The 57,234-nt window shown below is 56.9% G+C and carries 53 protein-coding genes and 1 pseudogene (2 of these 54 only partly in view); 33 read left to right on the top strand and 21 right to left on the bottom strand.

Annotated elements, in window-relative coordinates; all coding sequences use genetic code 11:
* The 5 genes in view from M5G20_RS17885 to M5G20_RS17865 are tightly spaced (at most 39 nt apart) and all read right to left on the bottom strand, a layout consistent with a single transcriptional unit that may run on beyond the window.
* Nucleotides 1–531 carry the start of an N-acetylmuramoyl-L-alanine amidase gene (locus M5G20_RS17885; protein WP_273920177.1) on the bottom strand. The gene continues 663 nt to the left of window position 1, outside the view, so only the first 531 of its 1,194 coding nucleotides appear in the window; the start codon lies at nt 529–531; its stop codon lies beyond the left edge, outside the window.
* Between the two features lie 39 nt (nt 532–570).
* Nucleotides 571–1,314: a TraX family protein gene (locus M5G20_RS17880; RefSeq protein ID WP_273920172.1), complete on the bottom strand. Its 744-nt coding sequence runs from the start codon at nt 1,312–1,314 to the stop codon at nt 571–573.
* Nucleotides 1,311–1,748, bottom strand: a complete 438-nt coding sequence (locus M5G20_RS17875) for a YqaA family protein (protein WP_024078237.1) — start codon at nt 1,746–1,748, stop codon at nt 1,311–1,313. Before M5G20_RS17875 ends, M5G20_RS17880 begins: the two co-directional genes overlap by 4 nt.
* Entirely contained in the window at nt 1,749–2,897 is a 1,149-nt protein-coding gene (locus M5G20_RS17870; protein WP_273920171.1) for a nickel/cobalt efflux protein RcnA, read from the bottom strand.
* Between the two features lie 7 nt (nt 2,898–2,904).
* Nucleotides 2,905–3,198 carry a metal-sensing transcriptional repressor gene (locus M5G20_RS17865; protein ID WP_024078235.1) on the bottom strand — a complete coding sequence of 98 codons (294 nt, stop codon included), beginning with the start codon at nt 3,196–3,198 and terminating at the stop codon, nt 2,905–2,907.
* 513 nt (nt 3,199–3,711) lie between these two features.
* Here M5G20_RS17865 and M5G20_RS17860 point away from each other — a divergent pair.
* The 4 genes from M5G20_RS17860 to M5G20_RS17845 all read left to right on the top strand — a co-directional run bounded on the left by M5G20_RS17860 (nt 3,712) and on the right by M5G20_RS17845 (nt 8,161).
* Complete coding sequence (locus M5G20_RS17860; protein ID WP_024078233.1) at nt 3,712–4,449, top strand: HupE/UreJ family protein; 738 nt, start codon at nt 3,712–3,714, stop codon at nt 4,447–4,449.
* Nucleotides 4,450–4,461: 12 nt separating this feature from the next.
* Nucleotides 4,462–5,115: a hypothetical protein gene (locus M5G20_RS17855; RefSeq protein WP_024078232.1), complete on the top strand. Its 654-nt coding sequence runs from the start codon at nt 4,462–4,464 to the stop codon at nt 5,113–5,115.
* Nucleotides 5,116–6,249: 1,134 nt separating this feature from the next.
* Nucleotides 6,250–6,615 (top strand): histone-like nucleoid-structuring protein, MvaT/MvaU family, encoded by a 366-nt coding sequence (locus M5G20_RS17850; protein WP_024078231.1) that lies wholly within the window; start codon nt 6,250–6,252, stop codon nt 6,613–6,615.
* 64 nt (nt 6,616–6,679) lie between these two features.
* The gene (locus tag M5G20_RS17845; RefSeq protein WP_273920170.1) at nt 6,680–8,161 is read left to right on the top strand and encodes a DUF2971 domain-containing protein; all 1,482 of its coding nucleotides are present in this window, start codon (nt 6,680–6,682) and stop codon (nt 8,159–8,161) included.
* 311 nt (nt 8,162–8,472) lie between these two features.
* Here M5G20_RS17845 and M5G20_RS17840 read toward each other — a convergent pair whose 3' ends face one another.
* The 4 genes from M5G20_RS17840 to M5G20_RS17825 all read right to left on the bottom strand — a co-directional run bounded on the left by M5G20_RS17840 (nt 8,473) and on the right by M5G20_RS17825 (nt 12,232).
* Nucleotides 8,473–10,830, bottom strand: a complete 2,358-nt coding sequence (locus M5G20_RS17840) for a heavy metal translocating P-type ATPase (RefSeq protein WP_273920168.1) — start codon at nt 10,828–10,830, stop codon at nt 8,473–8,475.
* 2 nt (nt 10,831–10,832) lie between these two features.
* On the bottom strand, nt 10,833–11,084 hold the full coding sequence (locus M5G20_RS17835; protein ID WP_019821297.1) for a DUF2933 domain-containing protein: 252 nt from the start codon (nt 11,082–11,084) through the stop codon (nt 10,833–10,835).
* Between the two features lie 93 nt (nt 11,085–11,177).
* Nucleotides 11,178–11,714 carry a cupredoxin domain-containing protein gene (locus M5G20_RS17830; RefSeq protein WP_024078228.1) on the bottom strand — a complete coding sequence of 179 codons (537 nt, stop codon included), beginning with the start codon at nt 11,712–11,714 and terminating at the stop codon, nt 11,178–11,180.
* A gap of 164 nt (nt 11,715–11,878) precedes the next feature.
* Nucleotides 11,879–12,232: a co-regulatory protein PtrA N-terminal domain-containing protein gene (locus M5G20_RS17825; protein WP_024078227.1), complete on the bottom strand. Its 354-nt coding sequence runs from the start codon at nt 12,230–12,232 to the stop codon at nt 11,879–11,881.
* Between the two features lie 205 nt (nt 12,233–12,437).
* Between M5G20_RS17825 and M5G20_RS17820 the strand changes: the two genes are divergently transcribed.
* From M5G20_RS17820 to M5G20_RS17765, 12 genes are all read left to right on the top strand, one after another.
* Nucleotides 12,438–13,127, top strand: a complete 690-nt coding sequence (locus tag M5G20_RS17820) for a heavy metal response regulator transcription factor (RefSeq protein ID WP_273920167.1) — start codon at nt 12,438–12,440, stop codon at nt 13,125–13,127.
* On the top strand, nt 13,124–14,512 hold the full coding sequence (locus M5G20_RS17815; protein WP_024078224.1) for a heavy metal sensor histidine kinase: 1,389 nt from the start codon (nt 13,124–13,126) through the stop codon (nt 14,510–14,512). The genes M5G20_RS17820 and M5G20_RS17815 overlap by 4 nt, the downstream gene beginning before the upstream one ends.
* A gap of 368 nt (nt 14,513–14,880) precedes the next feature.
* The gene (gene copC / locus M5G20_RS17810) at nt 14,881–15,264 is read left to right on the top strand and encodes a copper homeostasis periplasmic binding protein CopC (protein ID WP_019821291.1); all 384 of its coding nucleotides are present in this window, start codon (nt 14,881–14,883) and stop codon (nt 15,262–15,264) included.
* Nucleotides 15,265–15,267: 3 nt separating this feature from the next.
* Entirely contained in the window at nt 15,268–16,206 is a 939-nt protein-coding gene (copD, locus tag M5G20_RS17805; protein ID WP_019821289.1) for a copper homeostasis membrane protein CopD, read from the top strand.
* Between the two features lie 74 nt (nt 16,207–16,280).
* The gene (locus M5G20_RS17800) at nt 16,281–16,622 is read left to right on the top strand and encodes a hypothetical protein (RefSeq protein ID WP_019821287.1); all 342 of its coding nucleotides are present in this window, start codon (nt 16,281–16,283) and stop codon (nt 16,620–16,622) included.
* A 99-nt stretch (nt 16,623–16,721) separates the two neighbouring features.
* A complete protein-coding gene (locus tag M5G20_RS17795) occupies nt 16,722–17,978 on the top strand; it encodes a TolC family protein (RefSeq protein ID WP_273920166.1) in 1,257 nt (418 codons plus the stop codon).
* Nucleotides 17,975–19,459 carry an efflux RND transporter periplasmic adaptor subunit gene (locus tag M5G20_RS17790; RefSeq protein WP_019821283.1) on the top strand — a complete coding sequence of 495 codons (1,485 nt, stop codon included), beginning with the start codon at nt 17,975–17,977 and terminating at the stop codon, nt 19,457–19,459. The genes M5G20_RS17795 and M5G20_RS17790 overlap by 4 nt, the downstream gene beginning before the upstream one ends.
* Nucleotides 19,456–22,599 (top strand): efflux RND transporter permease subunit, encoded by a 3,144-nt coding sequence (locus M5G20_RS17785; protein ID WP_019821281.1) that lies wholly within the window; start codon nt 19,456–19,458, stop codon nt 22,597–22,599. Before M5G20_RS17790 ends, M5G20_RS17785 begins: the two co-directional genes overlap by 4 nt.
* A 355-nt stretch (nt 22,600–22,954) precedes the next feature.
* Complete coding sequence (locus M5G20_RS17780; protein ID WP_019821280.1) at nt 22,955–24,121, top strand: SAVED domain-containing protein; 1,167 nt, start codon at nt 22,955–22,957, stop codon at nt 24,119–24,121.
* A complete protein-coding gene (locus M5G20_RS17775; RefSeq protein WP_273920165.1) occupies nt 24,121–25,371 on the top strand; it encodes a nucleotidyltransferase domain-containing protein in 1,251 nt (416 codons plus the stop codon). The genes M5G20_RS17780 and M5G20_RS17775 overlap by 1 nt, the downstream gene beginning before the upstream one ends.
* Entirely contained in the window at nt 25,355–27,139 is a 1,785-nt protein-coding gene (locus tag M5G20_RS17770) for a HesA/MoeB/ThiF family protein (RefSeq protein WP_031319187.1), read from the top strand. The genes M5G20_RS17775 and M5G20_RS17770 overlap by 17 nt, the downstream gene beginning before the upstream one ends.
* Complete coding sequence (locus tag M5G20_RS17765; RefSeq protein WP_017341627.1) at nt 27,136–27,618, top strand: Mov34/MPN/PAD-1 family protein; 483 nt, start codon at nt 27,136–27,138, stop codon at nt 27,616–27,618. Before M5G20_RS17770 ends, M5G20_RS17765 begins: the two co-directional genes overlap by 4 nt.
* A 28-nt stretch (nt 27,619–27,646) precedes the next feature.
* Here the strand turns inward: M5G20_RS17765 and M5G20_RS17760 are convergent, their stop codons facing one another.
* Nucleotides 27,647–28,195, bottom strand: coding sequence for a 3'-5' exonuclease (locus M5G20_RS17760; RefSeq protein WP_017341626.1), 549 nt, complete (start codon nt 28,193–28,195; stop codon nt 27,647–27,649).
* 227 nt (nt 28,196–28,422) lie between these two features.
* Here M5G20_RS17760 and M5G20_RS17755 point away from each other — a divergent pair, with 227 nt between their 5' ends.
* The 7 genes from M5G20_RS17755 (at nt 28,423) to M5G20_RS17720 (ending at nt 37,261) form a co-directional block, all read left to right on the top strand.
* On the top strand, nt 28,423–29,061 hold the full coding sequence (locus M5G20_RS17755) for an antitoxin Xre/MbcA/ParS toxin-binding domain-containing protein (protein WP_228758830.1): 639 nt from the start codon (nt 28,423–28,425) through the stop codon (nt 29,059–29,061).
* Between the two features lie 362 nt (nt 29,062–29,423).
* Nucleotides 29,424–29,816, top strand: coding sequence for a DUF6957 family protein (locus M5G20_RS17745; RefSeq protein WP_074059250.1), 393 nt, complete (start codon nt 29,424–29,426; stop codon nt 29,814–29,816).
* 282 nt (nt 29,817–30,098) lie between these two features.
* Entirely contained in the window at nt 30,099–30,995 is an 897-nt protein-coding gene (locus M5G20_RS17740) for a LysR family transcriptional regulator (protein ID WP_150735899.1), read from the top strand.
* Between the two features lie 135 nt (nt 30,996–31,130).
* Nucleotides 31,131–31,757, top strand: coding sequence for a glutathione S-transferase family protein (locus tag M5G20_RS17735; protein WP_273920163.1), 627 nt, complete (start codon nt 31,131–31,133; stop codon nt 31,755–31,757).
* Nucleotides 31,758–31,819: 62 nt separating this feature from the next.
* A complete protein-coding gene (locus tag M5G20_RS17730) occupies nt 31,820–33,850 on the top strand; it encodes a 2Fe-2S iron-sulfur cluster-binding protein (RefSeq protein ID WP_273920161.1) in 2,031 nt (676 codons plus the stop codon).
* Nucleotides 33,851–33,960: 110 nt separating this feature from the next.
* Nucleotides 33,961–35,157 (top strand): DUF3142 domain-containing protein, encoded by a 1,197-nt coding sequence (locus M5G20_RS17725; protein WP_273920160.1) that lies wholly within the window; start codon nt 33,961–33,963, stop codon nt 35,155–35,157.
* The gene (locus tag M5G20_RS17720; RefSeq protein WP_273920159.1) at nt 35,144–37,261 is read left to right on the top strand and encodes a hypothetical protein; all 2,118 of its coding nucleotides are present in this window, start codon (nt 35,144–35,146) and stop codon (nt 37,259–37,261) included. Before M5G20_RS17725 ends, M5G20_RS17720 begins: the two co-directional genes overlap by 14 nt.
* Nucleotides 37,262–37,264: 3 nt before the next feature.
* Here M5G20_RS17720 and M5G20_RS17715 read toward each other — a convergent pair whose 3' ends face one another.
* Nucleotides 37,265–37,891, bottom strand: coding sequence for a LysE family translocator (locus M5G20_RS17715; protein ID WP_273920158.1), 627 nt, complete (start codon nt 37,889–37,891; stop codon nt 37,265–37,267).
* A gap of 145 nt (nt 37,892–38,036) precedes the next feature.
* On the opposite strand from M5G20_RS17715, the gene M5G20_RS17710 reads away from it, so the two are divergent.
* Nucleotides 38,037–38,510 carry an Lrp/AsnC family transcriptional regulator gene (locus tag M5G20_RS17710; protein ID WP_075947018.1) on the top strand — a complete coding sequence of 158 codons (474 nt, stop codon included), beginning with the start codon at nt 38,037–38,039 and terminating at the stop codon, nt 38,508–38,510.
* 58 nt (nt 38,511–38,568) lie between these two features.
* Here the strand turns inward: M5G20_RS17710 and lpdA are convergent, their stop codons facing one another.
* Nucleotides 38,569–39,969 carry a dihydrolipoyl dehydrogenase gene (gene lpdA, locus M5G20_RS17705; RefSeq protein WP_273920157.1) on the bottom strand — a complete coding sequence of 467 codons (1,401 nt, stop codon included), beginning with the start codon at nt 39,967–39,969 and terminating at the stop codon, nt 38,569–38,571.
* Between the two features lie 215 nt (nt 39,970–40,184).
* Here lpdA and hflK (M5G20_RS17700) point away from each other — a divergent pair, with 215 nt between their 5' ends.
* The 5 genes from hflK (M5G20_RS17700) (at nt 40,185) to cfaB (ending at nt 47,556) form a co-directional block, all read left to right on the top strand.
* Nucleotides 40,185–42,143 (top strand): protease modulator HflK, encoded by a 1,959-nt coding sequence (gene hflK / locus M5G20_RS17700; protein WP_273920156.1) that lies wholly within the window; start codon nt 40,185–40,187, stop codon nt 42,141–42,143.
* Nucleotides 42,140–43,180 carry a protease modulator HflC gene (gene hflC / locus M5G20_RS17695; protein WP_273920155.1) on the top strand — a complete coding sequence of 347 codons (1,041 nt, stop codon included), beginning with the start codon at nt 42,140–42,142 and terminating at the stop codon, nt 43,178–43,180. Before hflK (M5G20_RS17700) ends, hflC begins: the two co-directional genes overlap by 4 nt.
* A complete protein-coding gene (hflK, locus tag M5G20_RS17690; protein WP_273920153.1) occupies nt 43,177–44,235 on the top strand; it encodes a protease modulator HflK in 1,059 nt (352 codons plus the stop codon). The genes hflC and hflK (M5G20_RS17690) overlap by 4 nt, the downstream gene beginning before the upstream one ends.
* Entirely contained in the window at nt 44,232–46,139 is a 1,908-nt protein-coding gene (locus M5G20_RS17685) for a cation-translocating P-type ATPase (RefSeq protein WP_273920152.1), read from the top strand. The genes hflK (M5G20_RS17690) and M5G20_RS17685 overlap by 4 nt, the downstream gene beginning before the upstream one ends.
* Nucleotides 46,140–46,368: 229 nt before the next feature.
* Nucleotides 46,369–47,556, top strand: coding sequence for a C17 cyclopropane fatty acid synthase CfaB (gene cfaB, locus M5G20_RS17680; protein WP_273920151.1), 1,188 nt, complete (start codon nt 46,369–46,371; stop codon nt 47,554–47,556).
* Here the strand turns inward: cfaB and cls are convergent.
* Nucleotides 47,553–48,992, bottom strand: coding sequence for a cardiolipin synthase (cls, locus tag M5G20_RS17675; protein WP_273920150.1), 1,440 nt, complete (start codon nt 48,990–48,992; stop codon nt 47,553–47,555). The genes cfaB and cls overlap by 4 nt on opposite strands.
* 133 nt (nt 48,993–49,125) lie before the next feature.
* Between cls and M5G20_RS17670 the strand changes: the two genes are divergently transcribed.
* Nucleotides 49,126–49,647 carry a DUF3617 domain-containing protein gene (locus tag M5G20_RS17670; RefSeq protein ID WP_150704996.1) on the top strand — a complete coding sequence of 174 codons (522 nt, stop codon included), beginning with the start codon at nt 49,126–49,128 and terminating at the stop codon, nt 49,645–49,647.
* 53 nt (nt 49,648–49,700) lie between these two features.
* Here M5G20_RS17670 and M5G20_RS17665 read toward each other — a convergent pair whose 3' ends face one another.
* From M5G20_RS17665 to M5G20_RS17635, 7 genes and pseudogenes are all read right to left on the bottom strand, one after another.
* The gene (locus tag M5G20_RS17665; RefSeq protein ID WP_273920149.1) at nt 49,701–50,600 is read right to left on the bottom strand and encodes a His/Gly/Thr/Pro-type tRNA ligase C-terminal domain-containing protein; all 900 of its coding nucleotides are present in this window, start codon (nt 50,598–50,600) and stop codon (nt 49,701–49,703) included.
* 94 nt (nt 50,601–50,694) lie between these two features.
* Nucleotides 50,695–50,787 (bottom strand): annotated as a pseudogene (locus M5G20_RS17660) (carbonate dehydratase); the annotation flags it as partial.
* A 7-nt stretch (nt 50,788–50,794) separates the two neighbouring features.
* Nucleotides 50,795–51,670: a metal ABC transporter substrate-binding protein gene (locus tag M5G20_RS17655; protein ID WP_273920148.1), complete on the bottom strand. Its 876-nt coding sequence runs from the start codon at nt 51,668–51,670 to the stop codon at nt 50,795–50,797.
* An 11-nt stretch (nt 51,671–51,681) separates the two neighbouring features.
* Entirely contained in the window at nt 51,682–52,548 is an 867-nt protein-coding gene (locus M5G20_RS17650; RefSeq protein ID WP_273920147.1) for a metal ABC transporter permease, read from the bottom strand.
* A complete protein-coding gene (locus M5G20_RS17645; RefSeq protein ID WP_273920146.1) occupies nt 52,548–53,216 on the bottom strand; it encodes a metal ABC transporter ATP-binding protein in 669 nt (222 codons plus the stop codon). Before M5G20_RS17645 ends, M5G20_RS17650 begins: the two co-directional genes overlap by 1 nt.
* Nucleotides 53,213–54,109, bottom strand: coding sequence for a GTP cyclohydrolase FolE2 (gene folE2, locus M5G20_RS17640; protein ID WP_273920144.1), 897 nt, complete (start codon nt 54,107–54,109; stop codon nt 53,213–53,215). The genes M5G20_RS17645 and folE2 overlap by 4 nt, the downstream gene beginning before the upstream one ends.
* 134 nt (nt 54,110–54,243) lie before the next feature.
* Nucleotides 54,244–54,621, bottom strand: coding sequence for a glutamine synthetase (locus M5G20_RS17635; RefSeq protein WP_273920143.1), 378 nt, complete (start codon nt 54,619–54,621; stop codon nt 54,244–54,246).
* Nucleotides 54,622–54,763: 142 nt separating this feature from the next.
* Between M5G20_RS17635 and zigA the strand changes: the two genes are divergently transcribed.
* Both zigA and M5G20_RS17625 read left to right on the top strand, forming a co-directional pair.
* Entirely contained in the window at nt 54,764–55,969 is a 1,206-nt protein-coding gene (zigA, locus tag M5G20_RS17630; protein ID WP_273920142.1) for a zinc metallochaperone GTPase ZigA, read from the top strand.
* Complete coding sequence (locus M5G20_RS17625; protein ID WP_273920141.1) at nt 55,969–56,625, top strand: DUF1826 domain-containing protein; 657 nt, start codon at nt 55,969–55,971, stop codon at nt 56,623–56,625. The genes zigA and M5G20_RS17625 overlap by 1 nt, the downstream gene beginning before the upstream one ends.
* A gap of 4 nt (nt 56,626–56,629) precedes the next feature.
* Here M5G20_RS17625 and M5G20_RS17620 read toward each other — a convergent pair whose 3' ends face one another.
* Nucleotides 56,630–56,986, bottom strand: coding sequence for an NADH:ubiquinone oxidoreductase (locus M5G20_RS17620; RefSeq protein ID WP_075947036.1), 357 nt, complete (start codon nt 56,984–56,986; stop codon nt 56,630–56,632).
* A 26-nt stretch (nt 56,987–57,012) separates the two neighbouring features.
* Here M5G20_RS17620 and M5G20_RS17615 point away from each other — a divergent pair, with 26 nt between their 5' ends.
* Nucleotides 57,013–57,234, top strand: partial view of a CobW family GTP-binding protein gene (locus M5G20_RS17615; protein WP_273920140.1) — the 5' end (the start) only. Its footprint extends 744 nt past the window's final position; the window shows 222 of its 966 coding nt (coding positions 1–222); the start codon lies at nt 57,013–57,015; its stop codon lies off the right edge, out of view.

The raw sequence follows: 57,234 nt of genomic DNA, 5'->3' as shown, positions 1-57,234 counted from the left end.
CCGCTCGCCATTGGCCCCGACTGCTCCAGGGTCTTTACCGCCATGCCCTGGGTCTACCACGACGATGATGTCGCGCTTTGGATGAGCCGAATCATTAAGCACAACCTGCGGTGCAGCCGGCTGTATTGCCGGGGATGCCGAGTTGGAAATATCCAGCACTAAGCGATGCCCCTGTGCCTGTTCAGGTGCCAGCATGAAGGTATTCAACTGCACGGGACCTATCAGGTCCAGGACAATCCGCGTTCCTGTACCTTGAGGCCCTGAACGTATAGCGCGGATTGGCATGTTACCCAGTTGCAGTTTGCTCAAATCAAAGGCAAGGCTGGTTCCCATCAGATCGAGAATCAACCGATCCGGCGCCGTCAGGGAGAAGGTCTTGTACTGTGCTGGACCACTTAGGTCTAGCACCAGCCGAAGCTTGTCGTCGGTGTTCCATAGCCGAACATTTCGGACTTGTGCGGCTTGTAAGCCCAAAGGTAAAGCAAAGGCAAAACCGGCCAAAAATAGATTGAGTAATGAACGTCTGTGCATCTCGTTTACCGTTTTTGGGGAGAGTCCTTTCTCTGCCATTCAGATTAAGAACCGTAGAGCTTGCAGAGCGGCAAGGTGTCCCGGATAAAACCAGTAGCCCCATTGCCGCACCGGCCAGACGTTGAAGGTGAACTTCTGATGCAGCAGCCAGAGTCCGATCAGCGGAGCGGCAAATGCAGTGCTCAAGGCCAGCAATGAGTAAATTTCAAGATCCATAGCCCTGGTCACGATGCTACTGCGGGTGTTGCTCAACAGGCATAGAACTGCTGGCAGCAACCAAAGAGCACCGGGCCTCTTGATCGCTAACAAGACAGCCGCAGGAACGAGCGCGCCGTATAGCCCGTACATCAACAGGTCATCCAGCACGTAGGCAATCGCGGCAGCCATCAAGGCCATAGCGCTGCTCAACAAGGTGCGATGTTGCCATCCCCAGGCAATCACCAGCCCCAATGCCAGGGTAACCAACACGTTGAATGATCCCGAGGTGCTGATATAGCGATAAGGCACTTCTGAAATGGCGGCGAACACCAGCATCAAGGCGAGGTAGCGTCCATTCGCGGCAGTCAGTAATTCGCCCGGTTTGGAGCGCGCCACGTTGGCAGCAATGGCGACACAGAACAGCGGAAAGGAAAGCCGCCCCAGAATGAACAGATTGCTCATCTCCGGCCACACCAACCGCAAGTGATCGATGACCATGGTCAGCATCGCCAGCCACTTGATCAGATCCAGGCTACTGCTTCGGCTCTTGAGTGAGGAATGCTGGGTTGTATGAGCAGTCGTCATGTCCACCCCAGTGTGACGGCGGTCAGCAAGAGATAACGCACGCCCTTGGCCATGGTGACGATCAGCAGGAAACTCCAGAATGGCTCGCGCATGACTCCGGCGACGACCGTCAGCGGATCGCCAATGATGGGCACCCAGCTCAGCAGCAACGACCAGCGCCCGTAGCGCAGGTAAGACTGCTGGGCCTTTTCGAGCTTGCTCTCGCTCACCGGGAACCATCGCTTGTAGCGAAATCGCTCGATAGAGCGACCCAGAATCCAGTTCAGCGCAGAGCCAAGAACGTTGCCGAAGGTGGCGACCGCCAATAGCGCAGAAGCAACGTATTGGTTGGAGAGCAACATCCCGACCAACACAGCTTCAGACTGCATGGGCAATAACGTGGCGGCACCGAATGCCGCCAGAAATAGACCAAAATAGCTGGCGAGTTCGAACACTTAAACGACGCCTTGGGCGCTCAAGCCGATCCAACCATGGAAGCCTACGTACAGACCAACACCGATTATCAACACGCTGGACAGGTACGGTGCACGACGAGCCACGGTGCCCAGCCACGGCCAGCGGTTGGAAGCCTGTTTAGCACCAATAGCCGCAGCAGCTCCCACCGCCACCAAGGTGATCGCCAAGCCGATGCTGAAGCACAGGACGAGTATGCCTCCCAGCGCGACTTCTTTAACCTGAAGACACAGCAACAGAACGGTGATGGCAGCCGGACAAGGAATCAAACCACCCGTCAAACCGAACATGACGATCTGGCCCGTGGTCACCTCACGATTCGTGAAGCGCTTACGGATATCGTTGGCATGTGCGCGTTCATGCGCATCCTGATAGCCATCAATTGACAACTCCAGACCTTCCAGTTCGGAATGCGCGTGCCCGTGATCATGCTCCTGGAACGCCAGATCGTAATCATGGGAGTGGCCCGCATGCCCAAGACTCAAGCGCGCACTGAACTCATGAGGCTCCGGGATATCGACTGCCGACTCCAGAAAGCCTTCGCGCTCGACGAAAGAGAACGATTGAGTGCTGCCGTCCGGACGAGTCGTCATTAGGCGAACATCCGATGTAGCCCAAGCGTGTCCGGTCAATGTTTTCAGGCGCCAATGCGGTGGCATACCTACTTCAAAAATCGACAGTTCGATGCGCCCGTGGCCGGTATCGATTCGATGGGTTTCATCATGATGGCCATGGTCATGCTCACCGTGGTGGTGGTCATCACCTTGCTCGAACTTGAACATCTGCTCACCGCGCCAGGTACGCCACAGCATCCAAAGAGCAACTACGATGATCAGTGCAGAGGACGCAAGCTGGAAGTACGGCTCAGTGGTTTGAGCGTCCAGACCTTTGCCCAGGTACATGCCGCCGATGGCGACCAACCACACCACGGCGGTGTGCGACAGCGTCGCGGCCAGACCCAACAAAACGGCCTGTTTAACCGAACCACGAATGGCCACGATGAAAGCGGCCATCATGGTTTTTGAATGGCCCGGTTCCAGGCCATGCAAGGCACCGAGCAAGATAGCGCTCGGGAAATACAGCCAGGCGTGTGTACTGCCCTGTTGCAGCAGTTCAGCAAAGTTGGGCATGTCAGACCTAGAGGTACTTGGTGATTTGTTTGAAGGCTTCCAACGGTGCGCGCTCGCCATTGTTCAAGGCTGAGACTGTGTCCTCCAGACAGTGATCAATGTGATCCTGGATGAGCGTGCGCTTCGCTTGACATACGGCTTTTTCGACCGCATGCAGCTGCTGAGCGATGTCCACGCACTGACGCCCCTCTTCAATCATGGTGATGATGCCGCGTAAATGGCCGTCCGCCCGTTTGAGACGCTTGATGATCGCCTCGTGACTTTGGTGAGTGTGGGGATGGCTGTGTTCGTTTTCACTCATGACTTGAGCCTCGGGCCTTAATGAATTACGCTGGCATCCTATCCCCCCTTAGGGGATGCGGTCAAACGCATCAAAGCCCTGAAAAACGAGTTGAAGCCCGATCACGATGTTCAGCAGAACACTGACAACAACGGTGGTATTCGCGCTTGTCCTCGCCATGTTTGTGGCCTGGGCCGGGCATACCTATACGTTGTCAGTGACGTCGAAACAGCCTGCTTGGGAGGTTGCGCAAGACGCCCATCACTCTCATGAAGAGCTGACTGAGATGTCGTGTGCGAGCTGCTCGGATCACTATCACTCCCCGCTGACCCCTGACCATCAGCACGAAACACCGCAGCTCACTTCACTGTTGATTTTGGCCGAACAACCCAAGCTATCGGTGCGGGTTGATGCCCCGCAATATGCAGTTCCCCCTCCGCCGATATTCTTGATCAAGCGTCCACCCCGTCCTTCGTTCGCATCCTGACCATGGCCGCGCAGCGGCCTTTGATCCCTCCAACGTAGGATTTATCCATGCATTCGCACTCGATGAGCGGCGTGGGCGCATTCACTGCGCCATCGCACCGCCCGCTACTGCTGTTGTTTTTACTTGTCGCTGCACTTTTCCTCGGGATGCCCGAGGCGATGGCTCACGCCGTCGCGGAAGGTGACAAGGGCTTTATCCAGGAAAGTTCCGGCGTCATGTTGCTGCCCTTCATCTACATGGGCGCCAAGCACATGATGACGGGCTACGATCACCTGCTGTTTCTGTTCGGGGTGATCTTCTTCCTTTACCGCCTGAAGGATGTGGGGCTCTACGTCACACTGTTCGCGGTAGGCCACTCGGTGACGTTGCTGCTGGGCGTGCTGACCGAGATCAGCATCAGCTCGTACATCATCGACGCCATCATCGGTTTTTCGGTGGTGTACAAGGCACTCGATAACTTGGGCGCGTTCCAGCGCTGGTTCGGTTTCCAACCCAATACCAAAGTGGCCACGCTGATTTTCGGCCTGCTCCATGGTTTCGGCCTGGCCACCAAAATCCAGGAGTACGAGATCTCGCCCGACGGGCTGATCCCCAACTTGCTTGCGTTCAACGTCGGCGTCGAGATCGGCCAGTTGCTGGCCCTTAGTGCGATTCTCATTCTGATGGGGTATTGGCGGCGCACCGCCAGTTTCTGGCGCCACGCCTATACCGCCAACGTCGCCATGATGAGTGCCGGTTTCCTGCTGATGGGTTACCAGATCACCGGCCTGTTTATCTCCGCCTAAGGAATTCTGACCATGTTCAATACTCCGCTTCCAACTGTTAATGAATTGCCCAGCACTCGCAAACTGGTTCGTTCGACTGTCATTGCACTGCTGACTGCTATTGGCCTGCTGATGACCGTTGTCATGCCTTCGGAATACGCCGTTGATCCTACGGGTGTGGGCCGCGCACTGGGTCTGACCCAAATGGGCGAATTGAAGATCATCCTTGCCCAAGAGGCGTTGGCGGATACAGCGCCGCCGCAAGCATTAGCTCCTAGTTCAGCTCCAGCTCCAGCTCCGCAGATTGCGCAAATCCAACCTGCTGCAATACCTGTGGCCCAATCAGCGTCGGCACCGACCCCAGCCATGAAGACGAATCAAATGACCGTCACGCTCAAACCAGGTGAAGGGACAGAGATCAAACTGGAAGTGCTGAAGAACAAGACTGTGAGTTATGAATGGACAGCGGCTGGTGGGCTTGTGAACTACGACACCCATGGCGAGCCCTACAACGGTGAAAAGGGTTACTTCCACAGCTACAACAAGGGCAAGCAGGTCAAAAGTAATAAAGGCGAATTCACCGCCATTTTTGACGGCACCCATGGTTGGTTTTGGCGTAATCGCAGCAATAACGACGTGACCATTTCGTTGAAGACGAGTGGTGATTACCTGAACGTCAAACAGTAATCCGACACAGAGACGGCTGTCCTACTGCCGAAAACGCGGACTTCAGCCTGACCACAGACCATTTATTTCATCCACTTTTGAAGAGTATTCCCATGAAATCCCCAACCACTCTGATTCGTTCTGTGCTGCTGTTCTGCTTCCTGGGCTTGATGACGGCATGCGGCGGTGGTGAGAAAGGCACAACCTCCGAGAGCGCTGAGCACGGACATTCGCACGAGTAACACTCTAAAAAAACAAGGCCGCGATTGCGGCCTCGTTTTTCTGCATGACGAAAAGTTCTAGCCTATATCCCGCAAACAAATGACTGCTTTGGGTCGTCCTCTGCCGGTCATGGCCACGAAGCCTGCAGGTCAAATCCGAAGCAAATTACTGGTCAAATCGAATGCAAAAGGCTGGGCAAGTCTGTGCAATTACCTAACGGATAGGCTCTCGACAGAACTGGTATAGCATCCCTTGATTCTTCTATGCCATCATCGATGCTTGTAAAATCGGAGGCTAAGGACATGGCAAACGATTTACCACCAGATTACATAGAGTTCGCGAAACAGCTGGGGTTCTCGTCACCAGAGCAGTGGGACGTGACCAGGGGAAATCTGAAAGATGGCTGGAAACGAATTCATCGTCGCATTGTGACAGGGCGGTCTCTTCGGGGGACGATTCTGGACTTTGTAGCTAGAATGAATTCGTCTGACGATCACTTTAGGCGCAAGTCCGGTGAGGTCGGGGTAACTAGGGTAACTCCAGTATCCGCGCAGGTTCAGCTTTTTGAGGATCTATACCCACAATTTGCGCCTTATGTTCCCCCTCAGACGTCGGTAGGATCTGAACACCGGATCAAAAAACCGAAAGCTCCCAAAGTCCGAAAGCCGAAAGTTAAGACGCCAATGTTTGTACAAATTGGATTTGGCTTAGTAAAGCACCTTCCGGCCACGGAAAATCGAGAGGGACAGCGTGATTCTCGACGAACACACTACACCAATCGAAAAAGCCTCAAAGAGCATAATTTACGTGCCAGGTTGGTCGCTAAGCGGATCACATGGGGATAGCGATTAATCCTGATATTTCTAAGATCTCAGTTGTTGCGCTAGATTTGTCAATTCGTATACTGCTCAATCATTTTATAAAGGTCATCTCATGTCCCGTCTTGCTGAGTTCCGTCAACTCGAAAAACACTTGGCCGAACAACTCGCTGCCCTTGAAGCCATGAAAGGCGACGAAGGCCTGAAAAAAGAAGTTGAATTCGAAACTAAGCTGCGGGCTTTGCTTGCCGAGTACGGTTATAGCCTCCGCAACGTCATCGCTCTCCTCGATCCCCAGGCAGCAAGCCGTGCTTCTACTACCGCTGCCCCGAAAAGTGTCCGCAAAGCACGTGACGTCAAGATCTACCAAAACCCAAATTCGGGCGAGTTGATCGAGACCAAGGGCGGGAACCATCGCCAGCTCAAGGAATGGAAAACTGAATTCGGCGCGGACATTGTTGAGTCCTGGCGCACTCAGTAAGATCGGTTTGAGTACAAATGAGGGCCCGGTGGGGCCCTTTTTCGTAGCCACATGCGGGGTAATCATGGAACGACATCTCTACAGGTTCAGGACAGCGGATCGTCTGCTCGGAAAAGACGCCACCGAGACCAAGGAGGCTGTGCCCGGTGAGCTTGAGAAGCTTGAGATTTACTTCGCACCGCCTGAGCAATTGAACGATCCTCTAGAGGGGTACAAGGAAATCTACTGGGCGGGTGATGAAATCGTCTGGGCGAATTTCTTTAGGCATTACCTATTGATACTAGCGCTTCGAAGCTGGGAGATTGATGACGCGGTAATGAGCGGCGTGCCACTTCCTAATGAGCTCCCAATTGGCCAGTATCCTGCTAATCTCCGGGGTGTGTACCTCTTTGCTTTCCAGGAAATGGATTACCTGCTCCAAAGTAGTGAGATATTTCAGGGGTACATCAAGGCACTCTCTAAAGCCGAGAGAAAACACTACAAGCCACAGTTGTTGCTCTACCTCAGTTCTCTGCATACGCGCTTCTTAACAATCGTACTTTCAGTAAGTTACAAGTACGAGTTAACCGGTGCACATCATCCTGAGAATCCTGGAGACCCACTAGGGGACAGTGACTTTCATCTGAAGATAATATCAAATATCGAAGCAGATGATGGCCAGCATCGTGATTTTGAGTCATACAGGCAGATTGCTGTCACAACCTCGGCGTTCTCCATCAAGGCTGCGCACGTATGGATCAATGATCATTACGGTGTGTATGACCTAATAACGGCATTTGCTCCTCGATATCTAGATCAAATCGACCAGCTAATGCACCCGAAATGGTATGTAGCCTGCTTTATGAAGGAGTGTAATAACTCCGCCATCTGGGGTAGCTACGGAGACAATCACAAAGGCATCTGCCTGAAATATAGGGTCTCAGGTGAAGACCAAGCACTATCTCTTGAAATGAATAAGCCGATAGGTCTTGGTCATAGCGGCATCATTTATGGCTTCCAGAATATGCAGTTCAAGGAAGTTTTCTACGATCGAGAACACTCGGAAATAGATTTCTTCAGATCATTAGGCAACGTCCCAAACGAGGCATTAGGTGGCTTCTGGTACAACGATGGCCAAGGAAATCTGAGTACCACTAGCGAGTGGTACAAAACTGATTCCAGTGATCTGCGAGAGAGGCACTGGAATAACCTTGATTTCGCTTTGACCTCAAAGCTTCCTCAGTGGGAGTCCGAAAAAGAGTACCGCTTGGTTCTTAATTCCGGCATGGACATCACAGATAAAAAGCATCGAGTTTTGAAGTATCGGTTTTCAAGCTTGGAGGGCGTCATTTTTGGGATCAAGACGCCGTTGGAGTACAAACTCAAAGCTATTAGGATTATCAAGGCCCACTGTGAACGTGAAGGCCGTGAAGAGTTTCAGTTCTACCAGGCCTATTACGATCCGGAAACGAAAAGTATCCAACATGGCTTATTACCTGTTTCAATACACGATGCTGATATAAATGGTGGCTCTACTGAGCCTGGCGATTCATCAGCTGAAAGCTAGCTCGCAGATTCTCCACTTCTTCCGCAAGTTGGAATCAGGCATCGGGGCCGGCCACTGCCGAGTATTTATCGACGGTTGTAATCGGCGCCTATCGCTGTGCGGTCATAAGAGTAGAGGGTGCACGCTCTAACCATTGGAACAGCGATCTTCCCGCCAACGATCGTAATGTCTCCTTTGCGTCGTTATGAGCCTCTCAGCTTTGATGTCTGGGTGGTCCAATCCTCTGCAATCGGTGGTCAGTCAAATGCAAATGACTGGTCAGGTCGTATGCAAACGCATGGTCAATTGCGCTGCAATTTCGCAATTGAAGCTCAGTCAATTCGGGTATTCCTCAGTCTCAATGCATTGAAAACTACAGATGCAGAACTGACGCTCATGGCTATGGCAGCGATCATTGGCGACAGGAGGTGTCCCGTCAGTGGATAGAGCAAGCCTGCGGCAAGGGGAATACCCATCGAGTTGTAAAGAAAGGCGAAACCCAAGTTTTGCCGCATGTTTTTTACTGTTGCGACCGAAAGTGCCCTTGCTCGTAAAATCCCCATCAGGTCGCCTTTTACCAGCGTGAGTTGCGCACTATTCATCGCAACGTCAGTCCCTGTCCCCATGGCAATGCCCACATCTGCTCGCGCCAGGGCCGGTGCATCGTTGATACCGTCACCAGCCATGGCGACCTTCCGGCCGTATTGCTGGAGGTCTGCGACCAGACGCTCTTTGTCCTGAGGTTTCACTTCACCGTGGACTTCTTCAATCCCCATCTCCCTGGCGACAGCCCGAGCGGTGGTGAGCCCGTCGCCAGTAGCCATGATGATTTTGATGTCATCAGCCTTGAGCTTGGTGACTGCTTCTTTGGAGGTCGGCTTAATTGGATCTGATACTGCCAGTAACCCTGCCAATACCCCGTCGATTGCGAGGTAGATGATACTGATGCCGTCAAGACGCAACAACTCTGCACGCACTTGTAGGGGCTTGGTGTTCACGCCTGCGGCTTCCATCAACGCGGTGTTCCCCAGCTGGATCTTCTTGCCATCGACGATGCCACTGACCCCGATACCTGAACCAGACTCAAAGGATTCTGGCTTGGTGAGCTTAATGTTCTCGATTCGGGCGTGATCGACGATTGCATGAGCCAAGGGATGTTCGCTGCCCTGATCAAGGCTGGCAGCCAGCTGAAGAACATCGTGGGGATTGAAACTTGGTGTGGCCTCCACGCTGTGAAACACTGGCCGACCCTCTGTCAGGGTGCCTGTCTTATCGACAATCAGCGTGTCGATCTTGCAAAGGTTTTCGATGGCACTGGCATCCCTGAACAGCACACCCATGCTGGCTGCTTTACCTGTCGAAACCATGATCGACATGGGCGTAGCAAGACCCAACGCACAGGGACAAGCGATGATCAGCACGGCGACAGCGTTGATCAGACCAAACACCCAACTGGGCTCAGGGCCAAAAAGCCCCCAGCCGACAAATGTCAGTATCGCAATCGCGATAACACCCATCACAAAGTAGCCAGCAATAGAGTCGGCCATTCGTTGCATTGGTGCTTTGGAGCGCTGAGCCCGAGCGACCATCTGTACGATTTGTGACAGCATGGTCTCGGCGCCGACCTTCTGCGCCTCCATTACCAAGCTGCCATGTGTATTCAGCGTGGCACCGATCAGGCTATCTCCAGCTCTCTTCATTACCGGCACTGGCTCGCCAGTGAGCATGGACTCATCCACCGCACTTTCACCTTCCAGTACTGAGCCATCAACTGGCACCTTTTCACCAGGCCTGACCCGCAGATGGTCTCCAAGGTGGACATGTGTGTGAGGAATGTCTTCTTCCTGTCCATCGGCATTGATCCGGCGTGCGGTCTTGGGCGATAGACCGAGAAGGGACTTAATGGCGGCGGAGGTTTGCGATCGGGCTTTGAGCTCAAGAATCTGCCCAAGCAAGGTGAGCGAGATGATGACCGCGGCGGCTTCGAAGTAGACGCCGATACGTCCATCTTGCATGAAGGTGGCGGGAAAGCTTTGGGGTAAGAGCGTTGCCATGACGCTGTAAAGGTAGGCTGCGGCGGTACCCAAACCAATCAGAGTCCACATGTTTGGACTGCGATTTCTAATAGAGGCTATGCCCCTTACAAAAAAGGGCCAACCTGCCCATAAGGTCACCGGTGTCGCCAGAGCTAGCTCGATCCAGTTTTGGATCGAGCCATGGAGGAGTTGTAACGAGTGTCCCGCCATGGCGAGCACTGTCACTATCACGGTTAATGGCAGCGACCACCAAAAGCGGCGGGCGAAATCCCGGAGTTCAGGATTTTCTTCTTCATCGAGCGTGGGCATGACCGGCTCTAATGTCATGCCACATTTAGGGCAGTTGCCGGGTCCGGGCTGGCGTATTTCCGGGTGCATCGGACAGGTAAACTCAGTGCCTGTTTGTACCGCAGACTCTGAAGAGGTGACGCGGGATTCGGCGCTCGAAACATTACCGCTGTAGCGTTCAGGATCAGCTCGAAACTTCTCCTGGCATTTCAGGCTACAAAATTGATATGTCTGTCCCTGATAAGACTCACCAAACTTACTTGATGAAGTGACTGCCATTCCGCACACCGGGTCACGTAGATCATCGTCATTGAGCGGAGCAGCATGGGCGTGACTGTGGTCGTGGTGGCTCGATATGGTAGGCATGGCTATTCCCCTTTTTCGTCCTTGTGGGTTGCTGCCTGATCGCCATGGCTATGTCCGCCATGTCCATGTCCAAAAAAGTGCATCAATGGACAGATCAACAGAATCAGATAAGGCCAAAATGGATAAACGTGGCTGAAATGCTCCCGCAAAACGTAAAAGGCACCAATCGCAATGAGCATGATTAGTACAACGCCTGTTTTGCGCCTCCAAAATGGTGCGGTGGTGTTTCCATCCGGATGCTGATGGTTATTCATGATCTAAACCCCACTGTGTGAGCATTGCTGTGATCTCTGCGACAGAGCGTAGCCAACTCTTGCGTCGAAGCGGTGTTAGCAGCCAGCTCTGGCTTATTTCAGGTCAAACTGACCGACCATCCCTGACTGATAATGCCCCGGCACGTTGCAGCCAAACTGAAGCCCAGTGCTGTTGTTGAAGGTCCAGATCAGCTCTTTGGTTGCGCCAGGCTCAATCAGGACGCTGTTCGGGTCGTTGTGCTCCATTCCGACCATCTTCATTCCACCCATGCTGTGGCCCATACCGCTCATCGTTTTCCCGGTACCTGTGGGGTTAAGCGTTCCGTTCTGGAACATGCTTGCCATTTCTTTTTGGTGTGCTGCATGAGCAGCAGCTTTGCCGATGTTGAACTCGTGCAGCAGCGAACCCTCATTGCGAAGGACAAATCGAATAGTTTCACCAGGCTTTACGTCGATGCTTTCAGGTTTGAAGAAAATATCGCCCATCTCGACCTCCACCGTACGGGTAACCTCAGAGGCGACTCCAGGCTGGCCGATGTCCTCTTTCCCATGCCCTGCGCTGGCCATAGCCGTAGCACCGAAGAGTAGAGTGATTGCTGCGATGACAGGGGTAACGAGCTTAGCTTTCATGGTGACCTCGAGAGTAAGTGGGAAACACTGGCTATGCTAATGATGCGGAGCTGCCAGTTAACTGACCTGAACACTACATTTCTGTCAGTTTTCGAAATAAATACGGCGTCCAGATGACGCCGCATTTAACAGGACTGTTCAAAAAGCTCTTTTCAGGGAGTTGCTTACTGATGGTTCTCTGACAGCATCAGCTTGTGCTCGCGTTGCATTTGACTCAAAACGTCGTCGACAATTTTGTCGTGCTTTTCCATCCAGGCCAGGTGCTGCTGGGGTGACATTGAGGCGTCTGGATGATCTTTATGGAGTTGGCTCATGATGTCGCCGAGCATTTTCATATGCTCGGCCATGTGGACATGACGCTGTCCTTCAGGGGCTTTTTCAGCTTGGATCAGTACGGCTTCAGCCCTGTCGCGCAGGCCTTCCATACGCTCTATCACCCGGTCTCCGCCACTTTCAGCCCATACAGAAGCTGAGACGAGTATCGAGCTCACAAAAAACAGCATTTTCAGGCGATTCATGGGGCAACTCCTTATGGAATTGTTTTCCGGCTTCCTAACGTTTCATGCTGAAGAGTCGGTCGAGCACCAGGAAGTACTCATGCTTGAACCCTAGACAGCGCTCGCTGACATCTACCTGAAGCCAATATTACTTTTCTGTCAGTTGCTGGTTGGCTGGCGTGTTTCGTTGCAGACTGCGCTTCATCATTATCCGAGAGCCACCCTCATGAGACTTCTGGTTGCTGAAGACGAACCCAAAATAGGTATCTATTTGCAGCAAGGACTCACGGAGGCGGGGTTCAATGTGGATCGCTTTACCAATGGCAAGGTGGCGCTACAGCACGCTTTGAGCGAGGCCTATGACCTGCTGATTCTAGACGTCATGATGCCTGGGCTGGATGGCTGGGAAGTACTTCAGAAGGTTCGTGCATCCGGAAAAGATGTTCCCGTGCTCTTCCTCACGGCGCGAGATCGCGTTGAAGATCGAGTGAAAGGACTTGAACTCGGTGCAGATGATTACCTGATCAAACCCTTCGCATTTTCTGAACTGTTGGCTCGCGTCAGAACGTTGCTGCGTCGGGGTAACGGCGCTCCCTCGCAAACCTATATGAAACTGGCTGATCTGGAGGTGGACCTGCTCAAGCGTCGGGCCATTCGTGGAGGTAAACGCATAGACCTTACGGCCAAAGAGTTTGCGTTGCTTGAGCTGTTGCTACGACGTCGAGGGGAGGTGCTGCCAAAGTCACTTATCGCCTCCCAGGTTTGGGATATGAACTTCGACAGCGATACCAACGTTATCGAGGTTGCAGTGAGAAGGTTGAGGGCCAAGATAGATGACGACTTTGAGGTCAAGTTGATTCATACCTCTAGGGGGATGGGTTACATGCTCGACGCGCCTGATTCGGAGCCGGAATGAACCGAATGTCCCTGACGACCCGTATGAGTCTGATGTTCATGCTCGCGGTAACGGCCGTGCTTACGGTCGCCGGACTCAGTTTCAATAACCTCAGTCGGCATCACTTTAAGATGCTGGATCAGCAGGCATTGAACGAAAAGCTCCACTCGACCCAGAGAATTTTGTCCGGGTTGAACAGCATCGATCAACTCAGCGAATTTAAGCCTGAGCTGGAGGCGCTGCTGGGGGCTCACCGTGATTTGACTGCCCTAATAATCGATGGTGACGGCAAGCTGCTGTTTGCTGATCCCGGTCCGGTAGATATTCCGAAGGAGTTCCGCACAACCACAAACAACAACGTCTGGGAGTGGCGGGAGCAAGGGCAGATGTTCCGTGGAGTGACGGCACAAGCCGTTGTGACGGGGCAAGACAAGCCGTTGACAGTCATTTTGATCTTTGACGTTACTCAGCATATGTCCTTTTTCGAGACGCTTGAACGATGGTTTTGGATAGGGTTGGTGATCAGCGCATTGGTCAGTGCTGCACTCGGCTGGATGGTAGCAAGCAGTGGCATGCGGCCCATTCGCCAGGTCACGCGGGTCGCTGCCTCAATGTCAGCAAAATCACTCAAAGAGCGCATCCCCTTAGCACCCGTTCCCAAAGAGCTTCAGCAAATGGTGCTGTCGTTTAACGCAATGTTGTCCAGGCTCGACGATGCATTTGTCCGGTTATCGAACTTTTCCGCAGACATTGCCCACGAACTACGGACCCCCGTGAGCAACTTGATGACCCACACCGAAGTGGTGCTTTCAAGAAAAAGGAATATTGAGGACTACGAAGACAACCTGTACTCAAATCTTGATGACTTGAAGCGTATGAGTCGGATGATTGATGACATGCTTTTTCTGGCGAAATCTGACAACGGTCTGATCACACACGAGAACAAACCAATAGACCTCGTGGAAGTAGTGGAAAAATTGCTTGAGTACTACCGCCTTTTGGCTGATGAGCGAGGGATTCAACTCAAGGTTTCAGGAAGGGGCAGCGTCCGAGGCGATGTCCTTATGCTCCACAGAGCCATTTCTAACCTGCTCTCAAACGCGCTTCGCTACACCTCTGAAGGGAAGACGATCAGTGTCGAAATCCTCCAGAAGGAGATGTCGGTATTGGTCGTCGTGGAGAACCACGGAGAACCCATTGCCCCCGAACATCTTGAAAAGCTTTTCGATCGTTTTTATCGCGTGGACCCAGCGCGGCGAGAAGGGAGTCCAAGCAACGCAGGGCTAGGTCTGTCGATTACCCGATCAATTATTGAGGCGCATGATGGCAAAATCTGGTGTACGTCATGTGACGGGAAAACGGCCTTTCATCTAGAGTTTCCTAGTGTTGACTTGGAGGTCAGCTGAACAACGGCGTATTTGTGATCAACGGCGATCTCTCAGCCTGCGCCCAGCGTCCACTTTCGTTATTTTTGAATGAGTGAAAACCCTAGTATCTGGGGCACGCGGTCTCGTCTTTAAGTCTCGCTACGCCCGCCAATTCGAGGCCAAACACCGCGTCAAGCTGACTGAAATGTAATCGAACAGTTTGCGTTCGTGTGGCATCGTGTTCTTGCACTGTGACGTTGGGGCCTAGTGAGTTTCTCGTGTTCAACCTGACCTAGAACACGGAGGCTACTAGCTAATCATCAGTGGTTTTAACAAGAATCGAAAAGTAAAAATTAGATATTCCAAACAAACCTCGAATCAACAGCTCTTGCTGTGAGGAGTCTTGCATGTCATTCCTTAAAACTACGACCGTAGCTGTTGCACTTACCGCTGGTTTGCTTCTGAGTGCAGTTGCTCAAGCACATCCAAAGCTCCTTTCTTCCACTCCGGCAGAAGGCTCGAATGCGGCGGCCCCTTCGAAAATTGAACTGCACTTTTCTGAGAATCTCACCACTCAGTTTTCCGGTGCAAAACTAATCATGACCGATATGCCTGGCATGCCGAACTCCCCAATGGGTGTTAAGGCCGCCGTCGCTGGTGGCGGTGATCCGAAAACGATGGTGATTACACCGGCAGCACCTTTGACCACCGGTACCTACAAAGTCGAATGGCGTGCTGTCTCCTCGGACACTCACCCGATCACCGGCAACTTCTCATTTAAAGTGAAATGATTTATGAGCGACTCAATAAATATTGTGGTTCGCTTTGCTCTTTATTTCGACCTGATGCTGTTATTCGGATTGGCAATTTTCGGCTTGTACAGCCTCAGGGGAAAGGAAAGAGTATCGGGCACGGTCTTGAATTTTGAGTCGCTTCTTTACGGTACTTCCGTTGCAGGTGTAGCTCTGTCCCTTGCCGCGATGTTGTTGCTTGCGAAAGCAATGAGCGGTGTGTCGGAGCTTATGGAGCTACATCGTCATATTTTTGAAATGGTCCTTATGGGGACTGACGTCGGGTTGACCTGGATGGTCCGAATAGCTGCCTTGGTGATGGCAATTATTGGCGTCGCGTTGAACAAGCGATTTCCAACACCCAGTCTCTGGATCGTCACTGTATGCGGAGCGATTGCGTTGGCGACGTTGGCATGGACAGGGCACGGCGCCATGGATGAGGGCAGTCGACGCTACTGGCATTTCATCACCGACATTTTCCACCTATTAGCCGCAGGTGGCTGGTTGGGCGCTCTATTGGCATTCGCTCTACTGCTGCGGTTGAAATCGCTAAAGGGCGAACAAGAAGCTCAAATTCTTGCACGGGTACTGACTGGTTTTGAGTCGGCCGGCGGAGTGATTGTTGCGATCATAAGCGTTACGGGCGTAGTAAATTACCTGTTTATCGTTGGCCCACACCTCGATGAAGTGATGCTCAGTACTTATGGCCAGCTGCTGTTTTTGAAAATATTGCTCTTTGCTGGGATGATCGTTTTAGCCACGCTGAACCGCTTTCACCTAAGTCCGGTATTGGAGCGGTCAGTTCGAAATGGAGAATACTCTGCCGCAGTCAATGCCTTGCGCCGCAGCATGACACTCGAGTTTTTAATGGCAGTCGTCATAATTTGTCTTGTCGCATGGTTAGGCACTTTAAGTCCGGAAATGGAAATGAGCGCGGAATAGAGGTTGGTGACAGCCGACTAAGGAGTCTAGAAGGTGAATTGTAAGGGCCATTTCCACCGGCTACACTCCAGCCCATGAAACGCTACCTACGGTTTTGCCTGATTTTCCTGATTAGCCTGGCGCTCCCCCTCAGCGGGATGGCGGGTGTTCAGGCGCCGACTGAGCCCTGCCCCATGAAAACCATGGGCATGGCGATGATGGACGGCATGGGTCAAGACTGCTGCCATGACATGAAAAGTCCCACCGAGCACGGCAAACCCTGTAAGCCAGGCCAGGAGTGCAAGACTGGTGGCATGCTGCAAGTCTCCATCATCAAGCCTCCTATCACCTTATCCAGCCCCCTCGTACTGTCCTTCTCCCTAGATTCCCATCCAGTACAAACCCCGTCAGGGGTATGGCGACCGCCCCGCACTTGATTCCTGTACCACACTCAGCCTCATTCCGCGTTAGCGGGATGGCATATCTGCGTGCATGTCTGATGAAGCGCGCAGTGGATCATCACAGGAATCGTGAACATGAACTCCAAGTGCTATTGCACAGGGTGGTCCCTCGTGGCCGGCCTGGCGGCAAGCGTACTGGCATTGCCGAGTCTCGCTGCCGCATTGACACTCGATGAAGCTTTGCAGCTGGCTGAAAACAATGCGCCGTCGCTGACTGCACAAGACGCGAAAATTCAGGCTGCCAGTAGTGCGGCCATCCCCGCTGGTGAACTACCCGATCCCAAGTTGCTGCTAGGCGTACAGAACTACCCCATTGGCGGTCCGGATCGCTGGAGCATCGATCAGGACTTCATGACTATTCAAATGGTCGGAGTCAGTCAGGAGATGCCCAACAGTGCCAAGCGCAAAGCCCGCATCGAGGTCGCTGATGCAGCCATTGACCGCGCCGCAGCTGAGCGCCGGGTCGAACGTCTAAAGGTTCGTCAGGCCACGGCGCTGGCCTGGATCAACAGCTTCTCCGTTGAGCGTAAAGACGCGCTGTTCCAGGATTTCTACAAAGAAAACCGTCTGCTGGCCGATACCGTCCGTGCACAAATTGCCGGCGGCCGCGCTCAACCTGCTGATGCAGTAACGCCCAAACAGGAAGCGGCACAACTGGAAGAGCAGCAGGACGATCTGATTCGCCAGAGAGCGCAGGCCCGAGCGGCTCTGAAGCGCTGGATTGGCCCGGCCGCCAACGACAAACCTGTGGGCAGCTTGCCTGAATGGCCTGTCGAAGCCTCTGGCTACTCTCATAAGCTGCAACATCACCCAGAATTGGCAGCGTTTGAGCCTATGACCCGCGAAGCGCAAGCCAAGGTCCGTGAAGCCGAGGCGGAAAAACAGTCGGATTGGAGCTGGGAAGTCGACTATCAGCATCGTGGTCGACAGTTCGGCGACATGGTCAGCGTGCAACTTTCCTGGGATCTACCACTGTTTCCTGATTCTCGGCAAAACCCCAAGATTGCGGCCAAACACGCTGAACTCAACCAGCTTGAGGCTGAGCGCGAAGCGCTGTCACGCGAGCATACCCAGCAACTGGAGGACGAGCTGGCCGACTATGAACGCCTGAATCGTGCCGTGCATCGAACCCAGGACAGCCTATTGCCCTTGGCCAAGGAAAAGGTCGAGCTCAGCATGGCCAGCTATCGGTCCGGCAAAGGCGATTTGAGCTCCGTTGTCGCCGCCCGCCGCGAGCTCATCGAAGCCCGTCTCAAGCAGATTGATGTGGAAGAGCAGCGAGCGCTGACCAGCGCGCGCCTGTATTTCGCCTACGGGGAGTCCAGCCAATGAACCTTAGAAAGTGGAACGGGGCATTGCTGGTAGGCCTCTCGCTGGTATTGGGTGTTGCCGGTGGTTACTGGTTCGCTCAGCAGGGCATGAGCGAAGTACCTGGTGCAGCCCCAGAGCAGAGCCTCCCCTCTCTGGACGAACGCAAAGTACTGTATTGGTACGACCCTATGTCCCCGCAGCAAAAGTTCGATAAGCCGGGTAAGTCGCCCTTCATGGACATGCAGTTGGTCCCTCAGTACGCCGACATCAAAGGGGACAGCGCATCCGTTCGCATTGATCCAAGCCTGACTCAGAATCTCGGTGTGCGACTGGCTACCGTCAGTCGAGGTGTGTTTGCTTCGAGTCTGGAGGTTGTCGGTGTGTTGGCTTTCAACGAGCGGGACGTCGCCGTCATTCAAGCCCGTACGGCGGGTTTCGTCGAGCGCGTGTATGCCCATGCTCCTGGCGACGTGATCAAAGCCAATGCCGCCATGGCGGATATCCTTGTACCTGAGTGGGCTGCGGCTCAGGAGGAGTTTCTCGCACTCAAGCGCAGTGGCGATGCGGGCTTGCTGGCAGCGGCTCGCCAGCGCTTGCGGCTCACCGGGATGCCGGCGGCATCAATTGCTCAAGTAGAGCGCAGTGGCAAAGTCCAACCAAACCTGACCCTCACCAGCCCTATTAGTGGTGTGCTGCAAGAGCTCAATGTGCGCGAGGGTATGACGGTGGCCGCCGGCGAGACACTGGCACGCGTTAATGGTTTGAGTAGCGTCTGGCTGGCCCTGGCCGTTCCGGAGACTGAATCTGGATCGATCCTCATGGGGCAAGCGGCAGAGGCGCGTTTGCCCGCGTTCCCTGGGGTTGTGCTCAAGGGCGTCGTCAGCGCGATTCTTCCGGAAACCAATCCGGATAGCCGCACCCTTCGCGTCCGCGTCGAGTTACCTAACCCAGAAGGCCGTCTCAGGCCGGGTATGACCGCACGAGTGAGCCTCAATCGTTCAACGGAGCAAAGTGTGTTGTGGGTGCCGAGCGAGGCCGTCATTCGCACCGGTCGACGTGCCCTGGTGATGCTCGCTGAAGACGCTGGCCGCTATCGTCCTGTTGAAGTGTTGATCGGGCAGGAAAACGATGGCAAGACGGCGATCTTGAAAGGTCTGGAAGAGGGCCAGAAGGTGGTTACCTCTGGCCAGTTCCTGCTCGACTCGGAGGCCAGTCTCAAGGGTATCGTTGCAAACTCAGAGGAACAGTCACCACCCAGCGCAGCAGCCTCCAGTTTTCATGAGGCGGATGGGCAGATCGTTGAGATCAACGACAAAGAAGTCACACTCGCCCATGGCCCCTTCAAAACGCTGGGCATGCCTGGCATGACGATGACGTTCCCGCTCGCCAATCCGGCGCTGATGCAGGGCCTCAAAACGGGCGACAAGGTCCGGATTGCAGTGAGTCAAACCGACGATGGCTTGCGTGTTGAGCGTCTAGGGAAATCAGGGGGCCAGCTATGATTGCTGCCCTGATTCGTTGGTCAGTGGCCAACCGATTCCTGGTGCTACTGGCGACACTGTTCGTCACGGCTTGGGGCATTTGGTCGGTGCAGAGCACGCCCATCGATGCGCTGCCGGATCTCTCCGATGTTCAGGTGATCATCCGCACCCCGTATCCGGGACAGGCACCGCAGATCGTCGAGAACCAGGTGACCTATCCGTTGGCCACCACCATGCTTTCGGTGCCTGGCGCCAAGACCGTGCGCGGCTACTCCTTCTTTGGTGACAGCTTTGTCTATGTGCTGTTCGAAGACGGTACTGACTTGTATTGGGCCCGCTCGCGGGTGTTGGAGTACCTGAGCCAAATACAAAGTCGCTTGCCGGCCAGCGCCAAACCGGCGTTGGGGCCGGATGCGACAGGAGTGGGCTGGATTTTCCAGTACGCGCTGGTAGATCGCAATGGCGGACACGATCTGGCGCAACTTCGTGCACTTCAGGACTGGTTCCTCAAGTTCGAACTCAAGACTCTGCCCAACGTTGCCGAGGTGGCCACCGTGGGTGGCATGGTCAAGCAGTACCAGGTGCAGCTTGATCCGCTCAAACTGGCCAGCTTCGGTATCACGCAGGCCGAGGTGGCCGACGCGATCGGCAAGGCCAATCAGGAAACCGGTGGTGCCGTCCTGGAGATGGCAGAGACCGAGTTCATTGTGCGGGCTTCCGGCTACTTGAAAACGCTCAATGATTTTCGGGCGATCCCACTCAAGCTGGGATCGGGCGGTGTGCCGGTGACCCTTGGCGATGTCGCCACCATTCAGTTGGGACCGGAAATGCGGCGTGGCATTACTGAACTCGACGGTGAAGGCGAGACCGTCGGTGGCGTGGTGATTTTGCGCAGCGGCAAGAATGCTCGGGAGACCATTGCGGCGGTCAAAGCCAAACTCGACGAACTGAAAAGCAGCTTGCCGGCGGGGGTGGAAATCGTCACCACCTACGACCGCAGCAAACTAATCGACCGCGCGGTGGAAAATCTCAGCCACAAACTGCTCGAAGAGTTCATCGTCGTCGCGTTGGTGTGTGGCATCTTCCTCTGGCACCTGCGTTCATCTCTGGTGGCAATCATCTCCCTGCCGGTGGGGGTGCTGATCGCCTTCATCGTGATGCGCTATCAAGGGATCAACGCCAACATCATGTCCCTAGGCGGAATTGCCATCGCCATCGGTGCCATGGTCGACGCTGCCGTGGTGATGATTGAAAACGCGCACAAGAAGGTTGAGGCCTGGCACGTGGCCAATCCGGGGGAGGAACTGAAGGGTGAACGTCATTGGCACGTGATGACCGAAGCGGCGGCTGAAGTTGGACCAGCACTGTTCTTCTGTTTGTTGATCATTACCCTATCGTTCATTCCGGTGTTCACCCTGCAAGCGCAAGAGGGGCGGCTATTCGGCCCGCTGGCTTTCACCAAGACCTACGCCATGGCCGCAGCGGCGGGATTGTCAGTGACCTTGGTGCCGGTGTTGATGGGCTACTGGATTCGGGGACGAATTCCCAGTGAACAACAGAACCCGTTGAACCGCTGGCTGATCCGGATCTACCAGCCGGCTCTGGATGCAGTCTTACGACGACCGAAGATCACGCTGCTGGTCGCGTTGCTGGTTTTTATCAGCGCACTATGGCCAATGTCGCGCTTGGGTGGCGAGTTTCTTCCGCCTTTGGACGAGGGCGACCTGCTCTATATGCCTTCGGCTCTGCCGGGATTGTCGGCGCAGAAAGCGGCGCAACTGCTGCAACAGACCGACCGCCTGATCAAGACCGTGCCGGAGGTCGAACATGTCTTTGGTAAAGCCGGTCGTGCTGAAACTGCCACCGACCCGGCGCCGTTGGAGATGTTCGAAACCACCATCCAGTTCAAGCCACAGGAGCAATGGCGCCCAGGTATGACTCAGGAAAAACTGGTGGAAGAGCTGGATCGAGTGGTGCGAGTTCCTGGGCTGACCAATATCTGGATACCACCGATACGCAACCGAATCGACATGCTGGCCACGGGGATCAAGAGTCCTATTGGGGTGAAAGTTGCCGGCACCAACCTGACCGAGATTGATGCCGCTACCCAGGCGGTCGAGCGGGTGGCCAAGGATGTGCCCGGCGTCAGTTCTGCGCTGGCCGAGCGACTGACGGGTGGTCGCTATATCGATGTGGATATCGACCGCAAAGCCGCCGCCCGCTACGGGCTGAATATCGACGATGTGCAGTCCATCGTGGCCGGCGCTATCGGCGGTGAAAATGTCGGCGAGACCATTGAAGGGCTCGCACGCTTCCCGATCAACGTGCGTTATCCACGGGAGTGGCGTGACTCGCTCGGTGCCTTGGAGCAATTGCCGATCTACACCCCGCTAGGGAGCCAGATCACCCTCGGCACGGTGGCGAAGGTCAAGGTCAGCGACGGCCCGCCGATGCTCAAGAGCGAGAATGCACGGCCCTCTGGTTGGGTATACATCGACGTGCGTGGCCGGGACATTGCCTCGGTAGTCGCCGATCTACGCCGGGTCGTCAGCGAGCAGGTCAAGTTGCAGCCCGGCATGAGCCTGAGTTACTCAGGACAGTTCGAATTTCTCGAAAGGGCCAACGCACGACTCAAACTGGTGGTGCCTGCCACGCTGTTGATCATCTTCGTGCTGCTTTACCTGACATTTGCACGCTTTGACGAGGCCCTGCTGATTATGGCCACTTTGCCATTCGCACTGTCTGGCGGGGCATGGTTTCTCTATCTGTTGGGATTCAACCTGTCGGTTGCCACCGGGGTCGGCTTCATCGCCCTGGCCGGCGTTTCTGCCGAATTTGGCGTGATCATGCTGCTCTACCTGAAAAATGCCTGGGCCGAGCGTGAAGACGTCGGCGACCGCACTGAGCGCGGTCTGGTTGCGGCGATTCGTGAAGGCGCTGTGCAGCGCGTTCGACCCAAGGCCATGACCGTTGCGGTGGTTATCGCTGGTTTGTTACCAATACTTTTGGGAAGCGGTACCGGCAGCGAGGTGATGAGCCGCATTGCCGCCCCGATGATTGGAGGTATGGTTACGGCGCCCTTGCTATCGCTGTTTGTGATCCCGGCGGCCTATCACCTCATGCGTCGTCGACACTTGTCCGTTGAGCCTGGCAAGCACTGACGCGTAAAAATGCATACAAAAGGGGCTGCGCTTGCAGCCTCGTTTGAGCTGCACAGCCCGTTCTCATCAGTCCTACGCGCGGTATGTATCGAAATTAGCAAGTTTATGTCTTTTGCATAAACTCGCTAATTTCGATACATACGCTGTGGTCAGTGCCATTACCCACCAGCACTTGCCAGAAAAACGAACGCTGCGAACACTCCGTTTCGATGAGCCACAAACAGCATCCTGCTTATAGCCGACTCAGCATTCGTCACCCTTAGATCTCTCTTGAAATCGAGGCAAATGACCCTAATATGATCTTATCTTGCCATCATCGTTTTCAATCATGGATGTTTCTCGGGGGTAGGTCGGAATGGCAGAACAAGAAGACGCTAAGCCCGCAAGCGGGCGCTTCAACACAAATGATGAGACGAAGCGGATCGTATGGACACAGACCGCTGGTCATTGTGAACTGTGCGGCACGGATCTGACGTTCGATTATCGTGCCGGCAAGCCAATGAAATGGGGCGAAGTGGCGCATATCCTGCCCGCCAGTCCCAAAGGCCCTCGGGGACGCGCGGATCATGATGCTGAGGCGCACACAAACGATACCGCTAATCTGATGCTCCTGTGCCCAGGTTGTCATGACAAAATTGATCGTGACGCAGATGGGTATCCTGAAAATGATTTGAGTGGTTTACACCAAGCGTACCTGGAACGCATCCGACTCGCCGCAACGACCCCCGATGGTGGCAGAGCTATTCCTCTCATCGTCCAGAGTCAGCATTTTCAGACGATCAACGATATCCCCGTTCGCGATCTGTTGACTGCGATGTCCGCCGAGGGATTAACCGCCTTCGATCAAGGCATCAAAATCGCCTTCGCTGCACCCGGACCACGTGGCAGGGACACTACCTATTGGCAGAACGTCAAAGACAGCGTCCAGTATGAGCTGGAGCAGCAACTCAAGCGTCGCGGCGGCACTTATGGCGATTCGCCCGCGCTAGCAGTAGTCGGCTTGGCCGACATTCCGGCCTTGATGATGTTGGGCCAGAGTATCGGCGACCGTTCCAAACGCTTGATCTTCTCTTTTCACCGCGAGCATCTTTTGCGCTGGCCCGATCAGTCTGCTGAGCCGCCTAGTTTTCTGTTTACGCCTCCACCCAACGGCGATGGCCCACTGGCGTTGGTGCTCTCCATTTCTGCGCAAGTTCCAGTTCGCGACGTGACCGACGCTCTACCCGGTGCACGTATTGCAGAGCTGTCGATCCCAGAACCAAGCTACGCGATGGTACAGAACCGTCGGGTGATTCATGCCTTTCGCGACGCACTTCAAATACGACTGAGCCAGCTTGAGGCTCTGACTCCTGACCCTATCCACGTCTTCGCCGCCATTCCTGCGGCATTAGCCATCGAGTTTGGCGCGTTGCTCACAACACAGCATCAACATACATACCTGATCTTCGATCGGGACAAAGAAAACCAAGATCGGTTTACGCAAACACTGCAATTGGGTCCAGTGGCCCAGGAGGCTATGTAATGCTTTTGAGCAACGAACAGACCAAGCGCAGCAGTTGGGAATATTTTCTGCTTCGCGCCGCGCGGGAAATCTCGCTGTCGGAAGCGCAGTACGAAAAAATCAATGACCGCTACTCCCAACTGGAAAAAATCCTCTCGGCTTCCGACAACCCGCTGCTCGCTGAGGCCCATATTTTCGTTCAAGGCTCGATGCGGCTGAAGACGACCATCAAGCCAATCCCCGGCGCGCCTGCGGATCTGGACACCATTGATGCGGACGCGATTATTTGGCTTCCTCACGCTCAGGGCGCTGGTGCAAAGGAAGTTCTAGAAGCGATTGAGCAGCGTTTTAGGGAAGGCTCCCGCGTTCAAGAAGAAGTTAAGCAATTACGTCGTGGCATCCGGATCGTTTATGCCGACGAAAATCCAGGTTTCCACATCGATGTCACGCCTGCCCGCGCGATCAACGGAAATGGCGAAGCAAACGGCGAAGGTAAGCTGGAGGTTCCGGATCGGGTCACAGGGTGGAAAGCAAGCAGCCCTATCCCTTACTCGAATTGGTTGCAGGTTGCTTCTGCCCAAGAAATCTCTCTGGAAAGCTTGGTAGTTGCCAAAAGCCAGCGGATGCTTGATGCCGCGACACAAGATCCTTTACCGCATTATCAGGATTACATCGATCAAGATCCCCTGCGTGCGACCATTAAGCTGCTCAAGCGGCATCGCGATGAATGGGCCATCAAGACAAGGAGCGCTGATACTCGCCCAATATCTGCGGTCATCACCACCCTGGCCACGCACGCATACCTGGATGTCGTAAAGGAGTCGCAGTCGAAGCCTCTGGCTCCGCTCGATGCAATTTTGGAAATCGTTCGCAGGATGCCGCAGCACATCGCGCAGAGAGGTAGCGACTGCTATGTCTACAATCCTGCCGATAACGGCGAAAACTTTGCAGAGAAGTGGAATCGACCGGGCGAGGGGCAAGGCTATCGCCAAGCATTTGCCAAATGGCATGCGGACGCCAGTGAATCTGTTTCATTGGGTTTGGAAAGTTTTGAATCCAACGATTCCTTTGCCGAGGCAGTGAAAAAGAATTTCGGTATTGCACCGGCATTCATTACGGCAGTGAACAATGAGATCCCTGCGAACTGGACGATGCCCGGCCGACCGGATGGCACTACTCGAAACTCTGCTTCGATGGGTTCGCTCTTCGGAGGGGCCAGCGGTGGCGGAACCTCTCAGTCGAGCGTAAAGCCAGTTGGACGCCTTGGCTGATCCTATTAAGACGCCATTGCAGCGCGGAATCGCCGCACTGCGAAACACCCTAGGTCAGGATGCTGCCGATGCATTGCTCCAGCCCGCACCCACGCGGGCTGACGAAGCGGCGTGCTTTCACTTCCCCTTGCCCACCGATTACACGGGGCAGGAGCGCCGACTGCGTATAGGTTTCCCCTCCAACTTTCCCCGTGGACTCTTGCGGCTGAACGTCGAACCCTCTCCATGGCTGGTTTGGCCGCATGCCACCAAGTCGGGGCTTTGCCTTCATGGCTTTCAGGAGCGCCCCATTATGGGCTCCCCGGAGGTCGTGGTAGAGGACAGCCTTGCTCGCTTGGCCCAGATCGTTTCGTTGTCCAAGATGGGATCAAACCAGGCAACGCGCGATATCGAATTTCAGAATGAGATCACTACCTACTGGTCTTTTCAGCACGGTCAGTCATTCCAGAACCTCTTACTGTTGGATCGCCCTCAGGCCGCCTCGCAGTTGTTTGCTCTCAGCGATCCGCGCCGGGTTATGCCATCCGGTCAGGAAACGGTTTGGTTAGCATCGAACGTAGCTGCACTCAAAGGGCATTACCGACGGGTTGTCGGGCGCTCCGCTGTCATTCGCGCGGCCGAAACTCCCGGTTTTTACGTCAAGCTTCAGACTTATCCGGATATCCGCACCCCGGATCCGGAAGATTTATTGCTGTGGCTCACGCCACACCTTCAACCAGACGATGCCGAGCAATTGCTGGCATGGTTTGAGCTGCATGGAACGTTGGCGAGTCGATGGATTGTTCTGGAGCTTCCAGGAGGGGCAGATGCTCCAACATATTGCCTCAATGTGCGCTCGCTCGGCGTACAGCAGGAGCGGGGGGCAAAGTTTGGCTTGCGTACAGCGCGCCGTCGGCCAGCTATCGCAAATGCACATCCTCCGGCGCTCGTCCGAGCAACTGCCCTGGACGTGCTTGATCGAGCGTCCATTCTGTCCCGCGATATAAGCGGTACTGCACAGCACCTTGAAAATGCTCGAGTCGTTTGTGTTGGCGTTGGCTCGTTAGGCAGTGCGGTGGCAATACAATTGGCACGATCCGGTGTCGGCCACCTTACCCTCATCGATCCTGACACTTTGGTGTCAGCCAATCTGGGGAGGCACGTTCTGGGAGCGGATAGCCTAGGTAGACTGAAAGCCTCCGCGTTGAGGGACAAGATTCTGTTAGATCTTCCGACGACAGAATGCACCGCTTATGCGACTTTTGCCGAAGTGGTGATGAGCAGCAAACCAGAAGTGTTTGATAACGCAGATCTGGTGGTGATCACGACAGCAGACTGGCAGTCGGAGGTCACTGTATGGCGAGCCAAATCAAGCGGCGCTCCTTGGGGGCTTTTACAAGCCTGGAGCGAACCGTATACCCAGGTAGGCCATGCGCTATTCGCACCAGCCGGCACCTTTGATGGCCGTCAGTTGTTCACGGACGTCGGCGATTTTCTGCATAGATTTACAGAGTGGCCGGGAGGCGGTGTTGTTCCACTGCCCGCGTGTGGCGAGAGCTTTATCCCAGGCGGCTCGCTGGGAATGACCAATATCGCCTCTATGGTGTCGCACACGGCCTTACGCGCATTGACCGGCAACATCGCCACTGCATCTTGGGTCAGCAGTATCTACAGGCCTGAAGATGTTCTGAGCCTAGGAGGCCAATACCATGGTCCCAAACTGCCAGAGGGAGCGCAGCAAATCTTACTCGAGCGCGGATGGCCGGAAGATAAGGACGAAACGGTATGACGGATATCGCATGGCGCTGGCGATGGCCGGAGGTGAATTCCGAGCTATTGGTGTCCCAAGCTGTCGCGGACATCTTGGATAGTCATCGGCAGGGCCTTTTTGGCGTGGAGCGAGGGGGACAGTTATTTGTCAACCCGGTTGATCCGAAAGGGTTGCTGCTGGCCTTGGCCACGTTGCCTCATCGCGCCGATCGGTCAGGCTGGTCTTGGCTAGAGTTGGATGCGGAGCGGTGCCGTCAGGAAATCCAGGCTGCCAACGAACAAGGGTTACGTCTGGTGGGCTATTGGCATACGCATCCCCAATCCGTTCCGGTGATCTCTCCGGCAGACATCGGAAGTTTCTCCAAATTTGCTGCACGTTACACGCAGGATCTGCCGCACCCAATAGCCGTTATTGTCGGCAAGTCCGAAAAACCAGAAGGTATCAAGGCGTGGTCGTTCAGGGACGGCAGATATGTTGAGGCAACCTGTATCAGATGAGCTTCGAGTCAGTGCGGTGGAAGGTAGGTCAGCGTTTACCTTTACCCGCTAGCATTAGTGCGAAGAGCTCTGCCTGAAAGCGGGCATCATCCAATGCGTTATGGTTCGGTTCGCTGAGTGGCTTCAGCGCAGCGGTCATTTTGGATGATTTTGTTTCCTGCCAGCTGCAACCTACAGCGCCCATAAAGTAGGCCTTCATGTCGATAGCGGTAAAACCAAAGGGGTTGGTTTCCAGGTATTTGTGGAAGTAGTAATTGACGAATGACCAGTCAAACGGTGCATTGAGTCCTACGAAAATGACCTTTTGCCCCGGTTGGCAGGACGATTTCAGCCATTGATCAAATGTCAGCATCGCCTGTTGCGGAGCGAGGCCCTCGCGCTCCAGCTTCTCCAGACTCAGCCCCGATACTGCCAGTGCTTCCGGGTCGTGTTTTGGACTGTCAGGTCGTAGTTCAAGATAGATGGACGTTACAGGTTGGGCTACAAGACAGGCTCCAATGGAAAGCAGACTGTATTCGCCTGGTATAGGCCCAGAAGTCTCGACGTCGACGGAAACATAAAGCTCATCAGGGTGCATGTCATATCCTTTCGTGTAGTTACCTGATCACGCTCAGGCTCTTAGCCATGTGAAGGTGGAAAGGCAGGTATAGCCATTGCCCCATTTTTTGCTGTTTCACTCGCTATCCGGCGTTCGAGCAGCGGCAGTGCCTGTCTACCAGCGGATTGCGCGTTCCTTTGGTCAGCTCTGGGCCCAAGCATAATGATGTGTGTCATTCTCTGATGGCGGATGAGGGCCGGACGATCATGAGTGAAACTGAGCGCTGGATAGTAAAATGCCAGAAAACTGAGGACGGTACTGGCGACATCATCATTGATCTGCCTCAAGAGTTGCTTGACCAAATGAGGTTAGGTGTTGGGGACGACCTGGAGCTAACGGTAGTGAATGGCACATTAGTCCTGACGCCCGTGTGCAACGCAACATCAGTGCGGCCCATGTTTGCTGGCGTCCTGCGTCAGGATGTCTATCATGCTTACCGCATGCGTCTGGAGACGCTTCTTCATATCTCTGTCAATGCTTCGGATCTGGACATTCACGACATGATAGTAGCTGGCTTCTCGGTCAGCCTGATCAAAATGCTTTGTGATGATGGAACCCTCAGCGACGAAGAACGCGACAGAATCATTCAACCCAAAACGCTCAAAACAAAACTGTCAGCCAATCAGCTTTTAACGTTGCATGAGAGCGATCGCCTGTTCCGGTTTGCACATATTACCGCCATGGCCGAGGTGATCTTCGGTGACAAAGGGAAGGCCAAACAATGGCTTTCCAAACCCAAAGCCCGTTTTTTGGGAGAAAGCCCATCGGCGATGGTCACTACAACCTTTGGCACACATCTAGTCGAAGAAATGCTGATTCAAGTGTCTGAGGGCATGTCATTTTGATTCAGCCGCAGCCAAACGGCTTCTACCGCTCCTTGAGTAACATGGATTTCATGCGCCTATACCGGCGTCGCCTTGCCGAATACGACATGCACGGGCATCCATGAAGCACTAGGTTTAACCCACATCGGCACCTACCGCTAGGTAGGGTTCACGCACGGCAATGGCATAGCTGGGTACTGGCGAAAACCCACTTTATCCGGTGACAGCTAGATAGAAATCATCCCGTTCAGTGGGATGAGGGGAGAAGACGGACCAGCTGTGAAATGGCCCAGTCTTCGGCATCGGAACCTCGTGTGTCGATGGGAGCTAAGCTGATTGATGCGTCTCGTTCGAATCGTTTTTTTGATCGGCCGGAGGTACAGATGAATCTGGCAGATTTTGTCTCAGTGCTTTCTGCGGGTGAGAAAATAGATGGGTGCCAACTCACCACCTCAGATGCTGTGGCCCTCGCCAGTCTGCATTTTCCTTCCCATGCCTATTGTCTTGTTGCTGATTGGGCAATATTGGATCTCGACATTCCAACACGTCAGCGAAAAGCCATTACGGATAGACAGCTAATTCCTGCTCTCGTTTACGCTTTGACCGTTATCCAAGACAGTAAAGGCCGCTTCCCGCCTGGTGATTGGGTCCGAACAACGCTGGGTGTTTCCTTCACCCATGACTGCTTATTTCGAACAAAAAACACAGTTTATGTGCTGATGGGGACTGGTCGAAGGTTGCACACGGATTTAGACATCGCACTGAGCCTGTGCTGAAAAAAGACTATTTCCGCACAGGTGAGTGACCGGTCGCGCTCACATAATATTTCGGCCTGAATGAACGCTCTCGCTGTTGTGTCAATCTATGTTGTTACCAATCGAGCCCCGTATTTGAAGTGCGACCCGTCTGTGTCAGTCTATGTTGCTGTCGTGTGGATCCCGGATCATCCTACAGGCCCCGATTTACGAGAGGGGCTGTGTCAAACTATGTTGTTGGTAACCACCTTAAAAATCGCAGCCCACGGGTTGCGATTTTTTTATCTGAATCGAGGACACGCCATGGACCGCTTCCAGGAAATGCAGGTCTTCACCGCCGTCGCCCAGGACCAGGGGTTTTCGGCGGCGGCGCGGCGTTTGGGGCTGTCGGCGGCCAGTGTCACCCGAGCGGTGGCGGCGCTTGAGAAACGTATCGGTACGCCTTTGCTCACGCGTACTACGCGCAGCGTGCATTTGAGCGAAGCGGGTCAGCGTTACCTCGAAGACTGTCGGAGAATTCTTGCTGAGGTGCAGGAAGCCGAAGACTCGGCGGCTGGCAGTCATGCCCAGCCCCGTGGGCAACTGACGGTTACGGCGCCGGTGTTATTTGGTGAGCTCTTCGTCACACCGTTGATGGTGAGTTTTCTTACACAATTCCCGGATGTCACGATCAATGCGCTGTTGGTTGACCGGATTGTGAGCGTGGTGGAGGAGGGCATTGATGTGGCGGTGCGCATCGGTGAACTTCCCGACAGTAATCAGCACGCGATCCGTGTAGGCGAAGTGCGCAGAGTGGTTTGCGTATCACCAGCGTTTCTGGCTGAACACGGGCGGCCAACCCATCCACAAGAGCTCGCTCAACAACCGCTGATCGCCACATCTGCTACCGGCCAATTGAGAAGCTGGCCGTTTCTGGACGGGGGCGAGCCCATCACCGTGCGCACCGACCCACGGTTGGTGGTCACGGCGAATCAGGCGGCGATTGCTGCGGCTTGTCTGGGTTTGGGTTACACCCGGGTTTTGTCTTACCAGGTAGCGAGCAAGGTCGCGGCCGGCGAGTTGGAAATTGTCCTGGCGGATTTCGAAATGCCGCCCTTGCCAATCCATGTGGTGTATCAGGGGGGGCGCAAGGCTGCGGCGCGAGTTCGCAGTTTTGTCGATTTCACCGTCACAGCGTTGAGGGAGCATCCGGCCTTTTAGCTGACGCGTTATTGCGCTGGATGAAATAATTGATTGCGTTTGCTGGTTATTCTGTTGTTTTGGTGAGTGATGGAAGATGGCTTCCCCAACGGTGCTGATCTCCCTGAACAACACCACTCAAGCGCGGAGTCGATCATGCAAGCCATCAAACTCTACAATTTTCCCCGTTCTGGCCACGCACACCGTGTGGAGCTGATGCTCTCCCTGCTGCAACTGCCGACCGAGCTGATTTTTGTTGACCTTGCCAAAGGTGAGCACAAGAAGCCTGAGTTTCTGGCGCTGAATGCGTTTGGTCAGGTGCCGGTACTGGATGATCAGGGCGTGGTGTTGGCGGACTCCAATGCGATCCTGGTGTATCTGGCGCAAAAATACGGCAACGGTCGTTGGCTGCCTGCCGATCCGGTCGGTGCCGCTAAGGTGCAGCGCTGGTTGTCGGCCGCTGCGGGTCCTATCGCTTTTGGTCCAGCCAGAGCGCGGTTGATCACGGTGTTTGGTGCGCCTTACAACCCGGAGGAAGTGATTCCATACGCCCACAGCGTGCTGAAGATCGTCGATACAGAATTGGCCAACACTCAGTACCTTGCTGGCAGCGAACCTACCATCGCTGACGTGGCGGCCTACAGCTACATCGCCCATGCACCGGAAGGCAATGTCTCGCTGGACGACTACGCCAACATCCGCGCCTGGTTGGCTCGGGTTGAAGCCTTGCCTGGTTTTGTCGGCATGCCGCGTACTGTTGCCGGCCTGCAAAAAACTGCCTGACGTCTGGCGCCCGGAAACCCGGGCCCTTCACGCTGTGCCGCTGGCGCAGGGGAGAAGCCGTAATGGAACGTTCACCGTGGCATGCTGGCGAAATTGAAATGCAGGCTCGCATCGGGGTCAGCGAGAGAATGGAGGTGCTTGGTCGCAGGGTTATTCGCGATCACATGCCGGACCAGCACCGCAGCTTTTATGAGCAGCTGCCGTTCATGGTGTACGGGGCGGTGGATGCGGATGGAAAACCGTGGGCCAGCCTGCTCGAAGGTGAACCGGGTTTCGTTCATTCGCCTGAGCCTCAGTTGTTGCATTTCAGTAGCCGGCCGGCGGCAGACGACCCTGCGCAATTGAGTGACGGTTCGGCTATTGGCCTGCTGGGTATCGAACTGCATACCCGGCGTCGCAATCGCATCAATGGCCATATCGGCGGGATGTCCGCGAGTGGTTTTGATGTGACGGTGGATCAGTCCTACGGTAATTGTCCGCAGTACATCCAGTTAAGGCAGTTCCGTTCGGTACCCCTGACGGATCCGGCAACGCGTCCCGCGCAGCACTTCAATGAGCTGGATGACGCGGCCAAAGTCATGATCGCCGAGGCAGATACGTTCTTCGTCGCCAGCTACGTCGACGTCGAGGGTGTGCGTTCGGTGGATGTTTCCCACCGTGGCGGCCAGTCAGGTTTCGTTCACGTGGAAGGCGATCGCCTGACCATTCCGGACTTCGCCGGCAACCTGTTTTTCAATACCTTGGGCAACCTGCTGGTTAATCCTCGAGCCGGATTATTATTTATCGATTTCGTCTCCGGTGATCTGTTGCAGCTCAGCGGGCGTACCGAAATTACTCTCGAAGGTCCCGAAGTCGAAGCCTTCCAGGGTGCTGAACGGATTTGGACGTTCCACGTGGAACATGTCGTGCGTCGACCCGCCGCGCTTGCGTTGCGCTGGCGCTTCGACGGTGTGTCACCCACCAGTTTGCTGACAGGCACCTGGCCCCAAGCCAAGGCACGTCTGGAAGCCAAGGCTTTAGGTGATCAATGGCGGCCATTGCGTGTGGTGCGAATTGAAGCTGAGAGCCACAACATTCGTTCGATCTATATGGAGCCGGCAGACGGTGCAGGGTTGCCGTTGTTTCAAGCCGGCCAGCATCTACCGTTGCGCTTCAACATTGATGGCGACGTGCATATCCGTACGTACAGCCTGTCGAGTGCGCCGTCGGATGATTTTTTCCGTATCAGCGTTAAGCGTGACGGGCGAGTGTCTTCGCATCTGCATGAGCAGATTCGCGTCGGTGATTTGCTTGAAGCCCGAGCACCTCAAGGCCATTTCACCGTGGCGCCCCACGAACGTAGGCCATTGGTGTTGTTGGCCGCAGGCGTCGGCATTACGCCGCTACTGTCGATGCTGCGCGAAGTGGTTTATCAAGGTTTGCGCACCCGCCGCATCCGCCCAACCTTGTTTTTGCAGAGTTCGCGTACGCTCGCCGATCAGCCGTTCCGTCCAGAGTTGCAGCGCTTGCTTGAGAGTGCCGGTGATGCGGTCAAGGTTGTGCGTCTGCTTAGCCAGCCTGAGCCGGGAGCTCAGGTAGGCAATGACTACGATCTGTCCGGACGTATCGATGTCGCGGTGCTCAAAGACTTGCTTGAGGTTGAAGACTTTGATCAGGTGGATTTCGTGGTGTGCGGTCCTGGCAGTTTCACCCAGGCGTTGTACGACGGACTGCGAGCACTGGACATCCGCGATTCACGGATCCACGCCGAGACTTTTGGCCCTTCGACTTTGCGTCGTCAGCCTGACCCTGACGCCATTGTGATCGAGCAACCGCCAGCAGCCACTTCTTCTGTGCCCGTGGTATTCCAACGGTCAGCCAAAGAGGCTCGCTGGCAACCCGACGGCGGCAGTCTCCTGGAACTGGCGGAAAGCCGTGGTCTGCATCCGGAATTCAGTTGCCGTGGCGGCTCCTGTGGCACCTGCAAAACACGCCTGATCAGCGGCCAAGTGAATTATCCGCTGCCACCGGCGGAGGTTCCGGATGAAGGGCATGTGCTGATTTGTTGCGCGATTCCTGCCCAGGGTCCTCAGCCGTTGGTGCTGGATATTTGATGGAACCATGGCAGGCCAGCATTGCTCGCAGAGCATTGGCTGAGTAGGGTAGAGGCAGAACGAAAAAGGGCCGTGACTGGCCCTTTCTGCATTTCAGGGATAGGCGTTTCATGGTTTTTTTCTCTCGCTTGATCATTGTGCTGACAACGTTGGCGCTGCTGGCTGGCTGCGACCAAAAGGACACGCCAGCACTCGATCAACAGCTCTACATCTGGCAACGACAATGGACGCCAGCCCATGAAGCGGCCCTGACAGACAGCCGCACGGACTTTTCCACCTTGCGTGTGCTGGCACTGCAAGCTTTCCCCCAGGCCGGCTGGAGTCGGGCGCGAATCGATCCGCTGTTGCTCAAGCGTGATGGTCGTCCGCTGATCGCGGTGATTCGCCTTGATGGTCAGCTCAAGTCGTTGAATCAGGATGAGGTCGCGGTGCAGATTCAGCAGGTGATCGTCGATTGGCAGGCTCAGGGGCTGAACCTTGCCGGCGTGGAAATCGATCACGACGCGGGTATCTCCCGGCTACCCGACTACCGTGAATTCCTCACGCAATTACGCTCGGAGTTGCCGGCGTCTTTGCCCCTGAGCATCACGGCGTTGCCGGCCTGGCTCGACAGTCCTGAGTTACCGGCGCTGTTATCCACCGTCGACAGCAGTGTGCTGCAGGTGCACGCGGTGAGCGATCCGCGTCGTGGTTTGTTTGATCCCGAGCAAGCGCGGCAGTGGGCCAAAGCCTGGAGTCGCATCAGCGCAAAACCCTTCTATCTGGCATTGCCGGCCTATGGTGTGGCGTTGTTGTCGAGCGCCAGCGGTGCGCCCATCGTGGAGAGTGAGGTACGCCTCGAGCGTGATGGCGAGCGCCGGGAGTTGCTGGCCGACCCGCAGCAACTGAGTGAGCTTGCAATCCAATTGCGCAATGATCCTCCGGCGCACCTGGCTGGCCTGATCTGGTTTCGCCTGCCATTGATCAATGACCGTCGCGCCTGGAGCCTGACGACGCTGCGCGCAGTGTCCCGAGGTGACGCTCTCGATAGTCAGTTGTCGTTGATACTCTCGGCTGATGAAAGCCTCTATGACATCGCCATCAAGAACAACGGCAACCTCGACAACGCCTGGCCAGAACGGGTGACGCTGGCGGTGCAGGGTTGCGAAGGCGCCGATGCGCTGGCCGGTTATGCATTGCAACAGAGCCCCGATCTGCTTACCTTCATCCGCTTGCGTGACGGTCGAATAGCGGCCGGAGGGCAACGCGCCATCGGTTGGGCGCGCTGCTCGAAAATTGATCAAGGAGCTTCGAATGTTCACCCGTAACTGGCCGCGTCATCTGCTCTGCCTGAGTCTCAGCCTGCCGCTGGGATCGGCGTTGGCGTGCGGGCCGGATTTTCCCATGCGTCTGCTGGACAACCGCGGCCAGTCGCTGGCGGAACTGCCGGAAGGCAACTTCAACTTTGAAGTCAGTCGCCTGGGGCATGCCATTCCCGGGTTGAAAAATGTCAGCGCTACCGCCTACAGCATTGAAGATCCTGAATACGCAGAACAGCGCAGCCAGGCCGAGCAAAGCGGTTTGACCGCTGAGCAGCAGACGTTGGTGAAGCAGTTGCGCGGGCTCACCGATGCTCGCCAGGTGGAAGAGCAAGGCGCGAGTCTGCCGACCGAGGTCAGACTTTATCTGGCCGGTGCCGTGGCATTCGCAGTCGATGATCATGGCCTGGCGGCAGAGTACTTTCAGAAAGTGCTCGGGTTACCTGCCGATCAACGGGCGTTGCGCAGCACTTGGGCTGCGTATTCCTTGGGTCGGACGCTGTTCGCCATGAGCTCGGAGGCGGGCGCGACCCCCGACCTGCTGACGCAAGCGCGCAAGGCCTTCGAGCAAACCCGGCAGCTGAGTATTGACGGCTTCAGTGACCCGTTGGAACTGGGGGTCGCCAGTCTCGGTGAAGAGGCCCGCGTTGCCCGCACTGCGGGCGACTGGAGCCGCGCCATCGAACTTTATGCCACGCAGAACCTTCACGGTTCAGCTGTGGGCTACACCTCGTTGAAGGTGTTGATGGCCGATCTGTCAGCAATGCCCGAGGCGGAACTGGCTGAATTGCTCAAGAACAAACCGGTGCAGCAGTTGGTGACGGCATCGTTGATCAGCCGACTGGGCTGGTCCTTCGGTGAACAACCGGCGAATGAATCGAAGCTGATCAAATCGCTGCAAAACAGCACGCGCGGCAGTCTCGACAACGCGGATCGGCTGGCGGCGGTGAATTATCAACAGGGCGATTACGCCAGCGCCAAGGCGTTCCTTGAACAGGCTGGCGACGGCGGGCTGGCCTGGTGGTTACGCGCCAAGCTGGCGCTGCGTGATGGAGATAAAACAGCGGCGGCTGCGGCGTATGCCAAAGCGGCACAGGCCTTTCCGCAGAATGAGTCGTGGGGTGATCGCCGGACGCCGGATTTCGATTATGAAACGCTACAGCCCAAATGTCGGGTGAATGGCGAAAGCGCGATTCTGGCCCTGCAACGCGGGGATTACCTGCAGGCGTTCGACCAGCTCTATCGCAGCCAAAGTATCTATTGGTTCGACGCGGCGACGGTTGCCGAGCGTGTCCTGACCCTCGAAGAACTCAAGCACTACGTCGACACTCAAGTCCCGGCACCGCCGCCGCTTACCCAACAGCAGCGTGATAACTACGTGCCGCTGCCGGTGGCGGCGAGCCTGCGCAATTTGCTCGGTCGGCGTTTGTTGCGTGAAGGGCATTATGAAGAGGCGCCGGCCTATTTCGATAACGACGGGCTGCGCCACAAGGCCAGGCTGTATGGCGAACAACGTCTGGCGGCCGATGCCGCTTGGTGGCCGACCCGTCGCGCTGCTGCCTTGTTTAATGCCGCCTGGACGGCACGTGAGTGGGGCATGGATATCCTCGGTTATGAAATGGCTCCGGACTACGCCACGTTCGGTGGTAACTACAGCCTTGAAAGCACGGAGTTGAAGGTCGGGCCGCTGGTGGCCGAAGACGAGGTGAAACGTCAGCAAGCCAGCGCAGCCCGACCTGATCAGCGTTATCACTACCGGTTTGTCGCCACGGAGCTGGCCAATCGCGCGGCGGATCACTTGCCTCATACCAGCCAGGCATTTGCCGCTGTGCTGTGTGAGGCGGCCGGGTGGAACAGCAGCCTTGAAGATCAAAGTGCGCTCTATCAGCGCTACGTCAAAGAGGGGCCGTTTGTGGAGTGGGCGGCCGATTTTGGCCATCAGTGCCCTTATCCGGATTTCGAGAACGCCGACAAACGTTATGTCACCCAGATCACCGACGCCGCTCGCTCTGCATTGCGGCCATACAAGACGCCGTTGCAGCTGGGTGGCGTCGCGGCGGTCGCAGCAGCGGCGCTGCTGCTGATCAATCGCCGCCGGCGCAAAGTGCAGTGAGGTTCAAGCCTGTTGAACAAAGGTCAGCCGTACAGCGAAACCGATCAACAGGCTGCCGAACAACCATTGCTGCAGGCGCTGGGCTGATGGACTGCGTTGTAACCAGCGACCGAGCGCTGCGCCGATCAAGGCGTAGGCGCTGTCGAAAAGTAAACCGACGCCAACCAACACGCCGCCCAGGACCGCAAATTGCGCGAGCACCGGGCCGGCCTGTGGGTTGATGAATTGCGGCAGCAACACGGAACAGAACAGCAGCGCCTTGGGATTGAGCAGGTTGGTCAACAGACCGCGGCGGATCGCTTCGCGCCAGCGTGCTTTCTCGATCGGTTGATGGCTAGTCAATTTCGGTAGCATCGTGGTTCGCAGGCATTGGATGCCGATCCACAACAGATACGCCGCACCCGCCAGGCGCACCATGTCGAATGTCCAGGGCGCCGCTTTGAACAGTGCCGCCAACCCCAACGCCGCCAGCACCACGTGACAGCCTCGCGCTACCGCCAACCCCACCGCTGTGGCGAGTGCTGCGCCTTTGCCCTGACGTGCGCCGGTCTGGAACAGCAGGATCATGTCGGGACCGGGCAGCAGATACACCACCGCCAATGCCATGAAAAACAGCCAGAGTCCCTCCATGTCGCACTCCATTCGTTGTCGATTTGGTAGGGCCAGTTTAGGGCGCGAGGGCAGGGCAGGTGCTTGCGTAGTTTGCGTCTGTAACGGGTAGTCTTGGCATAATCTGTCCATAACTGACCATTCGACCATCGGGATCTGCCAAACCATGAAACTGGACGCTTACGACCGCAAGATTCTCGCTGCATTGCAGCGGGACGGTCGCCTCACTAATGTGCAACTGGCAGAAGAGATCGGCCTGTCGGCGTCGCCCTGCCTGCGTCGGGTACGCATGCTTGAAGAGGCTGGGGTGATCCGGGGTTATCAGGCGAACCTCGATCGCGATGAAGCGGGTCTTGGGTTGACCGTGTTTGTCGGCGTAAAGGTTGAACGTCACAACGACGAACAGGCCGAGTCGTTTCGCCTGGCGGTCACGGCGTTGCCGGAGGTGATTTCGGCGTTTCTGGTATCCGGCGAATCGGATTTTCTCTTGCAAGTGGTGGTGCCGGATTTGCGCGCCTACGACCGCTTTCTGACTGGATGCCTGTTGAAGTTGCCCGGCGTGAGCGATATCCGCAGCAACTTTGCGATCCATACGGTGAAAGCGCCGGGGCCGTTACCGTTGACGCATTTGCCTGACTAAAGCGAAAAGATCGCAGCCTGCGGCAGCGCCTACAGGGGCTGCGATCTTTTTGCTGGTGTTACATCTGCGTCGCCATCCCCTCCACATTCATCGCAGCCTGGCGCAAGGCTTCGGAGCGGGTCGGATGCGGATGGCAGGTCAGGGCGATGTCCTCGGCAGAGGCGCTGAACTCCATGGCCACGCAATATTCGCCAATCATTTCACTGACGCTCGGGCCTACCAGGTGCACGCCGAGGATTTCGTCGGTACGTTCATCGGCCAGGACTTTGGCGAAGCCCTCGGTCTCGTGATTGATCTTCGCCCGGCTGTTGGCGGTGAAGGGAAACTTGCCGACCTTGTAGGCACGGCCTTCGGCTTTCAATTGCTCTTCGGTTTTGCCAACGCTGGCCAGTTCCGGCCTGGTGTAGATCACGTTGGGGATCAGATCGTAATTGACCTCCCCGGCCTTGCCGACGATCTGCTCGACACACGCCATGGCTTCGTCTTCGGCCTTGTGTGCGAGCATCGGCCCGGATGTCACGTCACCGATCACCCAGATGCCGGCGGCTTCGGTACGGTGCCCCTTGTTGGCGAGCATGCCGCGCTTGTCCGTGGCGAGACCCACGTTCTCCAGCCCCAGGCCCTGTGTATAAGGTCGGCGTCCGATGGCCACCAACACATAATCGGCTTCGAGCATTTCGCCAGTTCCACCCGCGGCGGGTTCGACGCTGAGCTGCACGCCCGTGGCTGACGTGGTTGCGCTCGTCACCTTCGAGCTCAACTTGAAATTGATCCCTTGTTTGCTCAGCGAGCGTTGCAGGGTTTTGCCAGCTTCACCATCCACCCCAGGGCAGATCCGGTCGAGAAATTCGACGACCGTGACCTGCGCGCCCAGGCGCCGCCATACCGAACCCAGCTCCAGCCCGATCACGCCGGCGCCGATGACGACCAGATGCTTTGGCACTTCTGTCAGTGACAGGGCACCGGTGGAGTCGAGGATGCGTTTGTTATCAATCTCGACGCCGGGCAGGGGCGTGGGTTCGGAGCCCGTGGCGATGATGATGTCCTTGGCACTCAACTCGGTCTTGCCGCCAGCAGCATCGGTGACGCTGACTTTGCCCGGCCCGTCGATACGGCCCCAGCCTTTGATCCAGTCCACCTTGTTTTTGCGAAAGAGAAACTCGATGCCCTTGGTCAGCCCGGTCACGCTTTCATCTTTCTGCTTCATCATCTGCGCGAGATTGAGGCGGGGTTTGACCTCGATCCCCAGGTTGGCGAATTCCGCGCCCATGGCTGCGTCGTAGAGCTCGGAAGCATGCAGCAATGCCTTGGACGGCATGCAGCCAACGTTCAGGCACGTACCGCCGAGCGTGTCACGTCCTTCCACGCAAGCGGCTTTCAAACCCAGTTGACCCGCGCGGATCGCTGCGTTGTAGCCGCCTGGCCCACCGCCGAGTATCACGACGTCGTAAGTGCTCATGGATGTTCTCCTGGATTGAAAGGGATCGGATGGGTAACCGTAGTCTTTGATTAAAATTACGAGCGTAATATGTGCGTTCCGACGCATTTCGGTCAAGGCTTCAGCCAAGCGACAGGTTGAGCATCTTTAGATACTGCGAATTAGCACGAAAATTTCACCGGTTTCGTTATATGGTAACGAAATTCGACGTGAGCAAAGAAAACCATTGGAGCGCTATGCAAGTCGACCTAGAGGTAGAGGGGCCCGAGGTAGCGGGGCTGCCACGGTTTCAGCAGGCGATTGTTCAAGGACGGCGCTTGCGTCAACTCGCGATCGGCTCGGGCGTTCTGGCGGCAGTCGGCGTGCTGTGCGGTTTTTTTGTCGGGCTGTTTGCGCCGCAATCGCTTTGGCCGGCGTTGCTGTTTAACCAGAGCGCCGCACTGCTGGTGTTAGTGGCCGGCTTTCAATCTGCCGGGTGGGTGACGCAATGGCGTGCCCACGCGATCAATCCCCCGCTAGCGGAGGTTGTTGCGCAAGAAGTCGACACGCCGACGGGTTGGTATGAACGGCTGCTGGAGCAAATCAGTCAGCGCTGGTTGATCACGCTCAAGCAGATCGGTGCGCCAACACTGTGGCTGGGTGGTTGGGCGTTGTTGGTTGTGCTCTGTGTCGAACACGCCTGGAACCTCTCGTTGCCAGCGGCTGCGCTGGGATTGTCGGCCACCCTTGGCGCTGCTCTGGCGTTACTGCTTGCGTTCGGTTTGTTGGTGCTGGAGCGTCATCTGGCCCAGGAAAGCCCCGCGCAATGGCCTGAAGCCGCCGCCTTGGCGCAGATGACTCGAGTAGCGATCATCAGCCTGGTGTTGGGCGCGTTGTGCTTGCTGTTTGGCAGTGAAACGTCGGTTTGGCCGGTGCGGCTGGCGGTTCTGACTGGCCTGTTGCCTGGGCTTGTCGCCGTGGAGTTGCTGCTGCGTGCGGTGCTGTCCTTATTCAGTCCGCGCCGCGAACAAGTCGAACCCGCCCTGCTGGCGCGCAGTTTTGTCGCCGACCTGCTGCGTTGGCCGCCACAACCTTTGCTGGCGTTGCAGCACGAACTGCATAACCGCTTTGGCATCGATCTGCGGCAAATCTGGGCATTCACTTTTATGCGCCGGGCGTTTTTGCCGGTGCTTGCCATTGTCGCCATGGTCGGTTGGTCACTGACAGGCCTGCACGAAATCCCGCTGCAAGGCCGCGGGATCTACGAACGTTTTGGCAAACCGGTGGAGGTGTTCGGTCCTGGCTTGCACGCGGGTTTGCCCTGGCCTTTGGGCCGGGTCCTGAATGTTGAAAACGGTGTGGTTCATGAGTTGGCCACCAGCGTCGGCGAAGCATCGGCTCCGGTACAGGTTGCGTCGGCCGAAGGTCCGGCACCGCTCACGGCCAACCGCTTGTGGGACGCCAGCCATGTGAGCGACAAATCCCAGGTGATCGCCAGCAGCCGCGCCGACAAGCAGAGCTTCCAGATCATCAACATGGACGTGCGTTTCGTCTATCGCATCGGCCTGAGCGATCAGGCGGCATTGGCGGCGACGTATAACAGCGCTGACGTGCCGACACTGATCCGCAGTACGGCCAGCCGGATTCTGGTTCACGACTTCGCTTCGCGCACCCTCGATGGTTTGCTCGGTGAAGACAGGGTAGGGCTGGCGCAAGAGATCGGCCGCGCGGTACAGGCGGATCTGCAAAAACTCGACAGCGGCGTGGAAATTCTCGCCACCGTGGTCGAAGCGATTCACCCGCCAGCGGGCGCGGCCAATGCTTATCACGGTGTGCAAGCGGCGCAAATTGGCGTGCAGGCCTTGATTGCCCGTGAGCGTGGCGCCGCCGCCGAAGCCACCAACCAGGCGCAATTGCAGGCCAGCGTAGCCCGCGATCAAGCGACCGCCAGTGCACGGGAAATCAACGCCAACGCACAAGCCGCCGACCTGAAATTCAGCGCCGAGCAGAAGGCCTACGCCAGTGCCGGTCAAGCCTTCGTGCTCGAGCAATATCTCGGTCAACTTTCCCAGGGGCTGGCCAACGCCAGGTTGCTGGTGCTCGATCATCGTCTGGGCGGCAGCAGCCATGCACCGACTATCGACCTCCGTACGTTCACGTTGCCGGCTGACCCTGTGGCGCCGCCTAAAACCGCTCAGTCAGGAGCTGCCAATTGAGCCAGTCGCATACTCACGATCACGCTGATCACGCCGGCCACGATCACGGCCATGGCGGGCACCCTCACGGTCATCACCATCACCACCATGGCGACCCACAGGAGGCCGGCCCGTTTCCCTGGCGGCGAATGGGCTGGGCGGCATTGCTCGTTGCGTTTGCGGTTGCGGCAGCCAGCCTGGTGCAGGTGCGTTCGGGCGAAGCGACGGTGATCACACGCTTCGGTAATCCGGCGCGGGTCTTGTTGGAGCCGGGTCTCGGCTGGCGCTGGCCTGCACCTTTCGAAGCGGCGATTCCGGTGGATCTGCGGCTGCGAACCACGTCCAGTGGTTTGCAGGATGTGGGGACGAGGGATGGCTTGCGCATCATTGTTCAGGCGTACGTCGCCTGGCAGGTGCAGGGTGATCCGGACAATGTGCAGCGCTTCATGCGCGCCGTGCAGAATCAACCCGATGAAGCCGCGCGACAAATTCGGACCTTCATTGGGTCGGCGCTGGAAACAACAGCCAGCAGTTTCGACTTGGCTAACCTGGTGAACACCGACGCCAATCAGGTGCACATCGCGGATTTCGAAGCGCAGTTGCGCCAGCAAATCGATCAGCAGTTGCTTACCACCTATGGCGTTCGCGTGCTGCAAGTCGGCATCGAGCGGTTGACCTTGCCTTCGGTGACGCTCACGGCGACGGTTGATCGCATGCGCGCCGAGCGTGAAACCATTGCCACCGAGCGCACCGCTATCGGCAAGCGTGAAGCGGCGCAAATTCGCTCGGCTGCAGAACGTGATGCGCGAATCGCGCAAGCCGATGCCACAGTGAAAGCAGCGGACATTGAGGCGCAGTCCCGCGTCGAAGCGGCGCAGATTTACGGTCGTGCGTACGCCGGGTCGCCGCAGCTCTACAACCTGCTGCGTTCACTCGATACCTTGGGCACCGTGGTAACGCCGGGGACAAAACTGATCCTGCGCACCGATGCTGCACCATTCCGCGTGCTGGTTGACGGTCCGCCCACGCTCGAAACCAAGCCTGGATCGCAACCATGAGTCTGGTTCCACGTGGAACAAATGAACTGAGCAGCCCCTGGATTCAGGCCGGGCGTTTGGCGTTTCTTGCGTTGTACGCGGTGACGGTTCTGGCAGCTTTGGCTTGGGCGTTTTCCAATGTGCGGCAGATTGATCCGCAAAATCGTGCTGTGGTTTTGCATTTCGGCGCACTGGATCGCATCCAGAACGCGGGTCTGTTGTTGGCTTGGCCACGCCCGTTTGAGCAGGTGATCTTGTTGCCGGCGGCGGACCGAGTCATCGAACGACGGGTGGAAAATTTGCTGCGCAGCGACGCGGCACTGCAGGCTGATCGCGTCGCCAGTTTCGCCACGCCGATCAGCGATGCGCTGGCGGGCTCCGGATATTTGCTCACGGGTGACGCCGGGGTGGTGCAACTCGATGTAAGGGTTTTCTACAAAGTCACCGAGCCCTATGCCTTCGTGCTGCAAGGCGAACACGTCCTGCCGGCATTGGATCGACTGGTGACCCGCAGCGCCGTCGCGCTGACCGCTGTTCGCGATCTGGACACCATTCTGGTGGCCCGTCCGGAGTTGATCGGCGCTGACAACCAGGCTGCCGAACGACGGGAGCGTCTGCGAGGTGATCTGGTCCAGGGGATCAATCAACGCTTGGCAGAGTTGACGGCAACCGGGCAAGGGCTTGGGATCGAAGTCGCTCGCGTTGACGTCCAGTCGAGTTTGCCAGGGCCCGCGGTGAATGCCTTTAATGCCGTGCTCACCGCCAGTCAGCAGGCCGATAAAGCGGTGGCGAACGCGCGCACTGAAGCCGAAAAACTGACTCAGACGGCCAACGAACAGGCCGACCGCGCGCTGCAAGTCGCTCATGCCCAGGCCAGTGAACGGCTGGCGAAAGCGTCGGCGGATACGGCCACGGTATTGAGCCTGGCCAAGGCACAACAGCAAGGCACCGACCCGCAAATGTTGCTGCGGATCTACCGCGAGCGGATGCCGAAGATTCTCGGTCAGGCGGGGTCGGTGACCACGGTCAACCCCACAGACGATTCCCGCCTGATCATTCAGGGAGCCGCACAATGACTGCGCAAACTGCTGCACCCAGCCTGTTGTCCTCGGCCGAACAGCGCAGCGCCGCCCGCCAATTGACCCTGGCGATGCTCGCACTCGGCTTGCTCGCGCTGGGTCTGGTCTGGCGCTGGATGTCGCCAGAGCAGACCGGTGTCAGCCAATTGCTGTTGGGTTTTGCATCGTTGCTGGTGGCCGTCCCGGTAATGCGTTCGGCGTGGTACAGCCTGCGTTATCCGAGCCTGCATGGCATCACCGATCAGTTGATCGCCTTGGCCATGCTCGGTGCCTGGGCCACGGGCGATCTGCTGACGGCGGCGTTGCTGCCAATCATCATGATCTTCGGTCACGTGCTGGAAGAGCGCAGCGTCATCGGTTCGCAGGAAGCCATTCATGCCCTCGGCAAACTGACGCGCAGTCACGCGCGCAAAGTACAGGCCGACGGCGCCATCATCGAAGTCGACAACGGTACGCTCAAGGCGGGCGACGTGGTGGAGGTGCGCGCCGGTGATCGTGTGCCGGCGGATGGCCGGGTGTTGTCCGGACAGGCGAGCCTGGACACCGCGTCGATTACCGGTGAATCGGTACCGATAGAAGCGGGCATCGGCATGTCGGTGTTTGGCGGGGCAATCAACCTCGACGGTTTGCTGCGCATTGAGGTCACTCGCACCGGGCAAGATTCGACCCTCGGCAAGGTGATCGCGCTGATGCAAAACGCCGAGCGCTCCAAGCCACCGATCACGCGATTGCTGGAGCGTTACGCCGGTAGTTACATGGTGCTGGTGTTACTGCTGGCAGCGGTGACCTGGTTCGTTACCAACGATGCCCAGGCGATGCTCGCGGTGTTGGTGGCGGCGTGTCCTTGTGCGCTGGTGCTGTCGGCGCCGGCGACGGCAATTGCCGGTGTGGCTGTGGCCGCACGGCACGGGATTCTGATCCGCAGTTCGGCATTTCTTGAAGAGCTGGCGGACCTGACGTCACTGGTGGTCGACAAGACCGGTACCCTGACCTTCGGCACCCTGCGCCTGCAATCGATCGATAGCCCGCTGGAGGATCGCAGTCATGTGCTGAAACTTGCCGCCAGTCTCGGTTCCGCCAGCAGTCACCCTGTCAGCCGGGCGCTGGCCGGGCTGGTGGCGCAGGAGCACTTTGTGCTGCTCTCGGACCTGCACGAACGTCAGGGGCTAGGCGTCGTAGCGATGACCGAGCAGGGCGAGGCAGCACTCGGACGGCCCGAGCTGTTCGCTCTTTTGGGCATTACCACCTCAGCCGTCCCCGAGCATGACGGACCGATCGCCGGGCTGGCGCTCAACGGTGAATTTCTCGCCTGGCTGCTACTCGCAGACAGCGTCAAACCTGAAGCGAAGTTCGCCCTGAGCGAATTGCGTGAGCTGGGACTGGGCCGGCAACTGTTGCTCACCGGTGACCGCAACAGTGTGGCGCAGACCCTCGCGCGGGATGTCGGCATCCGCGACGTTGAGGCGCAAGCGTTGCCCGAGGACAAACTCAATCGCGTGCTCAAGGAAATCGACAGCGGTTTTCGGCCGATGGTGGTCGGCGACGGCATCAACGATTCCCTGGCCCTCAAGGCCGGTGTGGTCGGAGTGGCGATGGGGGCTGGCGGGGCGGACATTGCACTGGCGTCCGCCGACATCGTGTTGATCGGCAGCGACCTGCGACGCCTCGGGACCTGCGTGCGCTTGAGTCGCCAGTGCCGACAGACGTTGCAGGTCAACGTGATCATTGGTTTGGGCTGGACGCTGGCCATTGTCGCCTTCGCCGCATTCGGCTGGCTGGGTGCGGCAGGGGCGATGATTGCAGCGTTGCTGCACAACCTCAGCACGTTGCTGGTGTTGGGCAACGCCGGACGCCTGCTGCGGTTTCAAGAGCCTTTGCTGAAATTGAAGGATGAAAACTGAGCGATGCGTCGCCAACGGCTCTAAATCGTAGCGCTGTGCTAAAGATAAATCGTTAGAACTGTCTGCCGTGTCCGCAGTCCCTTAAGGTGAGGACACGGCATTCTGTGTATTCGAGGCGTGTGTGAGTTGGCGACGCGAATCATAGAAAACGGCTATGAATTCGTTAGCCTGCTATTTTTCCAAGATGGTCTAACCTCTGATCAGACGTCTGAAACAAGGGGGATTCTCCATGCTCGCGCAACTTCCACCGGCCTTACAGAATCTGCAGTTACCGCTACGCCTGCGACTCTGGGATGGCCATGAATTCAATCTGGGGCCAACGCCCAGCGTCACGATTGTGGTCAAGGACCCACAAATGGTTACCCAGTTCACCCATCCCAGCCTGGACGCGCTCGGAGCAGCGTTCGTCGAAGGCAAACTGGAGCTGGAAGGCTCTATCAGTGACGTGATCCGCGTCTGCGATGAATGGAGCCAGGCGTTGCTCAATGAGGGCGACGACAGTCAGCCTGTGCGCACCGTCCACGACAAAGAAACTGACGCCAAGGCAATCTCCTACCATTACGACCTCTCTAACGCGTTTTATCAGCTGTGGCTCGACAGCGACATGGCGTATTCCTGCGCTTACTTCGAAACCGGCAGCGAAACCCTGGAGCAGGCTCAACAGGCAAAATTCCGCCATTTGTGCCGCAAGCTGCGCCTGCAACCCGGCGAGTATCTTCTGGATGTCGGCTGCGGTTGGGGGGGGTTGGCGCGCTATGCGGCCCGCGAGTTCGGGGCGAAGGTGTTTGGTATCACGCTCAGCAAGGAACAACTGGCGCTGGCGAGAGAGCGGGTCAAGGCTGAAGGTCTGGAGGACTTGGTCGAACTGCAATTGCTCGATTACCGCGATCTGCCGCAGGACGGTCGATTCGATAAAGTCGTCAGCGTTGGCATGTTCGAACACGTGGGTCACGCCAACCTGGCCGAGTACTGCAAAACCCTGTTCGGCGCGGTGAAAGAGGGCGGCCTGGTGATGAACCACGGTATCACCGCCAAACACACCGATGGACGTCCGGTGGGGCGTGGTGCCGGTGATTTCATCGAGAAGTATGTGTTCCCCAACGGCGAGTTGCCGCACCTGTCGATGATCTCTGCCGAGATCAGTGAAGCAGGTCTGGAAATCGTCGATGTCGAGAGCCTGCGCCTGCATTACGCGCGCACGCTGGACCACTGGAGCGAACGCCTGGAGGACAACCTTGAAGCCGCAGGCAAATTGGTGCCGGAACAGGCGCTGCGCATCTGGCGTTTGTACCTGGCCGGATGTGCCTACGCCTTCGCCCGAGGCTGGATCAACCTGCACCAGATTCTCGCGGTGAAGGCCCATGCCGATGGCAGTCATGAACTGCCATGGACGCGTGACGATATTTACAACCCTTAAAGAATGGGTGAAATGAGCCGGGCGACCCGCATGCCGAGCTGTTGCAGGCGGCGGGTCTCCCGGCCTTCTTCTTTGGCAATTTCGTGGGCCTGGGCAAAGTCGTCGTTGAGCATCTGTTCCACCTCGGCGGCGAATGTGCTGTCGACCGTCAGCAACATCACTTCGAAATTCAAACGGAACGAGCGGTTATCCATGTTGGCGCTGCCTATGGCGCTGATTTCGTTGTCGATCAACACGACTTTCTGATGCAGGAATCCAGGCTCGTAGCGGAAAACCCGTACCCCGGCCCGCACAGCCTCGAAGGCATAGAGGCTGGAGGCGGCGTAGACGATTCGATGGTCGGGCCGCGACGGCAGCAGAATCCGTACATCCACCCCACGCAATACCGCAAGGCGCATGGCCGCGAACACTGCTTCGTCGGGAATGAAATACGGGGTGGTGATCCACACTCGTTCGGTTGCCGCGTATATGGCTTCGACGAAAAATAACGAACAGGTCTCGTACGGATCCGCCGGGCCGCTGGCGAGCAGTTGGCACAATACGCCATCGTCCGGGTACACGTCTGGCAGGATCAATGGCGGTAAAGAACGGGCGGCCCAGAACCAGTCCTCGGCGAAGGATTCCTGCATGCAGGCCACCACCGGACCGCGCACCTGCACATGGGTATCGCGCCACGGCGCCAGGGGTGGTTTCTCCCCCATGTACTCATCCCCCACGTTGTGCCCGCCCACGAAGCCGAGCATGCCGTCGACCACCACAATCTTGCGGTGATTACGGAAGTTGACCTGGAAGCGATTCAGCCAGCCGCTGCGGGTGGCGAAGGCTTTGACCTCGACACCGCCGTCGCGCAACGACTGTACATAGCTGTGGGGCAGGGAGTGGCTGCCGATTTGATCGTAGAGAAGGTAAATCGAGACGCCTTCGGCGGCTTTTTCCAGCAACAATTTATGCAGGCGCTGACCGAGGCGATCGTCGTGAAGGATAAAAAACTGAATCAGCACGGCTTCTTTTGCTTGGTCGATGGCATTGAAAATCGCATCGAAAGTTGCCCGGCCGTTAATCAACAGCCGCACCTCGTTGTTGGCCAGACAAGGCATGTGCCCGAGCTTCGGCATGGCCCTTAGTGACGCGTAAGCGGTGGAAGCGCGAGCGGTGAGCGCTTCCTCTACCCAGGGGCGCCAGTTGAGCTCTGAGATGGCCTTGCGCATTTCTTCGTTGGCCTGGCGCCGTGCCTTGATGTAACCGTCGAAGGTACTGCGGCCGAACACCAGATAGGGGATGAGTGTCAGGTAAGGCATGAAGACCAGTGACAGTGCCCAGGCGATCGAGCCTTGGGCAGTTCGAACGGTCAACACGGCATGGATGGCTGCGATCGTGCCCAGGGAATGCAGCAAAGCGATGGTGTAGCCGAAAATATGCGGTCCGAAATAATCCATTGGGGGCAGCCTTGCTCCTGAAGATTCAATGCTTAACAGACCATGTTCCGGGCAGAATGTCGCTATTTAATTGGACCATGAACCGAAGCTTGCGGCTGACGTCTAACGGCCATTACTGATCAGGAGTTACACGATGAATGTTCGTCTGCTGGGTTTGGCCATTACGCTGGGTTTGGCACTTCCTGTGGCCGCTCAGGCGCAGATGCTGCAGCCGGGTTTGTGGGAATTGACCTCGAGCAACATGAAGGTCGATGACCAGAACCTGCCGGATCTGCAACTGATCCTTGGTCAGATACAAAGCCAGATGACCCCTGAACAGCGCGCGCAGCTGGAAAAACAGGGCATCACCATGGGTGGCAAAGGTATTCGCGCCTGCCTGACGCCGGAGCAGGTCAAGAGCGACAATATTCCGCTGACCGATCCACAATCGGGCTGCAAACAGGAAATCACCGAGCGCACCGGCAATCAGTGGAAATTCCGTTTCAGCTGTCCGAAAGCACAGGGTGCGGGTGTCGCCACGTTCCTCAGTGACCGTGAGTTCACCACCAAGGTCAACGGCACATTCAACGCCACCGGTATTCAGCAGAAGGGTAGCCTCGATACTCGCGCCGTATGGCTGGGTCAGGATTGCGGCACGGTCAAACCACGAGCCTGATGAAATGCTTCGGTGGCAAGACGAATTGCCGACTTGCCACCGAACGCGTCCGTTCAGACCCCGGCAATCCCGGGCTGACTTAACCACTGGCACACCGCGTCAACCTGCATCCTGCCGAAATCCTCGCCGCTGTTACTGCGCACTGTGACGAAACCGCCAGCCTTTTCCTGCTCCCCAACCACCACCAGATACGGCACGGTTTGACTGTGCTGGCGTATCTTGTAGCGGACCTTTTCGTTGCGCAGGTCCGCCAGGGCGCGAACGCCGCCACGGCGTAACGTCTCGGTGACGGCGTGGGCGTAGGTGGTCTGGCGATCATCCATGCTGACAACCATGACATGGGCCGGCAGGCGCCAATACTGCAGCTCCTGGTGGCTGGACCAGCACGTCCCATAGACCCGTTGTTGCAAGGTGCCGCTGATGTGATCCAGGGCGAATGCCTGCAAGACCTTGGTAGTGGGAACATGTGGACCGGTGGTCCAGTATTCGGTGTCACCGAGACGATAGAGCGAGAGATTTTCTGTGGCCGTGGCCGTGGTCAGACGGCGACGGATCGAGTGGTTGGTCGCTGCCAGAGATTGCATGCGTGCTTCAATCAGCGGCAGGTCGGTCGCGGCCAAGGCTCGCTCGACAGCGAACTCGCAAAAGAACCCGTCACCCAGCGGTGAGCCCACGCGCATTTGTGCATGCGGATGAAGTTGTTTGACGGCCATCGCCAGCATCAGCGTGCAGGACCGGCGCAGGATCTCCAGGCCGTCTGGCTCCTGCGGCGTCACAATGCTGACCCGGGCATCGGCCCCGACCATGAATTCGCAATCCACCAACACGCCGTTGACGCGTCCTGCCACCGCTGCACTGGCCAGCCCCAGGCCAATACTCGCGGCGATTTCATGAACGGTCAGGGGTTGGTCGTACTCACGCAATGAACCATCGGGCAGGGTGATCTGGATCATAGTTATTGTTCTCGACTGCTTCGATCACACGCGCTAGCGGATAAACCATAAGACCAAACCCTGTTCGCTGTCATGTAGACGTTTGTCGATTGTCTTAAAACTCGTTTTGCAGGGCTTTGTAACCGCGCATCAGGTCGACGTTGGTGCGCGCCACGTCCTCGGAAAACTCCGAGGCGCGGATGCTTACCGGCGAATCATGGTTTGCTCAACGCGTTGTAGAGGGTGTTGAGGTTGTATTCGAACAGTCCGGTAAACGTACTCGCCGGGCCCGTTGCCGCGAGCGCATCGGAGTACAGCGTGCCGCCAATCCGTGCGCCGCTTTCGTCGGCGATCTGTTTGAGCAGGCGCGCATCTTTGATGTTCTCCATGAACACGGCTTTGACCTTGGCCTGGCGAATCTGTGTGATCAGCGCAGCGACATCGGCGGCTGAAGGCTCTCGCTCGGTCGACAAACCCTGAGGCGCCATGAAGTCGATCCCATAGGCCTGGCCGAGGTAACCAAAGGCATCGTGGGAGGTCACGATCTTGCGGTTGCCCGGAGGTAGCGCGCCGAGTTTGGCTTTGGCTTCGGCAAGCAGCGTGTAGATCTGCTTGAGATAGGCGGTGCTGTTGCGTTGGTAGTCGGCCTTGTGCGCAGGGTCTGCGGCAATCAGCGCTTTGGTGATGTTGGCGACGTACAACTCGGCGTTCGCCAGGTTGTGCCAGGCATGTGGGTCGGGAACGGTCTCGCCGTCCTCATCCAGATCCCGTGGGATGACACCTCGACTGGCGGTGATGACCGGTGCCTTGGCCTCGCTGCTTGCCACCAGACGATCCAGCCATGGCTCGAAACCCAGACCATTCTTGATGATGAGCTTGGCCTTGAGCAGTGCCTGGGCATCGTTTGGCGTCGGCTCGTAGGTGTGCGCATCGGCGTCGGGGCCGACCATGTTGGTGATCTGGATGTGCTCACCGCCTACGTGTTGGGTCATGTCGGCGAGGATGCTGAAACTGGTGACCACCTGAAGTTTTTCCGCAGCAGACAGTGACATCGACATCATCAAACTGAACAGCACGAGTAAAGCGCGCATCGGGTAACACCTCATTGGGATGTGAGCAAAGGTGGGCGATGCAGCAGACCGTGTACGGGCCCGAACACCACCGACAGCAGGTAGAAACCGCCAGCCACCAGCACGATGGCCGGGCCACTGGGTAGTGAGTAGTCAAACGACAGCAGCAGTCCCAGCCATACCGAGAGGCAGCCAAACACGGCTGCGATGGCCATCAGGGCCGGTAGCCGGCGACTCCAGAAGCGCGAAGCTGCGGCGGGCAACATCATCAAACCGACCACCATCAAGGCACCGATGGCCTGGAATCCAATCACCAGATTCAACACCACGAGAGTCAGGAATACGCCATGGGCCAGAGGACCGAGGCGGCTGACGGTGCGCAGGAAAAGTGGATCAAGGGTGTCCAGCAACAAGGGACGGTAGATCAGCAGCATGGCGATCAAACTCATCGCCGAGACCCATAGCATCCCGGTCAAGGTGGGGCCATCGACCGCCAGGGCCGAACCGAACAGCAGGTGCAACAGGTCCAGGCGTTTGCCCGCCAGGCCGAGAATCAGCACACCGCTGGCGAGGGAAATTGGATAGATCGCGGCGAGGCTCGCATCTTCCCGCAGGCCGGTTCGGCGAGTGATCCAGGCTGCCAGTCCAGCCATACCGAGGCCGGCGCCGAGACCGCCGACCGTCAATGCGGGGAGACTCAAACCGGCGAACCAGAACCCGAGTGCGGCACCCGGCAGGATGCCGTGAGCGACGGCGTCTCCGATCAGGCTCATGCGTCGCAGAATTAAAAACACCCCTAGCGGTGCTGTGCTGCAGGCCAGGAGCAATCCGCCGATCAGCGCCCGGCGCATGAACACGAACTCGTGGAACGGTTGCCAAAGCTGTGCGGCAGCGAGCATCACGCCACCTGCGTAAATGGTTGTTGGCGGATGAGATCGGTGCTCGCGCCAAAGAGGCAGCCGCTGCTTTTTATCAGCAGGGTTTGCGCAATGTGTTGGCGCACGGCCGCCAGGTCATGACACACCACCACCAGCGTTCGGCCCTCGGCATGCCACGCGTGCAGGTGCTTCCACAGCAGCGCTTGGCCGAGCTCGTCGAGCGCCGCGTGAGGTTCGTCAAGCAACAGCAAAGGAGCGTCGGCGAGGCTTAATCGAGCAAGCAGGGCACGTTGCAATTCGCCACCGGACAACGCCATCAATGGGCGTTGCTCCAAACCGCTCAGGCACCAATCTTCCAGCACGGCGCGAAGTCGCTGGCGGCGTTGTTCCGAGGGTTGTTTGCTGCCCCAGAAACCCGCGGCAACCAACTCCTGGAGGCTGATGGGAAACTGGCGATCGAGATGTTGTTGCTGAGGCAGGAACGACAGCCCACCTTTACGCGGTGCCGAGAGTGCGACTTTACCGGAGAGAGGTTTTTGCAGGCCGGCTATCACTTTCAGCAGGCTGCTTTTACCGGAGCCGTTGGCACCGATCACCGCGGTGAAACGGCCTTCTTGCAGTTCGATGTCGAGGGGCGGTGTCAGCGGTTGCCCCGGGGCACCCCAACGCAATGCCTGACAGTGGATCATGCGTTCTCCCGGTTCCAGCGACTTTCAGCGACAGCATCGTGGGCATGCAAACTTTCAGCGTGGATAACGCGAATGTGAAAGCCGTTGATGCCGGGAGAGCGTTTCAGGGCGATGTTCAACCGTCGGGCTGCGTCTTCGCAGAACATCAGGTTCTGGCCATTGGCGAGGGCGAAGGCTTGTTCGTCTGCACGCTTCACGGCCGTCTGCACAGCAGTGCCGAGAGCTGCTTCGGCGTCATTGATCAGTGCAATCAGTGGCAGCTCGTCCAGATAGTCGTCGAGCTGCAGGCTTAATTGCGCCGTGCTGCGTTGACTGTGAGGCGTCGCAACGATGCCTTTTGTCGATCCCAGCCAAGCCAAGACGTCGGCGTGTTCCAGCGGCTTGTTGGCGAAGTCGTCGACAAATTGCTGTTGGATTAGCTGTCGAGATAATGCCGCTGAACATGGGCACGTCGAGGAATAAGCAAACTCGATTTTTAGTTCCACGTGGAACATCGAGTTTTTCAAGCGCGCGTCAATGGAGATGGGATAGGTCTTCCATCCGCTTAGAGGGCTGATCAGGGCGGGCCGTTTAAGCAGTAGATTCGTATGGATTTTTAGATAAGCGCTGCTCGCCAGGCCTTCATGACTGTCCAAAAAACGCTGCAATACCCGTCGTAGGAGTGACGGCGAAAGTGTTGCCTGCTCGAGCATTGCCAACGCCAGATAGAGCCTCGACATATGAATGCCGCGTGCCTCTCCGTCGTCGAGACTCACTCCCGCATCGGCAGTTGCGCTCAATCGTTGGCCGTCGAGTAAAACAGGAAGAGCAATGCCGCACATCCCCACCCACTCAAGTGGCAAGGCTTGGCGTGAGGCCTGCGCGGCGATATCCGGCAGAGTCAGCGCATTCATGAGCAGGTCCATCATGGAAAATAAGTTTGCATGTTATAGTATAACAATGCGCTCCACGATAGCTTTTTCATGAACAGGTTTTCATCTTGCCCGGATGGCAATCGCTCGAGCTGATCCCGCCTGTAATCCCGAGGTTAGCAACCGGTTATTCGGCTGCAGGTGAATTTGGCGCTGCTGCCACCGGAACTGGAAAACCGATTGATAGTGGTCCAGCCGACACGCCGGTTGTAACCGACCCACGCTTCACCGTCGGATGCGATTCCCGTGAAGAACGTCAGCTGGCCGTAGCGACTATTGGTCTGCGCCCAGTAACGCTTCCCGGCGGCTTCGAACCCCCGCAAGTAGATTGTGCTGCCGACCGTATTGACGCTGTACGCATTGCCTTCGCCATCCACGCATGCCAGCAAGTTGGCGCTTCGGGTGCAATTGGCCAAGGCTGGAACTTGCGCCTGAACTGCCGCAGCACCCAGCAATGAAAGGCTCATCAGCGCGAGTTTCAGGGCGTTACGCATGGGATTTCTCGTGAACGGAATGAGCTCCAGCATCCAGCCCTTGGTCGTTCTGGACAAGAGGAGAGTGGCTTGATTGTGTTGTTATACTATAACATAAAATCAAGCCCGACATTTTGACCGGGCATCCCGTGAGGAGCATCTGATGCCAAATCGTTTACCCGTGACCGTGCTGTCGGGCTTTTTAGGGGCCGGGAAAAGTACACTTCTTAATTACATACTACGTAATAGAGAAAATCTTCGAGTCGCGGTGATCGTCAATGACATGAGTGAAATCAACATTGACGGTAGCGAGGTCCAGCGCGACGTCAGCCTCAATCGCGCAGAAGAAAAACTCGTTGAAATGAGCAATGGCTGCATCTGCTGCACCTTGCGTGAAGACTTGCTGGAAGAGGTGAGCAAGCTTGCCAGCGAGGGGCGCTTTGATTATTTATTGATCGAGTCCACAGGCATCTCCGAGCCGCTGCCGGTAGCGGAAACCTTCACGTTCCGCGACGAAAGCGGGCAAAGCCTTATGGATATCGCGCGGCTCGATACCATGGTCACGGTGGTCGATGGCATGAATTTTTTGCGCGACTACCAGGCCGCCGAAAGCCTCGCTTCCCGTGGTGAGACTTTGGGCGAAGAAGATGAACGCGCGATTACCGACCTGCTGATCGAGCAAGTGGAGTTCGCTGACGTGATCCTGATCAGCAAGATCGACCTCATCAGTAGCCGCGATCGCCAGGAGTTGATTGCGATCCTGGAGCGACTCAACGCCGAGGCGGAGATCATTCCAATGGTCATGGGCGAAGTACCGCTCGAAAAGATCCTCAGTACAGGTCGATTCAACTTCGATAAAGCCGCTCAGGCGCCGGGCTGGTTACGCGAGTTACGCGGCGAACATGTACCGGAAACTGACGAGTACGGCATTGCCTCCAGCGCTTATCGGGCGCGTCGTCCCTTCCATCCGCAACGTTTTTTCAGTTTCATCGACCGCCCGTGGGTCAATGGCAAGCTGCTGCGATCCAAGGGGTTCTTCTGGCTGGCCAGTAAGCACATGGATGCCGGTAGCTGGTCTCAGGCCGGCGGTTTGATGCGTCATGGTTTCGCTGGGCGCTGGTGGCGTTTTGTGCCGAAGAACCAGTGGCCGCAGGACGAGGAAAGCACGGCCGGCATTATGGAAAACTGGACTCGCGAGACGGGGGATTGCCGGCAGGAACTGGTGTTCATCGGCCAGAACATCGACTTCAAACTGCTCACCGCAGCGCTCGATGAGTGCCTGCTGACAGACGATGAAATGGCACTGGGAGTCGAAGGCTGGCGATTGCTTCCAGACCCGTTTGGCCCTTGGCAGGAAGAGGCTGCCTGATGCTGACATTGACCCCGGCGGGACGGTCCGGAAAGTCGATCCGCCAGCAGCAGGGAACAACACCAACATCCCTGAGTGGCATTCTCGATGACGGCGTGAACCTTGCGGTCTGGAATCGCCAACTCCCGCTGCATATCGCTGACTTCGCGACTCTGTTGCTGTCGCTGAACGAGCCGCTGGCGCAATCGCTATCCCTGGAAATGCCCGACGACGAAGCTGAACCCAATCTCCATGGATTGGCCTCAGGCTTCAGTGATCTTGAAGGTTACGAAGGGTTCATCGCCGACGTTTCCTGGCTTGTCAGCGCGTTTGCCTGCCTGCTCGGTGCCCGGCGAATCGGCGTGCGCCTGAGGGTTCTCGACAAGGCCATGTGCCCGCGCTTTCACGTCGATCACGTCCCCGTACGGTTGATCACCACTTACGCCGGGCTCGGCAGCGAATGGCTGAGGGAAGGCGCCATGGACCGTCGTCAACTGGGCCAAGCCGCCGCCGAACCTCAGGATGACACCTTGATCCAGAAGATCGACAGCGGCGAAGTCGCCTTGCTCAAAGGTGAAAAATGGCATGGCAATGAAGGCTTTGGTCTGATTCACCGCTCGCCGCATCTGGATCCCGGCGAGCGTCGTTTGATCCTCACCCTCGACTGGCTGAGCTAACCACTCAAGGCTTGAGCCAGGTGCCCTGGCTTTGCCCTTCGCAATACGGCTGCAAATACGCCGCGTCCGTGGCCACGCCGTAATAGTGAATATCCTGCCGGTAAGGCATATTGGCAACTTGCGCGTTGCTGCACACGCCGAACGCGCCAGTGGGGCAATGGTCGACGTACCGTACCTCGACCTTCTGCCCGGCCAGGTTCGGTTGGCAGAAGCCGTCGGCGAACAGTTTTTCCGGGATGTTGCGATTCTGCTGGCAGACCTGGACGTCAAGGCGTTCCGCCTGGCTGTGGACAACGCAGGCCTGTGCCAGCGCCTCACCACACGCAAGCGTCAGCAGTAACGACACTCCCATCCACCGCATACTGACCTCCTCAGAAACCTTCGACCATGTTGCAGAACATTCCCACTCACGTCATCGCCGGGCCTTTGGGCGCCGGCAAGACCAGCCTGATCAAGCACCTGCTGGCGCAACGTCCCGCCGGTGAGCGCTGGGCGGTGTTGATCAACGAGTTCGGGCAGATTGGCATCGACGCCGCGCTGCTGACTCAGGAGGCCGATGGTATCGCACTGGGGGAAGTGGCCGGTGGCTGTTTGTGTTGCGTCAATGGC

The sequence above is a fragment of the Pseudomonas sp. TNT2022 ID1044 genome (assembly GCF_028656895.1).
GTDB classification, from domain to species: domain Bacteria; phylum Pseudomonadota; class Gammaproteobacteria; order Pseudomonadales; family Pseudomonadaceae; genus Aquipseudomonas; species Aquipseudomonas reinekei.
This window is presented reverse-complemented; position numbering and strand designations above follow the sequence as displayed.

Bases quoted from the DNA above. Each gene is read 5' to 3' on its own strand.
- M5G20_RS17880 (WP_273920172.1), bottom strand. From the start codon at position 1,314: ATGACGACTGCTCATACAACCCAGCATTCCTCACTCAAGAGCCGAAGC.
- M5G20_RS17870 (WP_273920171.1), bottom strand. From the start codon at position 2,897: ATGCCCAACTTTGCTGAACTGCTGCAACAGGGCAGTACACACGCCTGG.
- M5G20_RS17865 (WP_024078235.1), bottom strand. From the start codon at position 3,198: ATGAGTGAAAACGAACACAGCCATCCCCACACTCACCAAAGTCACGAG.
- M5G20_RS17860 (WP_024078233.1), top strand. From the start codon at position 3,712: ATGCATTCGCACTCGATGAGCGGCGTGGGCGCATTCACTGCGCCATCG.
- M5G20_RS17855 (WP_024078232.1), top strand. From the start codon at position 4,462: ATGTTCAATACTCCGCTTCCAACTGTTAATGAATTGCCCAGCACTCGC.
- M5G20_RS17850 (WP_024078231.1), top strand. From the start codon at position 6,250: ATGTCCCGTCTTGCTGAGTTCCGTCAACTCGAAAAACACTTGGCCGAA.
- M5G20_RS17845 (WP_273920170.1), top strand. From the start codon at position 6,680: ATGGAACGACATCTCTACAGGTTCAGGACAGCGGATCGTCTGCTCGGA.
- M5G20_RS17840 (WP_273920168.1), bottom strand. From the start codon at position 10,830: ATGCCTACCATATCGAGCCACCACGACCACAGTCACGCCCATGCTGCT.
- M5G20_RS17835 (WP_019821297.1), bottom strand. From the start codon at position 11,084: ATGAATAACCATCAGCATCCGGATGGAAACACCACCGCACCATTTTGG.
- M5G20_RS17830 (WP_024078228.1), bottom strand. From the start codon at position 11,714: ATGAAAGCTAAGCTCGTTACCCCTGTCATCGCAGCAATCACTCTACTC.
- M5G20_RS17825 (WP_024078227.1), bottom strand. From the start codon at position 12,232: ATGAATCGCCTGAAAATGCTGTTTTTTGTGAGCTCGATACTCGTCTCA.
- M5G20_RS17820 (WP_273920167.1), top strand. From the start codon at position 12,438: ATGAGACTTCTGGTTGCTGAAGACGAACCCAAAATAGGTATCTATTTG.
- M5G20_RS17815 (WP_024078224.1), top strand. From the start codon at position 13,124: ATGAACCGAATGTCCCTGACGACCCGTATGAGTCTGATGTTCATGCTC.
- copC (WP_019821291.1), top strand. From the start codon at position 14,881: ATGTCATTCCTTAAAACTACGACCGTAGCTGTTGCACTTACCGCTGGT.
- copD (WP_019821289.1), top strand. From the start codon at position 15,268: ATGAGCGACTCAATAAATATTGTGGTTCGCTTTGCTCTTTATTTCGAC.
- M5G20_RS17800 (WP_019821287.1), top strand. From the start codon at position 16,281: ATGAAACGCTACCTACGGTTTTGCCTGATTTTCCTGATTAGCCTGGCG.
- M5G20_RS17795 (WP_273920166.1), top strand. From the start codon at position 16,722: ATGAACTCCAAGTGCTATTGCACAGGGTGGTCCCTCGTGGCCGGCCTG.
- M5G20_RS17790 (WP_019821283.1), top strand. From the start codon at position 17,975: ATGAACCTTAGAAAGTGGAACGGGGCATTGCTGGTAGGCCTCTCGCTG.
- M5G20_RS17785 (WP_019821281.1), top strand. From the start codon at position 19,456: ATGATTGCTGCCCTGATTCGTTGGTCAGTGGCCAACCGATTCCTGGTG.
- M5G20_RS17780 (WP_019821280.1), top strand. From the start codon at position 22,955: ATGGCAGAACAAGAAGACGCTAAGCCCGCAAGCGGGCGCTTCAACACA.
- M5G20_RS17775 (WP_273920165.1), top strand. From the start codon at position 24,121: ATGCTTTTGAGCAACGAACAGACCAAGCGCAGCAGTTGGGAATATTTT.
- M5G20_RS17765 (WP_017341627.1), top strand. From the start codon at position 27,136: ATGACGGATATCGCATGGCGCTGGCGATGGCCGGAGGTGAATTCCGAG.
- M5G20_RS17760 (WP_017341626.1), bottom strand. From the start codon at position 28,195: ATGCACCCTGATGAGCTTTATGTTTCCGTCGACGTCGAGACTTCTGGG.
- M5G20_RS17755 (WP_228758830.1), top strand. From the start codon at position 28,423: ATGAGTGAAACTGAGCGCTGGATAGTAAAATGCCAGAAAACTGAGGAC.
- M5G20_RS17745 (WP_074059250.1), top strand. From the start codon at position 29,424: ATGAATCTGGCAGATTTTGTCTCAGTGCTTTCTGCGGGTGAGAAAATA.
- M5G20_RS17740 (WP_150735899.1), top strand. From the start codon at position 30,099: ATGGACCGCTTCCAGGAAATGCAGGTCTTCACCGCCGTCGCCCAGGAC.
- M5G20_RS17735 (WP_273920163.1), top strand. From the start codon at position 31,131: ATGCAAGCCATCAAACTCTACAATTTTCCCCGTTCTGGCCACGCACAC.
- M5G20_RS17730 (WP_273920161.1), top strand. From the start codon at position 31,820: ATGGAACGTTCACCGTGGCATGCTGGCGAAATTGAAATGCAGGCTCGC.
- M5G20_RS17725 (WP_273920160.1), top strand. From the start codon at position 33,961: ATGGTTTTTTTCTCTCGCTTGATCATTGTGCTGACAACGTTGGCGCTG.
- M5G20_RS17720 (WP_273920159.1), top strand. From the start codon at position 35,144: ATGTTCACCCGTAACTGGCCGCGTCATCTGCTCTGCCTGAGTCTCAGC.
- M5G20_RS17715 (WP_273920158.1), bottom strand. From the start codon at position 37,891: ATGGAGGGACTCTGGCTGTTTTTCATGGCATTGGCGGTGGTGTATCTG.
- M5G20_RS17710 (WP_075947018.1), top strand. From the start codon at position 38,037: ATGAAACTGGACGCTTACGACCGCAAGATTCTCGCTGCATTGCAGCGG.
- lpdA (WP_273920157.1), bottom strand. From the start codon at position 39,969: ATGAGCACTTACGACGTCGTGATACTCGGCGGTGGGCCAGGCGGCTAC.
- hflK (WP_273920156.1), top strand. From the start codon at position 40,185: ATGCAAGTCGACCTAGAGGTAGAGGGGCCCGAGGTAGCGGGGCTGCCA.
- hflK (WP_273920153.1), top strand. From the start codon at position 43,177: ATGAGTCTGGTTCCACGTGGAACAAATGAACTGAGCAGCCCCTGGATT.
- M5G20_RS17685 (WP_273920152.1), top strand. From the start codon at position 44,232: ATGACTGCGCAAACTGCTGCACCCAGCCTGTTGTCCTCGGCCGAACAG.
- cfaB (WP_273920151.1), top strand. From the start codon at position 46,369: ATGCTCGCGCAACTTCCACCGGCCTTACAGAATCTGCAGTTACCGCTA.
- cls (WP_273920150.1), bottom strand. From the start codon at position 48,992: ATGGATTATTTCGGACCGCATATTTTCGGCTACACCATCGCTTTGCTG.
- M5G20_RS17670 (WP_150704996.1), top strand. From the start codon at position 49,126: ATGAATGTTCGTCTGCTGGGTTTGGCCATTACGCTGGGTTTGGCACTT.
- M5G20_RS17665 (WP_273920149.1), bottom strand. From the start codon at position 50,600: ATGATCCAGATCACCCTGCCCGATGGTTCATTGCGTGAGTACGACCAA.
- M5G20_RS17655 (WP_273920148.1), bottom strand. From the start codon at position 51,670: ATGCGCGCTTTACTCGTGCTGTTCAGTTTGATGATGTCGATGTCACTG.
- M5G20_RS17650 (WP_273920147.1), bottom strand. From the start codon at position 52,548: ATGCTCGCTGCCGCACAGCTTTGGCAACCGTTCCACGAGTTCGTGTTC.
- M5G20_RS17645 (WP_273920146.1), bottom strand. From the start codon at position 53,216: ATGATCCACTGTCAGGCATTGCGTTGGGGTGCCCCGGGGCAACCGCTG.
- folE2 (WP_273920144.1), bottom strand. From the start codon at position 54,109: ATGAATGCGCTGACTCTGCCGGATATCGCCGCGCAGGCCTCACGCCAA.
- M5G20_RS17635 (WP_273920143.1), bottom strand. From the start codon at position 54,621: ATGCGTAACGCCCTGAAACTCGCGCTGATGAGCCTTTCATTGCTGGGT.
- zigA (WP_273920142.1), top strand. From the start codon at position 54,764: ATGCCAAATCGTTTACCCGTGACCGTGCTGTCGGGCTTTTTAGGGGCC.
- M5G20_RS17625 (WP_273920141.1), top strand. From the start codon at position 55,969: ATGCTGACATTGACCCCGGCGGGACGGTCCGGAAAGTCGATCCGCCAG.
- M5G20_RS17620 (WP_075947036.1), bottom strand. From the start codon at position 56,986: ATGCGGTGGATGGGAGTGTCGTTACTGCTGACGCTTGCGTGTGGTGAG.